The following is a 40,556-nucleotide window of genomic DNA, read 5'->3' as shown; positions in this document are numbered from 1 at the left end:
GCGCTCGCGAAGATCAGCGCCACGATCCAGCCGAGCGATTTCAGTTTGTGGAGCGCGAAGCCGTAGAGGATCAGCGCCGGCGCGCAGCCGAAGTTGACGCAGTCGGACAGCGCATCGCGCTCGGCCCCGAAGCGCGAGGTGCCCTTCAGGAGCCGCGCCCCGCGCCCGTCGATGCCGTCGAGCACGGCGGCCGCGATGATCGCGATCACCGCCGGCTCGATTCGCTGGCCGACTTCGTCAACTTCGGCTGCGCGCCGGCGCTGATCCTCTACGGCTTCGCGCTCCACAACCTGAAATCGCTCGGCTGGATCGTGGCGCTGATCTTCGCCATCGCGATGGCGCTGCGGCTCGCCCGCTTCAACGCGATGCTCGACGACCCGAACCGCCCGGAATGGAAGAAGGACTACTTCGTCGGCATGCCGGCCCCGGCCGGCGCGATGACGGCGATGCTGCCGCTCTACCTGCACTTCCTCGGCTTCGGCTTCGAGGCCTGGGCGGCGCCGGCGATCCTGGTCTACGTGCTCGGCATCGCCCTGCTGGTGGTCTCCACCGTGCCGACCTTCTCCGGCAAGACCATGGGCAAGCGCGTGCCGCGCGGGTGGGTGCTGCCAATCTTCCTGGCGGGCGTCGCCGCCTTCGGCCTGCTGATCTCGTTCCCGTTCGAATCGCTGGTGGCGATCAGCGCCGCCTACATCGTCGGCCTGCCGATCGGCGCCGCGCAGTACCGCCGCCGCGCCCGGCTCGAGCCGGCGGCCCGCATCGAGTCCGGCGAGGACCCGGCCTCGGCGATCTGACGGTGGATGCCGGCCCGCGTGCGCTTGGCGGCCCCCGCCGCCACGCGTAGCGTGAGGCACCTGAAGGCTGGGGACCCGCCATGCTCGAAGAGTTCAAGAAGTTCGCGCTGCGCGGCAACGTGGTCGATCTCGCCGTCGGCGTGATCATCGGCGCCGCCTTCGGGGCGATCGTCACCTCGGCGGTGCAGGACGTGTTCATGCCGATGATCGGCGCGATCACCGGCGGGCTCGACTTCTCGAACTACTACCTGCCGCTGTCGTCGAAGGTGCAGGCCGGCGCGGCCTATGCCGAGGCGAAGAAGCAGGGCGCGGTGATCGGCTACGGCCAGTTCATCACCGTGGCGATCAACTTCATGATCGTCGCCTTCGTGCTGTTCCTGGTCATCCGCGCGATGAACAAGCTCGTGACCAAGGAGGAGGCCAAGCCCGAGGCCGTCGCCGAGGTGCCGGCCGACGTGAAGATCCTCGGCGAGATCCGCGACCTCCTCGCGACGCGCCCGAAGGTCTGACCCTCAGGCCGTCGGCTTGGTGTCGGCGGGCTTGCCGTCGTCGGGGGTGACGCCGAAGGCATCGAGGATGCGGTCGAGGGCGTGCTCGACGGCGCCCGTGCCCTCCTCGTGGGTCTTGAGCCGGGTCTCCAGGCGCTGAAGCTGCGGCGCGAAGGTGGCGTCGGGCGCGGGATCGTCGCCGAGGAAGCGCGGCTTCTCCTGGCCCACCGACAGCATCGAGCGCAGCTGCTGGCCAAGATGGTCGCGGACCGGCTCCGGAAGCCCGGCCTTCGGATCGATGGCGTCGTCGTTCATGGTGGGAATTCCCGTTCGCCGTCAGAGCCATAACGGGCGATGCGGCGAAGCGTTGCATGGGCGGCCGAGCGTGCGGTGGGCGCCAAGGAAAAGGGCCCCGGAGCCTGTCGCCCCGGAGCCCTCGCACGTCGCGCGGCGATGAAACGCCTAGTCGATCACTTCGACGATGCGGTGGCCGCGATCGACGAGGACCGGGCGGTTGTTGATCACGGTGTAGCGGGTGCCCGGCTGGACGCGGTACTCGTCGGGCACTTCGTAGTAGGTCACGCCGTCGCCCGGCAGGGTGGTGCCGACGGCGACGCGGCCGTCGTAATCGTAGGAGCGCACGTTGCGCTCGCGGACGTAGCTGCGGAAGCGCGGCTGCATGTCGACGCCGAGGATGCCGCCGACGGTGCCGGTCGCCGCGCCCACCGCGCCGCCGACGATCCCGCCGATCGGGCCGCCGATGTCGGAGCCGGTCTCGGCGCCGCGCTCGGCACCGCGGATGGTGCCCTGCGCCTGTGCGGCGAGCGGCAGGGTGAGAACGAGGGCCGAGGCGGCCAGAAGGGTCTTGAACTGCATGGCAAAGCTCCGTCTTCCGATGCTCGCCGCGCCAACCGGCGCCGTGCGAGTGTCGGGCCGGTAACGCACGACCCCCGGAAACGGATGCGTCAAAAAAGACCGATCGTCGGGCGTTCTCTCACGCGTCCTTGGGCATCGCCGACTGGATGAACCGGTCGGAGCCGAGGTCTTCCTCGTCGTAGCCCAGCAGCTCGGCGAGCCGCCCCCGGGCCCGGCTGACGCGGCTCTTCACGGTGCCGACCTTGCAGCCCATGATGGTCGCCGCCTCCTCGTAGGAGACGCCCTCGGCGCCGACGAGCACCAGCGCCTCGCGCTGGTCGGGCGGGAGCTTGGCGAGCGCCGTCTGCAGGTCCTCGACGTCGAGACGGTCGCCCTGGTGCGGGGCGGTGGCCAGGCGCGCGGCATAGGAGCCGTCCTGGTCCTCGACCTCGCGGACCCGCTTGCGGTGGTCCGAGTAGAAGATGTTGCGCAGGATCGTGAACAGCCACGCGTTCAGGTTGGTGCCGGGCTGGAAGCGGGCGCGGTGCTGCCAGCCCTTCATCAGCGTATCCTGCACGAGGTCGTCGGAGCGGGCCGGGTTCGAGGTCAGCGACAGGGCGAAGGCGCGCAGGCTCGGCACGGCCGCGAGCAGGCCGTTGCGGAACTCCGGCTCGATCGCCTCGCCGCGGGCCTTGAGCGCCGCCTCGAGCTTCGCGATCAGCTCGGCGAAGCGGCTCGGCAGCTCGGTCTGGCCCAACGTGTCGTAGGCGCTGCGCAGATGGTCGCCGAGATGGGAGCGGATGGTGTGCGACAGGTTCGGCCGCGCATCCTTGTCGCCGTTTCCAGACTGGCTCGGAAGGGTGTCGGTCTCGTCGCGGGTCATGATGCGTCGCAATCTACGGTCTTCTGCGGGCTCGCGGGTGGTCCGAAGCCGCGAGGCGGAACGTGTGCGGCTCGCGCCTGAGCCGTTCGAGTTGTTCCGTGTCTTTAGCCTATCGCGGCCGCGCTTGCACCTTCGCGACCGTCACATCCAAGTGCGTCGCGCCTCGCCTCAACAGGGCTTCGGCGCGACGACGACGGTGGCCGCCGCCGGCGCGCCGGGTTTCAGCAGGCGGATCGCGCCGTCGCGCAGGGTGATGACGTCACCGCGCGCGAGGTCGGTCCAGCATTCGTCGCGGGTCAGCGCCTGCGTCGCCACCACCGACACGACGTCGCGCTCGGTGGTCTCCTGGGCGAAGTCCACCCGCCAATCCTCGTCGATCAGCGTCGCCGTGCCGAAGGGCGCCCGGCGGGTGAGGTAGCACAGGCGCTTGCCGCAATGGGCGTAGAGGGTTCGGCTGTCGGAGAGCAGCATGTTGAACACGCCGAGCGCGTGCAGCTCGGCGCAGAGGTCGGCCACCGCGCGGTCGAGCAGCGCGGGCTTGGGCAGGGCCGAGAAGCGCCCCTGCAGGCGGCCGAGCATCCAGCAGAAGGCGTACTCGCTGTCCGTCGACCCGATCGGCATGAACCCGCCGAGCGGAAGCTTCTTCACCCCCTTGAGCTGGCCGTTATGCGCGAAGGTCCAGCGCCGGCCCCAGAGTTCGCGCGAGAACGGATGGGTGTTCTCCAGGCTGACGCGGCCGCGATTGGCCTTGCGCACGTGCCCGATGACGATGCGGCTCTTGATCTTGTAGTCGCGCAGCAGGCGGGCGAGTTCCGACTTCGCGCTCGGCTCGGGCTCGTGGAAGCTGCGGCAGCCGCGGCCCTCGTAGAAGCTGATGCCCCATCCGTCCGCGTGCGGACCGGTCTCGCCGCCGCGCCGCGCCAACGCCGCGAACGAGAAGCGGATGTCGGTGGGCACGTTCGCGCTCATGCCGAGCAGTTCGCACATCGTCTCGGAAACTTACCTGATCGGGCGGGGCCTCGGCGCGGATCGTCCGCCGCCCGGATGTCCACTTCGGTTTAGGTGCGTTTCGGACGGCGAACAACCGTGAACCGCACCGCGCGTCAGCGGCCGAGGTAATCCGTCAGCGTCATGCCGACCATGATCGCGACCCAGAAGAAGCCCAGGCCGGAGAACAGCTTCACCAGCGGCGGCTCGTGCAGCACCTCCATCGACACGAGGAGGACGACGAGCGCCATCGCCGCGACGACGACGAGCTCGAGCGCCCAGACCTGCTCGAACGGCAGCGTCGCGCCGAGGGTGACGTTGACCGCGAGCAGGCCCATCAGCGCCAGGAAGGTCAGGACCGGCTTGCGCAGCCGATCCTTCAGGAGCGCGCGGTCGGCGTCGGAGAGGGTCGCGAGCGGGCTGCGCATCGGGCTACCGGTTGACGACGTAGAGGATCGGGAAGGCCATGATCCAGATCAGGTCGATGAAGTGCCAGTACAGGCCGTAGATCTCGATCCAGTTCTGGTGCCGCGACAGGAACCCCGCCTTGGACGCGATCCAGGTCATGCCGAGCAGCAGCGAGATGCCGGTCAGCAGGTGCAGCCCGTGCAACAGCGTCGCGACGTAGTAGAGGTTCACGAACAGGCGCGAGGCCGGGCTCGCCGACAGCTCGTAGGGGCGCGAGCCGAGGAACGGCATCATGTGCTCCTGGTAGTCGGCGTAGTACTCGTAGGCCTTCAGCACGAGGAACAGGCTGCCGAGAGCGGCCGTCGCCAGCATCGCCCGCACCATCGCCCGCTGCCAGCCGATGCGCGAGAACTCGATCGCCATCGACATGGTGAGGCTGGAGACGATCAGCACCACCGTGTTGACGGCGCCGATCCAGAACTTCAGGTGGCGCGCCGCCTCCTGCGTCGCCTCCGGGTGCTGGATCCGCACGATCAGCGCCACCAGGAACAGGGCCGCGAAGAGCAGGAGCTCGGTGATCAGCCACGCCCAGATCCCGAGCGTGGCGGCATAGCGCTGCTGCGCCACGGTCTCGAAATGGTGGGCGCGCTTGATGCCGACGCCGTCGGCGAGACCCGGGCTCATCGCTCTTGGCTCATCGATGCTGCGCCTTCGTTTCCTGCTCCTGGATCGGGTAGTCGTACGGAACCCTCGGCACCTCGGGCGGCGACGCGAAGTTGAGCGTCGGCGGCGGCGAGGTCGTCTCCCACTCGAGCCCCTTGGCGTCCCAGGGATTCGCGGGCGCCTTCCTGCCGAACCACAGGGAATAGACGAGGTAGAGCATCGGGAAGATGTAGCCCGCCGCCAGGATCGTCGCGCCGGCCGAGGAGAGGACGTTCAGCAGCTGGAATTCCGGCGGGTACGTCGCGTAGCGTCGCGGCATGCCGAGGTAGCCGAGGATGAACTGCGGAAAGAACGTCACGTTGAAGCCGAGGAAGATCAGCAGCGCCGAGATCCGCCCCCAGGCCTCGTTGTACATCCGGCCGGTGAACTTCGGCCACCAGAAGTGCAGCCCGCCGAGGAAGGCCAGCACCGTGCCGCCGACCATGATGTAGTGGAAGTGCGCGACCACGAAGTAGGTCGCGTGGATGTGCTGGTTGATCGCCAGAGTCGCCAGGTACAGGCCGGTGAGGCCGCCGAGCACGAACAGGCCGATATAGCCCATCGCGTAGAGCATCGGCGTGTCGAGGCGGAGCTTCCCCTTATGGATCGTCGCGGTCCAGTTGTAGACCTTCACCGCCGAGGGCACGGCGACCGCGAAGGAGAGCGCCGAGAAGGCGAGCGAGGCGAGATCGCTCTGCCCGTTGATGAACATGTGGTGGCCCCAGACGAAGAACGTCACTGAGGCGAGCCCGATCGCGGCGTAGGCGACGAAGCGGTAGCCGAAGAGCTTCTTCTGGGCGAAGGCCGGGATGATCTCGGAGATCACCCCCATCCCCGGCAGGACCATGATGTACACCGCCGGGTGCGAGTAGAACCAGAACAGGTGCTGGAACAGCACCGGGTCGCCGCCATAGGCCGGATCGAACACGCCGATGTGGAAGGCGCGCTCCATTATCAGCAGGATCAGCGCCGTGGTGATCACGGGCGTCGCCAGCAGGAAAATCAGGCTGGTGGCGTAGTGCGTCCAGACGAAGATCGGCAGCTTGAACCACGTCATGCCGGGCGCGCGCATGGTGTGGATCGTGACGACGAAGTTCAGGCCCGTCAGGATCGACGAGAACCCGACGATCGTCACGCCGATCAGCGCCGGCAGGACCCAGCCGTTCGAGAACGCGGTGGAGAGCGGCGCGTAGAAGGTCCAGCCCGTGTCGATGCCGCCGAGCACCACCGACACCATCGTGAAGAGCGCGCCCGTCATGAAGACGTACCAGCTCGTGAGGTTCAGCTTGGGGAAGGCGAGGTCCTTCGCCCCGATCATCAGCGGGATCAGGAAGTTGCCGAAGGTCGCCGGGATCGACGGGATCAGGAAGAACCACACCATCACCACGCCGTGGATGGTGAAGGCCTTGTTGTAGGTGTCGTTGGCCATCACCGCGCCGTTCGGCACGACGAGGGCCAGCCGCACCACGCCCGCGGCGACGGCGCCGATGATGAAGAACGCGGTGATCGAGGCGAGGTAGAGGATCGCGATGCGCTTGTGGTCGGTGGTGAGGAACCACGAGCGCAGGGTCGATTGGGCGTGGAGATAGTCGGCCGGACGATCGAGCGTCGCCTCCGGCGCGTGCGGCTCGCGGTTCGCGATCCCGCTGTCGATCGTGCCCGATGCGCTCATCGCGTGGCTTCTCCGGACGCTGCGTCGCCCACGGTGCGGGTGTTCGATTTCAGGAAGTCGATCAGGCGGCCGAGGTCGTCCTCCGGGATCACGCCGGCGAAGCTCGGCATGATCTGCTTGTAGCCCTCGGCGAGCCGGTTGCCGTTGGGGTTGCGGATCTTGTCGCGAAGGTAGTCCTCGTCGGCCGTGATCGTGCGCCCGTCCGCCAGTCGCACCGCCCGTCCGTAGAGGCCGGCGAGCTTCGGCGCCTGCACGGTCGAACCGTCGTCGTGGCAGGTTCCGCAGCCGTAGGCATTGTAGATCGCCTTGCCGGCCGCGACCTTCGATTGCTGCGCCCCGGAATGGGTGAGCCAGTCCTGGTAGTCCCCCTGGCTGAGGATCGTCAGGCTGCCCTCCATCGCCGAGTGGTCGGTGCCGCAATATTCCGAGCAGTACAGGTGGAAGGTGCCGGGCTTGTCGGCCTTGAACCACAGCTCGGTGTAGCGGTCGGGCAAGGCCGCCATCTGCACCCGGAGCGCCGGCAGGTAGAGCGCATGGATCACGTCCTGGCTGATGATCCGCAGCTTGATCGGCTGGCCCATCGGCACATGCAGGTCGTTGATCTCGGATTGGCCGGTCGGGTGCTGGAACTTCCACATCCATTGCCGACCGATCGCCTCGATCACCATCGCGTCGGGCGGCGGGTTCTTCGAGATCACGAAGAGCCGCGCGCCCCAGACGAAGAAGATCAGCGTCAGCAGGAACGGGATCAGCATCCAGCTGATCTCGATTAGGTTCGAGCGGATGCCGCTGGTGTCGCGGTTCGCCTCCTGGCCGTCGCGGTACCGGATCGCGAACCAGGTGATCGCCAGGAACACCGGCACGGTGAGCACCAGCGTGAGCACCGTGAAGGCGAGGATCAGGTAGTCGGTCTCGACCGCGACGGCGGAGGCCGCCGCCGGCCAGAGCTCGAGGGCTGCGTGCTTCGGCGTCATCGGCTCACGGGTCCAGCGTTCGGCCGACCGTCAGCGCCATGGCACGGTCGATCGGGATGCGCGCGCGCTGCCGCGAGGCGTCGAGGAAGGCGTAGCCGTCGAGCCGCCGGCCTTCGGCCGCACGCTCGGCAGCGAGGTCGGCGTAGGGGTCGGCCTGAAGGTTCGGTGGCGGGGGAACGAGCCGCGCGGTCTGCTGCGCGGTCAGGCTCGGCAGGGCCTGGCGCTGATCGGTCGAGACCATCGTCTTCAGCCAGATCATCGCTCCGATCACGGCGAGCGCTGTCACCATCAGCCCGGCCATCACGCGGGCCGTGTTGCCGACATGGACGTCAGAGGTTTCGTAGCCCGGCCCGTCCGAGGATCCGGCCTCGCCGGATGCCTTCGCCGTCCCGGGCGAGGAAGGACGGCGGCGCAAGATCGCCAAGCCGGAGATGATCGACGAGACGAAGCCGAACCGGTGCTGCGTGCGCTCGGTGCTCATGCGACCGCGCTCCGCCGGCGCCGGGGCGAGAGAACGGGCATCAGGCGTTGCGCCACCGGCAGCAGGGCCACGGCCAGACAGCAGACGGCGATCGCGGCGAAGGCGTCGCTCCAGCCGATCACGAAGCGGTCGCGCAGAGCGGGCGTCACGAACCAGAACATCTCGACCGCGTGGAGCGCGAGCACCAGCGCCGCCAAGACCCGCGTCGTCGGGCGCCCCGGCCGAAGCGTCGCCAGCGCGCCGAGCAGGACGACGGCCCCGCCGAGGCTCGCGAACGCACGGCCGAGCCAGCCGCCGCGAGCGAAGTACCACAAGACTTCCTGAGGAAGGTTCGCCGACCAGACGATCAGGAACTGCACGAAGTGCAGGAAGGCCCAGAGGCTCAGCAGGACCACAAGCGGCACAAGCCGGTCCTGCCCGGGGACCGCGCGCCCGCGCCCGATCGGCGTCGGCTCCTCCGGTGCCAGGAGGATCGCCGCGGCCAGGGCCAAGCCGCTCCAGGCCGTCAGCACGAGCAGACCTTCGAGGCTGGAGCCGAGCCGATGGTCCAGGGATCCGACGAGGTCGGTGACGGCCAGGGTTCCGACGACGGCATGCAGCGCGACCCCGGAGATCGTGCGTCCGTCGCGGGTTTCGCCCGGGACCACGAACCGCGCGGCGAGCCAGACCCAGGCGGCGAGGTACGCGATCACCCGCAGGGCGAAGAGCGGCACCGTGAACCAGAAAGCGGCCAGCGGCGTTGCGGGCGGCGCGTCGGTCCATCGATAGATCTGCCCGATGCCGAACAAGACGGGCACGCCCAGGATCGCTGCCACCGGCATCAGCCCGACGAGGCGACGCAAGGACTTGGAAAGCTCGCCTTCGCCGCGGTCGTGCTCGCGCAGGCCGAACCGCTCGAGCGCGATGGCGATCGGAAGCGCGCCGACCGGCAGGGCGAGTAGCGCGAGCCAAGCCGCCAGGTAGGACGTGGCCGCCCCGCGCCAGCCACCCGCCAGCACGGCGAGGATCGATGCTCCGGCGCCGAGGAGCAGCGCCGCGATGGGACGGCGCCGTGCGGCCGAGGCGTAAGCGGCCATCATCGCGACGCCTCCAGCTTGGCCCGGTCCTCGGGCGGCAGGCCCGCGACCTCGGTATCCTGGCTCCTTTGCAGGGCGCGGACATAGGCGATGATCGCCCAGCGATCCGCGGAGGGGATCATCTGGCCCATCCCGTACATCGCCCGGTGCCCCTCCGAGATCGCCCGATACAGGTCGTCGGCCGACGCCGTGCGCTGGCGTTCGGTGGTGAGCTGACCGGCCGAGGGAAAGCCGCGCGCGACGATGATCCCGCGTCCGTCGCCCAAGGCGCCGTGGCACGGGGTGCAGTAGATGCCGTACCGCTCCCGCCCGCGCGCCAGCAGGGTCTCGGTGATGCTCGCCGGCTGCGCCGCCGGCCTGGCCGGATCGTTCCGCGGCACGGTGCCGGCGACGGGATGGCGCATCGTCATCGCCTGCGGGAAGAAGCCGTTCCTGTCCCAGGTCTTGGCACGCGGCTGATCGCTCATGTCGGCTTCGCCGCAGGCCGCGAGCGGCAGGACGGCGAGCAGGGCCAGGAGACGCCTCATCGCGGCACCCGGCGGATGTCGATCGGGCGGCCGGCTTCCGCGGGCAGGGACGCCAGCTTGCGCACGACGCGGTCGGCGTCGAAGCGCTCGCCCTGGGCTTCGGCCGAGAGGAAGTAGCGGTCGTCCGTCGCGCGCAGGAACCCCGGGATGTTGAACGCCGGGTGGTTCAAGCGCGGCAACCGGTTCAGGATCAGCAAGGCGAGGTGGACCGCGATCGTGCCGCTCATCATCGCGAAGGACAGGCTCGGCACCACGAAGGACGGCCACGAGAAGCGCGGACGCCCGCCGATCAGGAACACGTAGTCGTAGGCCGTCGCGTAGACGCACATCCCGAAGAAGGCGGCGCCGCCCGCGAGCGCGCCGAGGATCGCGTAGGCGCGGATCGAGCGCCCGGCGATCCCGAGGGTGCGGAGCACGCGCGGCATCGGCACGGGGCCGTGCGCGTCCAGGTGGACGTGGGCGTCGTCTCGGCCGGACAGGGCGGCGGCGGCGGCCGCGAGGTCACCTTCCGAGGCGAAGGCGGCGCTGACGCCCCAGAGCGGCGCGTTTTCCGTCCCGTCCCGCTCGCTGGCAAGCGGCCGCGCCTCGGCCTCCTTCACCGCCCTCCGCTCGGCCGCGGCCGCGGCCGGCACGACGGCGAGCGCCAGGCGACGGCTCTCGGTGATCGAGACCGCCGGCAGGTAGCGCAGGAACAGCAGCAGCAGCGTCAGGAACAGGCCGACGGAACCGGCGAAGGTGGCGACGCCCCAGATCGTCTCGCTGTAGGCCAGCCGCGAGGAGGGCAGGAAATCCTGGGCCAGCGTCACCACGAGGACCATGACGTGGTCGGCGTAGGCGCCGATCGCGATCAGGACGCCGATCAGCGCGACCGCGAGCGGCGACCGGCGCAGGCGGGCCGACCAGAACGCCTGTGCCGGGATCAGTAGGCACGCGACGACGGTCCAGAAGGCCCAGGCATGGGCGCCCGTCATCCGCCGGATCAGCACGTCGCGTTCCTGCTGGTCGCCGTGCAGGAACGTCGAGAAGAACTCGGTGGCGTAGCAGTACAGGCTGGCGCATCCGAGGCAGAGCATCAGCCGGGCGAGGATCTCGAGGTGCCGTGCCGAGATCAGCCCGTCGAGTCGGTAGACCGAGCGGATCAGCACCACGATCGCGGCGGTGACGCCGACGCCCGAGAACACGGCGTTGACGAGGAAGGTGACCGGCAGGATCGTGTCGTGCCAGCCCGGCATCACCGAGCCCGCGAGCATCACCGAGGCGCCGGTCTGGAGCGAGACCACAAGCAGCACGCCGAGCAGCGCGATGGTGCGGTAGGCCTGCGACCAGAGCTGCCAATGCGCCGCCGATCCGCGCCAGCCCGATGCGACGATCCCGTAGGCCTGCGCCTTCAGGAGCGACCGCTTCCGAGGGCGGCCGTGGGCCTTCTCCTGCGCCAGCGCATCCTCGACGGCGCGGTCGCGCAACGACGCGAGGTCTGGCAGCAACCCGATGTACCAGAGGCTGACGCAGACCACGAGGTAGGACACGATGTCGATCGCGTCCCACAGGAGCGGCGAGCGGAACTGCGGCCACAGGTCGTAGGTGTTCGGATAGGGCAGGTTCCAGAAGAAGAACCACGGCCGGCCGAGATGGATGATCGGGTAGAGGCCGGCGGCGCAGGTGCAGAGCAAGGCGACCGTCTCGGCGACCCGGTTGACGGCGCCGCGCCATTCCGCCCCGAGCAGGAGCAGCACCGCGGAGACGAGGAGGCTGCCGCTGGCGACGCCGATCCACCAATCGTAGCTCGCGATGTCGAGCGCCCAGACGACGGCGTTGTTGTTCCCCCAGATGCCGACGCCCGTCAGGAGCAGGTAGCACAGCACCCCGCCGAACAGGCCGAGCAGGGCGAGCGCGCCGGCGAAGGCGATCCACCAGCGGCGGTTCAACGGATGCGTCAGCGGGACCGAAGCGACGGCGCGGCCGATGCCGTGCAGCGTCGCGTCGGGGCCGATCAGGCCGGTGCCGGATGGTGGCTGGAGCGTGGCTCCCGACATGGCGTCAGCCCTCCTTCGCCGGCGGCGCGAGGCTCGCGAGGTAGGTCGTCCGCGGGCGCGTGTTCAGCTCGCCGAGCAGGGCGTAGTTGCGGCCGTCCGCCCGCGCCGCGGCGATCCGGCTGCCGGGGTCCGAGAGGTTTCCGAAGGTGATGGCGCGGGTGGGGCAGGCGCCCTGGCAGGCGGTCTCGACCGCACCGTCCGGGATCGGCGCGTGCGCGTCCTTGGCCGAGTCGATGCGGGCCGCGGCGATGCGCTGGACGCAGTAGGTGCACTTCTCCATCACGCCGCGGGCGCGCACCGTCACGTCGGGATTGCGCTGCTGCTGCGCCACCACCGGCATGTCGCCGGTATAATCGAGATAGTTGAAGCGCCGGACCTTGTACGGGCAATAGCTCTGGCACGTCCGCGTGCCGACGCAGCGATTGTAGACTTGCAGGTTCAGGCCCTCGCTATCGTGCAGCGTCGCCTCCACCGGGCAGCCGACCTCGCAGGGTGCGTTCTCGCAATGCATGCACGGCACGGGCTGGAAATGGGTCTCGGGCGCATCGAGCGCGCCGGAGAAGTAGCGGTCCACCCGCAGCCAGCCCATCCATCGGCCGCGCTCGACCTCCTCGCGCCCGACGACCGGGATGTTGTTCTCGGATTGGCAGGCGGTGATGCAGGCGTTGCAGCCGATGCAGGAATCGAGGTCGATCGCCATGGCCCAGGCGGCCTCCGCGCCGCGTTCTGCGGCTGCGGGCTTCGGGTAGAACGAGGCCAGCTCGTAGGCCTTGGCATCGCCGACCGGCTTCGCGCCATGGTGCTGGACGCGGACGAGATCCATCCCCTCCATCGTGCCGAGATCCTGGGTGGTCGCGGGCATCCGGCGGTGGCCGGTCGCAGCGAGCGTCGCGCCCTCCAGCAGCCATGGGTCCATCGCCGGCCGCAGCACGTTGGCGGCGTATCCCAGGCCCTTCGCGAGGTGGTCGGGCACGTTGCGCCCGTATCCGAGCCCGAGGCTGACCGTGTTCTCGGCCTGCCCGGGCGTGATCCAGACCGGACCTTCGATCGCGCGCCCGTCTGCGGCGATGCGCACGATGTCGCCGTTGGCGAGCCCGCGTCGCTCGGCGAGCTTCGGGCTGACACCGACGACGTTTTCCCAAACGATCTTCGTCAGGGGCTTGGGCAGTTCCTGCAGCCAGCCGAGATCGGCCAGCGTCCCGTCCCAGATGGTGGGGTCGGGGCGGAACACCACCTCGATGGTCTCCTGCGGCGCTTCCGGAGGCTTTGCCGGCGCCGAGGCGGCCTCGGTCAGCACCGTCGTCTCGGGCTTGGCCGCGCTGTCGGGCAGGAAGCCGCTGCGCAGGGCCTCCTCGAAGCGGGCCTGGAACGTGGCGTCGGTCTCGGATTCGCCGCGCATCCGCTGCTTCAGCAGATCGAGGCCGTTGCCGATCGTGCCCCGGTCGAGGAATCCCAACAGCTCGTTGGCGGCGCGGCCGTTGTAGAGCGGCGCGACGGTCGGCTGGATCAGGCCGACGGTGCCGTCGAGGGAGCGGGCATCGCCCCAGGATTCGAGCGGATGCGCCAGCGGCAGGTGCCAATCGGAATGGGCCGCGGTCTCGTCGTAGTAGAGGCCGGCATGGATCTTCAGCGGCACGCGCTCCATGGCCTGCGCGAAGTCGAGGGCGCCCGGCGCCTCGTAGACCGGGTTCACGCCGAGCACGATCAAGGTCTCGACCGAGCCCTCCGCCATGGCGGTGCTGAGGTCGCGGAGCGTCCCGGCGCCGATCGCCTGGGCCGGTGGGGTATGCCGCACCGTCGTGCCGGCGTTGCCCAAGGCGCCGTTGAGCCGGTGGACGAGCGCATGCAACGCCGGCGAGCCGCTGAGCCCGGTGGTGACGAGGCCGGCGCCGCGGGCCGCGTTCAGCGCAGCGGACGCACGCTCGAGCCAAGCCGCCGACGCGTCGTCGGCGGAGGATGCCGTTCCGCCCTCGGCGAGGCTCAGCAGGTCCCGCGCCAGGGCTTCCATCCGCGTGGCGGCGACCGCGATCCCGTAGTCTGCCTTGGCGCTGGTCAGCGTCGGCGTCGCTGTGGCGGCGTGGAGGGTGAGGAGGTTGCCGGCCGCGTAGGATGCCTTTCGCGCGTCGCTCCAGCGCCGCGCCAGCCCGACCTGCCCGGGGCCGAGGTCGAGCATGTCTCCGTCGAGGGACACGATGGTTCGCGCCTTGGCGAACTCGGGAAGCGTCTCGACCGGCCGGCCGAAGGCGCGCCGGGCTCCTTCGTAGAGGCCGTCGCGCGCGACGCCTGCGCTGACGTACCAGCGCATCGCCGGATAGGTCTTCCGCATCCGCGCGATCTCGGCCTCGAGCGACGGCGAGGTCACCGGGCCGGTAAGCAGGGCGAGGCCTTCGCCGCCCTTCGCCTGCCAAGCCGGCATCTGCGCCAGCATCGCGCCCTGGAAGGCGGCCCACGAACTCGGCCGCCCGATATGCTGCACCGCCTGCGAGCGGAACGGATCGTAGAGGCCGAGCACCGAGGCCTGCGCCAGCACGTCGGTGCCGCCCAGGCTCCAGGGATGGTCGGGGTTGCCCTCGATCTTCAGCGGGCGGCCATTCCGGGTGGTGACCAGGATGCCGTTGGCGAACCCGTCGAGCAGCGCCGACGAGGCGTAGCTGAGCGGCGCGCCGGGCAGGATCCGCTCGGGCGCGTTGACGTAGGGCAGCTCGTAGTGCCGCCCGTCGCTCGAGTCGCAGGCGGACAATCCGGCAAGCGCGAACGAGGCGGCCATCAGCTTCAGGAAGCCGCGCCGCTCCGGCGAGGCCGCGAGCCGCGCCGCGGCGGGAAACTCGGCCTCCAGGTAGCTTCGGAACTCGGGCGTGTCGGCGACCGCGTCGAGGCTGCGCCAGAAGGCCGGCCCGTCGCCGGACGCCAGGCGCGCGCGGATCGCGCCGATGTCGTGATGCCCGGTCATGTGCGGTCCGTCCCCATCAGCGATGACAGATCGCGCATTCGGTGAGGCGCTCGCCCCCCCGGATGTGGTTCTTGGCGACGAGCTCGGGCCCCAGGCTCGCCTGGTTCTCAGGCGGCTTCCACGTCATGTTCCAGACCTGCTCCTGCGGGCGGACGTACTTCGCCGGATCGCGGTGGCAGTCGAGGCAGAACTGCATCTCGAAGGCGTTGGCGCGGTAGGTCATCTGCATGCTGGTCACGTCGCCGTGGCAGGTCGAGCAGCCGATCCCCTTCGTCACATGGACCGAGTGGTTGTAGTAGACGTAGCTCGGCAGCTTGTTCAGGCGCACCCATTGAAGCGGCTCGTCGCGCGCGAAGCTGTCGCGCACCGGCTTCAGCATGTCGGACCCGGTCCAGATCTGCGAATGGCAGGTCATGCAGGTGTGGGTCGGCGGAATGCCGGCGGTCGCCTGGGTCTCCACCGTCGTGTGGCAGTAGCGGCAGTCGACCCCGAGCTCGCCGGAATGATGCTTGTGGCTGAACGGCACCGGCTGGGCCGGGGCGACCCCGACGCCGGTGACGTAATCCGAGCGCACGATCCCAGCCGCGACGATCGGGATGCCAGCAAGGCACGCCACGCCGGTGAGCAGGGCGAGCCGGTAGATCGCGTCGGCGCCCGGCGAGAACAGCTGCGCCATCAGGCGATGGCCCGCGGGCGCCGAGACCGCCGCATGTCGTCGGTGGAGAGCGTCACCAAGATGTTCGACCCTGCCTCGCCATGCCCGCAGCCCGGTCCCGCAAGGTTGACCCGGTCTGCACCGTCAAAGCAATGCGACGGAGGTTCGCTCTTGCCCGGCCGATGCCACGCGCTATGGAAGAATTCCAAGCTGAGCGACAGGGGGCGATTGGCCGCGTTTCTTGCCGGCGAGCGCGGCGTGCGGTGGCGCGCTTTTCGCGGGACCGAAGAGCGCCTATGCGCTGGGAGGCGGCGTGCGATCCGGCGGCCGCCCGGGACCGGCCGATGCGAAAGCCTTCGATCACGTGAGCGGCCATGGAGCCTGATCCGATCGTTCTCGCCTGGCGCGCGGCGCGCGGGCGCCACCTCGCCGCGGTCGCGCTGGCGCTCGGCCTCGGCGGCCCGCTCTGCATCCTCGCCCTGCTCTGCCTGCGCGACCTCGTCCACACCCTGGGCCACGACGAGGCGACGGCACTGGTCTTCCTGCGCGTCGCCATCGCCCGCACGGCTGACGATTTCGTCCTGGTTCCGGGCTGGAGCCTGGCGCCGCTCGACCTCGAACGCGCGGCCTTCTTCGGCCTCTCCGCCTGCGCATTGGCGCTCGCCGGCCTCGGCTGGTTCGTCGCCGCCCTGAGCTTCTCGGCCCAGAGCCGTGCGGTCCTGCGCATGCGCGAGGCCGCGACCGCGGCGATCCTCGATGCGCCGCCGGGTGCCCGCGAGGAGGCGCGCGGCCTCGCCGGCCTCCTCGGGCAGGCGCTCGGCCGGGTCGACGGCCTGCTCGCCATCGGCATCCTCGTGCCGGCGATGGCGCTCGGCGCGATCCTCGTCGCCCTGGGCTTCGCCGCCCTGGCCGCCCCGCGGCTGGTGCCCGCCGCGGCGGTCGGCCTGTTCGCGGCCGCGATGGCGCGCGAGCTGATCCTTCGCCGCTCGGCGTCGCGGAGCGCTCTGCGCCTGCGCTCGAGCGCGCTTGCGGAGCGGACGCTCGGGGATCTGGTCCGACGCATGCCGGCGGTGCGGATCCACGGCTCGGCGACCCTGGAGCGCGCGCGCATCGCCGAGAAGGCCGCGGCGACCCGCGCAGCGCTGGCGAGCGCCGAGGCGAAGCTCGCCTATGCCCGTGCGCCCTCGCTGGCGCTGGCCATCATCCTGCCGGCGATGGCCGCCGGTGCCGCTCTGTGGCGCGGCGGCGGCAACGGTGCGCCGCCCGCCCGCGACGTCGACCCCGCCGCCCTGGTGGCGGCGGCCGGCGCCTTCGCGATCGCGGCGATCCTGATCGCCCTGACGCTCAACCTCTGGCGTCTGCGCGAGGGGTTGAAGCCGCTTTTCCGCGAGACCGCCCGCACGATCGCGGCCCTGGAGGGGCGACGCGGGCGCAAGGGCGGGCTCGCCGTCCCCCGCGCCGGCGATCTCGCGGCGCGGGGCGTCGGCGCCTACGACGCGGCGACCGGCGAACGGCTCTCGGGAGTCGACCTCACGCTGGCGATGCCCTCGCACGTCGCGATCACAGGCATCCGCGGCAGCGGCGCCCGGGTGCTCGCGGCGATCCTCGCGGGCCAGGTCGCGCCGACGGCGGGCAACGTCACCTATGCCGGGCATGATCTCGGCGCGTTCGATGCCGCGGATCGCGCCCGCCGGATCGCGTTCGCCGCCGGCGAGGCGATCCTGGTCGAGGGGACGCTCCGCGCCAACATCCTCTACGGCGCGGATCCCGCGGCCGCTCCCGATCAGCCCGCCTTCGTCGAGATCCTGCGGATCACCGGGCTCGATGCCTTCGCCTATTCCCGCGGCCTCCTCGCCCGGGTCGATCCGGTCGCCGCCCCCGACTTCGCCCGCGCCTTGGTGGCCGCCCGCGTCACGATGCGGACGATGCTGAAGGCGGAAGGGGCGGAGCGCCTGGTCGAGCCGTTCGATCCCGCCCGCTACAACCATCAGGCCACGGTCGGCGAGAACATCCTGTTCGGCGAGCCCGTGGGCCAGACCTTCGCGCCCAAGCGCCTCGCTCGCCATCCCTACATGCGCGCCGTGCTGGAGGCGGAAGACCTCGTCCGCCCGCTCACGGAGATCGGCCTCGCGGTCGCGCGCAGCACCGTCGAGATCTTCGCCGATCTGCCCAACGACCATCCGCTGTTCGACGCGTTCTCCCTCTTTCCGGCCGACGAGCGCGGCTACTTCGAGGATCTGGTGGTGCGCCAGCCGGATGCGGTCGCGCTGCGTCGCGGCCCGGCGGGCCAGCGCGACCGCGAGCGGCTCATCGGGTTGGCGCTGCGCTACAGCGAAACCCGCCACCGCTTTGGGCTGATCGACGCCGCGTTCGAGGAGCGGCTCGTCGCCGCCCGCCACTCCTTCGCGCGGATGCTGCCGGCTCACCTCGCCGCCGCGGTCGAGTTCCACGATCCCACGCGGATCAATCCGGCGGCCAGCGTCGAGGAGAACCTGCTGTTCGGCCGCGTCAGCCTCGGAGAGGCCGGGGCGGAGCCGCGGGTGCGGGCGATCGTCCGGCGTGTGCTGACCGAGGAGGGCCTGGAAGCCTCGGTCTATCGGCTCGGCCTCGACAGCCGGGTCGAGCCCGGAAGCGCGGGCACCGGCTCGGTGCTCGGCGAGGGCGCGATCCCGGTCGAGACCCGGATCGCGATCGACCTCGCCCGCTGCCTGATCCGCCAGCCCGACATCGTGGTCGTCGCGATCCTCCTCGACGAGCGCAAGCCCGCCGAGATCGCGGCGCGGATCACCCGCCTGCGCGCGGCCCGGGCCGGCCGCGGCCTCATCGTCTGCGTCCCCGACGCCGCCGACCTCGACGTCCTCGACCCGTTCGATGCGGTGATCGCCGTGGAGAACAGCACCGTGGTTCCGGTGCCGGCGAAGCCCGCCCGCGCGCTCGAGCCGGCATGAAGCCATACGGACGCCGTATTGGCCGCACAGGTTCGGGCCGCGTGCCCGTCCCGTGCGCGGCCGCGTCGGCCGCGGCGTCGCGCCACCCTCCCGCCCCGGCCCCGCGATGCCTCCCGCCCACCGTCTGAAAGGTCTGGTCCCGACCGGCTTCGCCGTCGTGCTCGCCCTGCTGTTCGCGGGCGACGCGTCGGCGCAGAACGCCAAGGCCGAGGCGCCGATCCCCGCCGCCACCCTCGCGCTGATGGCGGCCAAGGGCACGAGCCCGCAGGCGCCGGTGCTGTTCCGGGCCTATAAGAAGGATTCCGAGATCGAGGTGTGGAAGAAGGCCGCCGGCGGCCGCTTCGTTTACCTCAAGACCTTCCCGATCTGCCGGTGGTCCGGCCAGCTCGGTCCCAAGCGCAAGAACGGCGACCGGCAGACGCCGGAGGGCTTCTACATGGTGCCGCAGCGCCAGATGAACCCGAACTCGCACTACTACCTGTCCTTCGACGTCGGCTACCCGAATGCTTACGACCGGGCGCATGGCGGAACCGGCTCGGCGGTGATGGTGCACGGCGTGTGCTCGTCGATGGGCTGCTTCGCGATGATGGACCACACCGTCGGCGAGATCTACGCGATCGCCCGCGACGCGCTGAAGGGCGGGCAGGCGGCGTTCCAGTTCCAGGCCTATCCGTTCCGGATGACCGCGGAGAACATGGCGCGCTATCGCACCGATCCGAACATCGGGTTCTGGCGCGAGCTCAAGGCGGGCGCGGACCGGTTCGAGGCGACCGGCGACGAGCTGCAGGTCGGCGTCGAGGGCGGCCGCTACGTCTTCGCGCCGTCGAAGGACCCGGCCAAGGAAGCCGCCGTCGTCACCCGCCGAGCGGCGGAGGAGGCCCGCATCGCCGCCTTCGTCGACGATGGGGCGGCCGCGATCCGCACCAGCTATTCCGACGGCGGCCAACACGCTTTCTGGGCGGCGCTCGCCGCCAAGGGCACGTCGCTCGGCGAGGTCAGCCGCCCCGAGGCGCTGGCCTATGCCGGGTTGGAGACGATCGTCATCCCCGCCCGTCGGCGCGCGCCACCGGTGCCCGAGGCGACCTGGGCTGCCTGGGCGGCGCCGGGCTCGCCCCTGTCCCCGACCCATATGGCCGGCTTCGTGCCGTCCTACGAGCGCGAGGCCGATCGCTTCGACGGCCTCGTTTCCCGCTACCGGGACCGGCTTCCGCGGCTCGTCCGGGCGGCCGGCGCCGGCGATCCGACGGTGCCCGTTCGGGCTCCGACCGGTCCGCTCGCCCTCGCCGAACGCCCGTGATCTCCGAAACGCGAGGCGTGGATGGGACTTATCCCATGTGCGGGCTCGCACATCGCAGCGTGCGGCGGCCACCCATCTCAACCCCTGTCAGAGAGCGGCGATGAGAAAACCACCGTCCGCCCACCGCCTCGGTCGCATTGACGGCGAAGCGGAGAACGGTTCCAGATCGAAGGCGATCGGACCATCCGAACGAAAACGACCCGTGATGACGATGTCGAGAAGTCCAGTATCGGACGGCGGTCTCACGCTGCGCTTCTGGGGCGTGCGTGGTTCGACGCCGGTGAGCGGCCCGGAATACGCCGAGTTCGGCGGCAACACCCCGTGCATGGAGGTGCGCTGCGGCGAGCGCCTGTTCGTCGTCGATGCGGGCTCCGGCCTCTACGCGTGCGGCCAGCACAACCGGCAGGACCTGCCGAAAGATGTCGATCTTCTCTTCAGCCATCTCCATCTCGACCACACCGGCGGACTGCCGTTCTTCAAGCCGGCGGTGTTCGATCCCGAGCGGACCGTCCACACCTGGTGCGGGAACCTCGACGGGCAGTCGGCCGAGGACACGCTCGGTCGGTTATACGCGCCGCCGCTCTTCCCGGTTACACTCGACGTCCTACCCTGCACGCTCAAGCATCACGGCTTCCGCGCCGGCGAGACCCTGACCTTCTCCGACGGCGCGACCGTCGACACGATCCTGCTCAACCATCCCCAGGGCTCTGTCGGCTATCGGTTCGAGCATGACGGGAAACGGCTCTGCATCATCAGCGACATCGAGCACACCGATCCCTGGCCGGACGCAGCCCTGATGCGCTTCGTCGAGGATGCCGACCTGATCGTCTACGACGGCATGTTCACCGACTGCGAATACCCGACCTGCCGCGGCTGGGGCCACTCGACCTGGCAGAAGGGCGTCGAGCTGGCGCAGGCCGCCGGCGTGAAGGCGCTGGCGATCATCCACCTGCATCCATGCCACTCCGACGCGACCCTGCGCGCGGTCGAGGCGGACATGCAGGCGATCATGCCGACGGCCTACATCGCCCGCGAGCGCCAGCGCGTCGAGGTCGGCGCGACGCCGGCGCTGCGTCGCGAGCCGCTGATCCGCATCGCCTGACACCGTCACGGCTCATGCCACCGGGCGTCGGCGCCCGCGCATCAGGTAGGCGAAGAAGCCGAACAGCGCGACGCCGATGATCACGCCGCTCCAGCCGAAATTGGTGAGCACCTGCCCGTCGATCGGATGGCCGATCCGGCCGAGCGCCACGAGCAGGCCGAGCGCCGCGATGACGGCCGAGACAATCATTCCGAGGATCATGGCAGGTCCGGCGTAGTGGTCCAGGATGGCGGCCGTCGCCTCGCGACGGCTTCACCTGCCAGAATGCTTACCCGTGGTTGCCGTTCCGGCGCGCCCGTTCACGGAGGCGTGCGCTGCGGGGCGGTTCACCGGTTGCGGCTCGCAGCCAGTGCGCCCGCGACGAGCGGCGCGAGGATCGCGTCCGCCGCGCGGGAGATCGCGGGGCCGGCCGCGGACGGGCTTCCGGCATCGAAGGGCGGGCGCGGCGCGTATTCCGCCACGAGCTGGCTGGTGCGGGCATAGGCCTCGCCGCGGAGCTTGGCCGCGAGCGCCAGGGCGAAATCGAGCCCGGCCGAGATGCCGGCCGCGGTGGCGCGGTTGCGATCGAACACCACGCGTTCGTCGACCGGCACCGCGCCGAGCAGCGGCAGCACGGCGTCGCGCACGCACCAGTGCGAGGTCGCTCGGTACCCCGAGAGCAATCCCGCTGCCCCGAGGATCAGCGACCCGGTGCAGACGCTGGCGATCCAGGCGCCCCGGTCGGCGCGATCGCGCAGGAAGGCGAGGGTCGCGGCGTCGCGCATCTGGTCGGGCGTGCCGTCCCCGCCGGGAACGAACAGCACGTCGAGGTCGCGCGGGCAGGTCTCGAAGTCGGCGGTGGCGAGGAGGGCGAGCCCGGTGTCGCTCGCCACGGGACCTGCCGCCCGTGCGACGAGATGCAGGTTTCCCGGTGCGAGGCCCGCGAGGATCTCCTGCGGCCCGACGACGTCGAGCGCCGTCATGCCCGGAAACAGCAGCATGGCGATCCGCACCGGGCGACCGTCCGGGATCGCCGCGGGTTCGGGCGCGGTGCTTGCCGCCGATCCTCCGACGAGGCCAGTGCAGGCCAGGGCTGCGGCGACGAAGGCGCGGCGATCCACGAAACGGCTCCGGTGTCGGCGACGCCTGCGGCGCATCGCGACCATATGGGGTTTTCGGCTCGGAAGGCGCGGTCGGGCTCGCCGATATGGGCTCGCGAGCGTCTTCGGCCCCGGTCGGGGTGTTCGCAGCGCCGACGGCCGCCTATGACGAGAGCACCCATCCCGGCCGTTCGCGGCCGGATCGTCACCGCGGGGCCTTCGCATCGTGAACGTCTATTCCAGCCTCGAACGCCGCTTCGCCCGCCTCGACGCGATCGGCGCCGCCGCCGGCATCCTCGGCTGGGACTCGCAGACCCTGATGCCGGACGGTGCCGCCGACGGCCGCGCCGACCAGCTCGCGGTCCTGCGCGGCATCGCCCACGAGATCCTGACGGCGCCCGAGGCCGCCGACGCGCTGTCGGCTGCCGACGAGACCGCCCTCGACCCGTGGCGGGCTGCGAACCTCGCCGAGATGCGCCGCCTCCACGCCCATGCCGCGGCGGTGCCGGGCGACCTCGTCGAGGCGAGCTCGCGGGCGATCTCGAAGGCGGAGATGGTCTGGCGCGAGGCCCGCGCGCAGTCGGATTTCAGGATGCTGCTGCCGCACTTGGCCGAGGTGCTGCGACTCCAGCGCGAGATCGGGGCGATCAAGGGGGCGGCCCTCGGGCTCGGCACCTACGACGCGCTGCTCGACGAGTACGATCCGGGCATGCGGCGCGCGACCATCGATCCGCTCTTCGCCGATCTGCGCACCCGGCTTCCCGGGCTGGTGGCCGAGGCACGCGAGCGGCAGGCGCGCGAGCCCGCGCCGCTGCCGCTCGACGGCCCGTTCCCGGTTGAGGCGCAGCGGCGGATCGGGCTGGCCTTGATGCGTGCGCTCGGCTTCGACTTCGCGCGCGGGCGCCTCGACATCAGCCTGCACCCGTTCTGCGGGGGCGCCACCGACGACGTGCGGATCACCACGCGCTACGACGCCGCCGATTTCGGGCGTGCGCTGATGGGGGTGCTGCACGAGACCGGCCACGCGCTCTATGAGCAGGGCCGCCCGGCCGCGTGGCGCAACCAGCCGGTCGGCAAGGCCCGCGGCATGAGCCTGCACGAGAGCCAATCGCTCATCGTCGAGATGCAGGCCTGCCGCAGCCGCGAATTCTTCGCGTTCCTGGCGCCCCTGGTCCGTACGGAATTCGGGCGCGACGGGGCCGCCTTCACGCCCGAGAACCTTCACCGCCTGCACACCCGGGTCGAGCCCGGCTTCATCCGTGTCGACGCCGACGAGGCGACCTACCCGGCGCACGTCCTGCTCCGCTACGACCTCGAATCGGCCCTCATCGCCGGCGACCTCGCAGTGGCCGACCTGCCGGGCGCGTTCAACGACGGCATGCGCAACCTGCTCGGGCTCGAAGTTCCGAACGACCGCCTCGGCTGCCTGCAGGACATCCACTGGCCGAGCGGCGCCTGGGGCTACTTCCCGACCTACACGCTCGGCGCGATGGCCGCCGCCCAGCTCTTCGCCGCGGCCAAGCGCGACGAGCCGGGGATCCTGCCGGGCCTCGCGACGGGCGATTTCGCGCCGCTGCGCGGCTGGCTGCGCCGCCACGTCCACGAGCAAGGCAGCCGCCTGCCCACCGATGCGCTGCTCGAGCAGGCGACCGGCCGCCCGCTCGGAACCGAGGCCTACCTCGCCCACCTCGAAACGCGCTACGGATCGGCTAGAGCATTTTCAAGCGAGGTGGATTCCGGCTCGCGTGAAGGAAACGCGATCTCACAATAAGATGGAGCATCTTCCCTGATCCAGGGATCACAGAAGATGCTCTAGAGCGGGATGATGTCCACCGCCGAGCCGAGACGCGCCTGCGCGAGGTCGGCGACGTGGCGGTGGTGGGTGAACAGGATCGGCTGCACGGTGCCGCCGATCGCAGCGAGCGCTTCGAGGCCGTGGCCGGTCCGCGCGTCGTCGAAGGTCGAGAACAGGTCGTCGCCGATGAAGGGCGCCGGCTCGGACTTGCCGGCGTAATCCTCCAGGTAGGCCAGCCGCAGCGCGAGGTAGAGCTGGTCGCGGGTGCCCTCGCTGAGGCCCTGGACGTGGACGGTCTCGCCACCGGCGCGGCGGGCGACGATCAGCGCCTTGTCGGCCTCGTCGTAATCCTGCGCGAGGCCGGAGAACCCGCCCCCCGTCAGGGCCGCCATGATCGCGCCGGCCCGGGTCAGCAGCGGGTCCTGCTGCCCCGTCCGCTGGCGGGCGATGGCGGTGCCGAGCATCAGGCTCGCGAGCTTGAGCACGGCCCATTGCCGGGCGCTCGCGTGAAGCTCGGCCTCGGCCGCCTTTTTCTGCGCCAATGCCAGCTCGGCCCCGGTCCCGCCCTCCAGCGCCTCGCGCCGGCGCTCGCTGCGATCGCGCTCGGCGAAGGCCGTCTTGCCGCGCTGGTCGAGGTCCTCGTCCTCCATCGCCAGGCTGCGCAGCCGCGCCTCGATCGCATCGGCGTCGATGGCGGCGAGGTCGGCACGCAGCGCGTCTTCGGGAACGCCGTCTGCGGCGCGTGCCAGCTCGACGCGCCGCGCGAGCGCTTCCGCCCGCAACGCGCGCCGGGCGACGAGGCGGCCGTGCAGCGCCTCGACCGCGTCCTGCGCGTCGGCGCCGAGGTCCGGCACCGTGTCGGCCAGAAGACCCGCGAGATGGCCGAGCGCGTCGTCGCGCGCGCGCATCGCCGCTCCGGCCTCCCGCTCCGCCTCGTCGCGCCGCTTCGCGAGCTCGCGCCGGCGGGTCTCGCTCGCCTGCGCCTCCTGCAGCCGCGTCTGCAGGCTGCGGATCGCGGCGCTCGGCTGGATGTGGGCGAGGTCGGGGGCGAGCGCCGCGATCAGCGGCGTGACGGCGGCGTGGTAGGCCTCCATGTCGCGGCGGATGCCGGCGACGCGCGCGCGGCGGTTCTCGCGCTCGGCGAGCGCGTTCGGCACCGCCTGCCAGGCGGCGAGGGCGCTCGTCGCCATCTCGGTCCCGGCCGCGCCGTCGAGCCCGATCGCCCGCACCGCGTCGTCCCAGGCATTGCGCCAGGCCGCCCGCTTCGCCTTCGCGTCGGCGAGCGCCGTCGTGGACCGCGCGATGCCGATCGCGGCGGCGCCGATCCGCGCGTTCGCCTCGCGGGTCGCCTCCCATCGCGACGCGATCGCCGCAACGCGCTCTTCCAGGCGGCCGAGGATCAGGCCGATGTCGAGGCCGGCGAGGTCGGTCAGTCCCATCCTTTCGGCAAGATCCAGCAACGGCGCCCGTGCCGCCTCGATCCGCTCGGTGCGGAGCGCGCGATCGATGTGCCGCTCGTCGAGATCGCCCTTGCCCTCGATCAGGGTCTCGGCCTCACCGAGCCACGCCGTCATCTCCGCCGGGGTCGAGGGCGCGATGCCGGCGGGGCGCCACAGGTCGACCCAGGCGGCATGGCCTTCCGCGACCTCGGCTTCGATCTCCCTCAGGATCTCGTCGGCGGCCTCGGCCTCGACGAGCTCGGCGTCGAGGCGCAGCCGGTCGGCGGCGTGCTCCGCGACGCGGGCGGCGTCGGCGGCGAGATCGTCGGCGAGCCGGTCTGCGGCCTGCGCCAGGCGCTCGTAGGCGGCGATATTCCCCGGCGCTTGCCGGACCCCCTCGCTCAGGGCTTCGCGGAGTGGCGCGAAGGCGGCGTCGCGCTCGGCCCGAAGCGCAGACAGGTCGGAGAGCGTCGCGATCGGCCGGCCGGCCTCGCGCTCGCGCAGGCGCCCCCGCCGCGTCGCGACCTGGCGCCGGGCGGCGTCGCGGCGCTCGACCGCCAGCACGCGCTCGCGCTCCTTGCCGTCGAGCAAGGCCCGGAAGCGCGCCACCGTCTCGACCGTCGGCAGCGGCGCGGCGGCGAGGGCCGCGACGTCGGCCACCGGTGGCGACAGACGGGCCGCCTGCCCGCGCAGCACCTGCTCGGCCCGCCGCACCGTGGCATCGAGGGCGTCGCGCTCGGCGATCACGCCGCGGATCGCCGCCAGCGGGCGTAACGTCTCGCGGAAGGGGGTCGGATCGACCGGCGTGCCGCCTTCGGCCACGTCGCGCAGCAGGCCCTCGTGCTCGGTACGCGCCGCGGCGAGGTCGCGCTCCAGCCGGGCGATGGCGGCGGCGTCCTCCTGCCCATCGCGGATCAGGGTTTCGACCCGGGCGCGGACGGCGTCCGAGGGCTGGCGCCGCGTCAGCGCCTCCACGTCGGGGAGGCCGACCCGCACGGCGAGCCGGGCGAGCTCGGCGTCGAACTGGTCCGCCTCGCCCTGGATGCGGGGCAGGTCGACCCCGTTCTTGTCGAAGCGGTCGATCCCGCGAAAACCTTCCAGGATCTCCTCGGCGCGCCCGACGAGCCCGGCATCGACGGCGACGGCGGCGAAGGCCGCCCGGGCCGCGTCCGCCGCCGCATCGATGCGCGCGGCGTCCGCCTGCCGGGCGCGCAACGCGGCGCAGGCCTCTCCGAGGCGGTCGACCCAGGCGTCGGGAACCTCGACCAGCCCCGGTTCGGCGTCGTCCCGCGCCGCGAGCCCGTCGATCTCGGCGAGCAGCGGGCCGACGCGCCGGAGGCGGGTGAGGCGCGCCTGCTCGGCCGCGATCCGCATCCGCTCGGCCTTGATCGCGTCGAGCGCGTTCCCGGCCGTGGCGATGCTGTCGTTGAGGTCGCGCCAGTCTCCGGCGCGCAGGCCGGTGTCGCGGATCGCCTTCCGGGCGTCCTCGTAGCGGTCGAACGCCTGGTAGAAGCTGCGGTCCTGGCGCTTGCGCGGCCCGTAGATCCGGTCGGACTCGGCCTCGAGGCTCTTCTGAAGGTCGCTGTAGCCGCGCAGGCCCGAGGCCGCCGCGAACAGGCTGGCGCCGAGCTCGCCCTCGGCGAGCAGCATCTCCCTGGCACCCTCGCGCAGGCTGTTCGCGTCGAGGCCGAAGGCGCGGCAGAACACCTCGCGGGTCAGGCCGCCGAGGAAGGGCGCGAGCACGGTCTCCGGCAGGGGCGCGTCGTCGGCGTCGACCAGGGTGTTGCGGTTGCCCTTGCGGCGGCGGAAGCAGAGCGTCCGTCCGTCGGCGCTGCCGATCTCGGCGCCGATCCGCAGCTGCGGCATCTCATGAAGGAAGGCGTAGGCGGTCCGTGTCCCGATGCCGAAGAGCAGGTCGGTCACCGCGGCGAGCGCCGAGGATTTTCCCGCCTCGTTGGCGCCGAGGACGACGTGCAGGCGCGCATCGGCGCGGAAGTCGACCCGGCGGCCGGTGAAGGGGCCGTAGCGTTCGAGGTCGAGGCTCAGCAGGCGCATGGGTGTCTCCGCACCGCCGGGCTTCGGCGAGCGTCCGGTGAAATCGCGCGGCTCAGCATGCGCGCTTGGTCAGGCGGCCGAGGATCATCGCTTCGGCCTCGGCGCAGAGGGTATCGAGATCGGCGGCGAGGTCGCCGTCCTCGGCCGCCGGCATCTTGGCGGCGATCTCGGCGAGCGCGGCGGTCGCGCGCGCGCGAAACTCCGGGTCGTGGTCGATCTCGGCGAGGAGCGTCGCCGGGTCGATGGCGTCGACGACGTTCTCCCGCGGGCCGCTGCTCGGGCGGGCTGTGTCGATCCTCAGCTTCTCCAGCCAGATGTCCTCGTGGACGCGGTCGGCGGCGGCCTGGATCTCGGCGGTGAGGTTCTCGCGGTCGGCGGCGAGCCGGTCGTGGGCGGCGGTGACGCCGGTGAGGTGCACGCGGACCGCGAGCAGGCGGCCCTCGGCCAACGCCGCGAGCGGGCGCAGAGCCGCCTCGACCAGGGCCACCGCCTCGCTCTCGCTCTCGGCCGCGTCGACCGCCACCGTGAGGCTGTGGAAGCGCGCATGATCGACGATCAGGCGTCGCACCGCCGTGACCTGCCCGTCGCCGACCTCCACCACGACGGCGCCCTTGGGGCCGCATTCACGGATGCTGCGACCCTGGAGGTTGCCCGGGAACAGGATCCAGGGATCCTGCGACAGCTCGGCATATTCGTGGATGTGGCCGAGCGCCCAGTAGTCGTAGCCGCGCGCGCGCAGGTCGGCGACGGAGCAGGGCGCGTAGGTCGCGTGCTGGGCGTGCCCGGTGCAGGAGGTGTGCAGCACGCCGACGTTGAACCAGCCCGGCACGGCGGCCGGATAGGCCAGCGACAGGTTCTCGTCGACCGCCCGGTTGGAAAAGCTCTGCCCGTGAAGCGCGACCTTCAGGTGGTCGAGGCGAAGGGTCTCGGGCTTCTTTGTCGAGAAGGTGCGCACCGCGTCCGGCAGGGTGATCGCCTTGGTGATCACGCTCTCGGCGTCGTGGTTGCCGCGCACCAGCACCACCGGGATGCCGGCCCGGTCGAGCCGCGCGACCTGGCGGGCGAAGAACAGGCCGATCGAGTGGTCGGCCCAGTCGCCGTCGTAGACGTCGCCGGCGACGATCAGGAACGCGACGCGCGCCTCGATCGCATGGCCGACCAGGTCCTCGAACGCGCGCCTGCCGGCGGAGGCGAAGCGCTGGGCGATCTCGGCGTTCCGCGCCGAGAGCCCGGCGAGCGGGCTGCCGAGATGCAGGTCGGCGGCGTGGATGAACGTGAAACGCGTCATGGTCCCCGTGATCTGGGTCCTCGGGATCCGGAGCGCTGCCCCGCGGCAGGTCCGAACGGATCGAGATGGGTTCTGGGCGCTCGCGCCGCGAGGCTCAAGGGTCGAGGGTGGTTGCGTCAACAGGGCAACGGGATCATCGGTCGCGCGTTGGGACGCGGGCGTGATACCCCCGCACCCCGTCCCGGTCTCGCGCCTGCCCGGGGCTGTCAGGCGAGCGCCGTCAGGAGCACGAACGGCCCGCATGGCAACGATCCAGGTTTCCCCGGCGTCCCTCGGCCTCGACTCGGTCGCGCCGGCGCCGATCCGCCAGGCGGATGCCGCGGCGGTGTCGCGCAAGGTCGTCAGCTGGAACCTGCTGCGGCGCACGGGCGCGGCGGTCGAGGACGTCGTCGCCCTGATCGAGCAGGAACGGCCGGACCTGCTGCTGATGCAGGAGGCGACCCGCGAGATCGCCGGGATCACCGACCGCGTCGGCGGATCCTATGCCTGGGTGCCGCTGCCGGGGCGCATCCACGGCTTGGCGATGTGGTGCCCGACCCCGTGGGCGAAGACGCCGACCGTCGTCAAGCTGCCGTCCGGCGCGGTCGTACACCGGGTCTGCCAGGTGCTCGATTTCGGCGATTTCGGCGTGGCCAACGTGCACCTGTCGCACGGCCAGATGCTGAACCGGCGCCAGCTGCGCCGGATCGTCGGGATGCTGCCGGAGCGCTCGGCGATCCTCGGCGACTACAACATCGTCGGGCCGGCGCTGGTGCCGGGATTCCGCGACGTCGGCCCGCGCCGGCCGACGCACGCGATGGTCGAGATGGTGCCGCTGCGCCTCGACCGCTGCCTGGTGCGCGGCCTCGTCTGCCGCGAGCACGCGGTGCTGCCGCGCGGGCCCTCAGACCACCGCCCGATCGTCGTCCATCTCAGCCCGGCCCCGCCCGGCGAGGCGCCGCGCCTGCGCTTCAGAGGTATGGCAGCAGCAGTCGCACGCCTGCGTCGCGCAAACGGACGGGTAAGACCCGCGCGTTGATCGCGTCCAGGGTCAACGGCGTCTCCATCTTGGCGCGGATGAAGCTCTCGAGCTGCGCGGCGAGATCCGCGTCGTGGATCTCGACGTTGAGCTCGAAGTTCAGCCGGAAGCTGCGCATGTCCCAGTTCGCGCTGCCGACGAAGCACCAGGCCCCGTCCACCACCGTCGCCTTGGAATGGTCGAAGGGCGGCTCGTCGAGCCAGATCCGCACGCCGTTGCGCAGCAGCGGCGCGATGTGCGCCCGCGTCGCCCAATCGATGAAGTGATGGTCGCTGATCCGCGGGATGACGATGTCCACCGTGATCCCGCGCTGGCTGGCGAGGATGAGGGCGTTCATCACCACCTCGTCCGGCAGGAAGTAGGGGGTGACGACGCGGACCGAGCTGCGCGCGCAGGCCAGCGCCTGCAGGATCACGAACTCGATCTTCTCGACGTCCGCGTCGGGCCCGGAGACGACGACCCGCGCGATCGATTGCCCGACCGGTTGGAGGTCGGGGAACCAGTCCGGCCCTTCGAGCGCACCGCCGTCGGCGAAGGCCCAATCGGCCGAGAAGGCCAGCATCAGCTGCTCGACCACCGGGCCGGCGACGTGGAAATGGGTGTCGCGGATCGGGTGGTCCGGGCGCGTCCGCAGGCGGTTCGGCTGCGAGATGTTGAGGCCGCCGGTGAAGGCCTCGCGCCCGTCGAGGATCAGCAGCTTCTTGTGGGTGCGCAGGTTCAGGAACGGCATGCGCCAGGGCAGGCCCGAATGCATGAACAGGGCGGCCGGCACGCCCGCGGCCCGCAGGCGCCGGAAGGCCGCGGCGCGGAAGTAGCCGCCGCCGATGCCGTCGATGATCACCCGCACCGCGACGCCGCGGTCCTGCGCTTCCTTCAACGCCGCGCAGAAGGTCCGTCCGGTGGGATCGTCGCGGAAGATGTAGCTGGACAGGGCGATGCTGGTTCGCGCCGCGCCGATCGCCGCCAGCATCGCCGGATAGGCCGCATCGCCGTTGCGGAACAGGCGGATCGTGTTGCCGGCCAGCGCCGGCAGGCCGGAGATGCGGCGCACCGCCCTGTCCAGCGGCCACATCACCTCGGGGACGATGGCGTCCTCGGTGCTCGGCGCGCCGGGCGCCGCGGAGGGCTTCGACTGGAACTTGCGCGCGCGGCGCTCGACCCGGTTGATCCCGAACAGCAGGTACAGGGACGTCCCGAACACCGGCGACAGCCAGGCGAGCCCGATCCAGCCGACCGCGACGCTGACCCGGCGCTTGCGCAGCAGCGCGTGCAGGGTGACGCCGAGCGCCAGCACGGTGCCGATCACGGCCGCGACGTCGGCCCTCAGATGTGCGGTGGACTGCAGCCACCGGATCAACGCGTCTTCCAAAGGTCGTGTCCGCTCTCGATGTCCCGCGCCGATATACGGGAAACGGCGCGATGCGCGCGGACGCGGCAGCGTGTTTTTTCCGTGAGCGCGATAGGGATGGCCGATCGTCGGGCGACGATCGCCGATGATCGTCCGCGCTGCGCTGCGATCTCCGTTGCCTGGGCGCCGCGGGAATGATTCATCTCCTGCATCGGACGCCAGATCCGCATGGGAGAGAACGATGCCCGCACCATCGAAGCAGAAACCGCCGGCCGAAGGCCGAAACGCGGCGGACCCGGACCTCGGCGCCGTGCCGCGCCGGGACGTCTTCCGCGGCCTCGCCGCCCTCGGCCTCGGTCTGGCGGCGACGCCGGCCTTGGCGCGCGAGCCGGCGGCACCCGCCATCGTGCGCGAGGAGTTCCGCGTGCCGACGGGCGAGGACGGGATCGAGCTCTACGTCCGCAACAAGCACCCGGCGGGGCAGGCGCGCTTCGCCGCCGACCGGATCCTGCTCTACGTCCACGGGGCGACCTACCCGGCCTCGACGGCGTTCGACCTGCCGCTCGCCGGCCTGTCGATGATGGACTACCTGGCCGGGCTCGGCTTCGACGTCTACCTCGTGGACCTGCCCGGCTACGGGTTCTCGAGCCGCCCGAAGCAGATGGACCGGCCGGCCGCGGACAACCCGCCCTTCATGCGCACCGCCGACGCGGCGAAGGCCGTGGGCGTCGCCGTCGACTTCATCTTGAAGCGGCGCGGCGTCGAAAAACTCGACCTGATGGGATGGTCCTGGGGCACCTCGACCATGGGGCTCTACACCACGACCCACAACGACCGGGTCAACCGCCTCGTGCTCTACGCGCCGCAATGGATCGCCAAGGCGCCGCCGAACCTCGGCACCTCCGGGCCGCTCGGCGCCTACCGCACCGTCACCCGCGACAGCGCCCGGGACCGCTGGCTCAAGGGCGTCGCCGGGGACAAGCGCGCCGACCTGATCCCGGCGGGCTGGTTCGAGCAATGGGCGGATGCGACCTGGGCCACCGACGCGGCCGGCGCGGCCTCGTCGCCGCCGGTGCTGCGCGCGCCGAACGGCGTCGTCGCCGACTCGCAGGCCTACTGGCAGGCGGGAAAGCCGCTCTACGATCCGGGCGAGATTCGCGTCCCGACCCTGATCATCCACGCGGAATGGGACGCCGACCTGCCGAGCTACCAGGCGCAGGAATACTTCACCCAGCTGACGAACGCCCCCTACAAGCGCTTCGTCGAGCTCGGCGAGGGCACGCATACGGTGATGATGGAGAAGAACCGCATGCAGTTCTTCCGCGAGGTCGCAGCCTTCCTTCAGGAGGCCGAGCCGCAGGCGCTGAACTGAGCCGGTCGGGTGCGGGTCATGCGGCCGCGCCCACCGGCGTCTCCCGCACCTGCCCCGGCCGCAGGGTGCCGGTGAGCAGGTCGACCTGGGCGACGAGGCGCTGTAGCTGCGGGCTGCGCGCCTCATCGGGGCGGTCCGGCAACGGATAGCGGTGCTCGGCCAGCGCCGCGAGCGTCGCCGCGATCCAGGCCTTCCACGGGCCGTCCTCCGCGCCCGCCGGCGCGCCGGCATGGCGGAGCACGGTGAGGCGGGCGCTGATCCGCCGGAGCGTGGCGTCGGCGACCATCGCCGCCTCGACCTCCGGGTGGTGACCGGCGCGCGGCTGCTGCAGGGCGCGCGACAGGGCGGCTTCGAGGTCGTTGAGCGCGAGGCCGGCGCTCCGGGCACAGGTCGAGAGCTTCGCCTCGCGCTCCGAAAGCGGCGTCTCCGCGAAGGCGGCTTCCGCGAAGGCGGCATGGCTCGCGAGCGCGCGGCGCAGTTCCTTGCGGACTTGGTCCGGCTCCCAGATCGGCCACAGCAGCAGGCAGCTGACCACGGCGATCAGCCCGCCGAGGATGGTGAACAGCGCACGCATGCCGACCACCTCCCAGGAGGAATGGCCGGGCGTGATCACCTCGATCAGCAGCACGATCAGCGGGGTCAGGCAGGCGACGAAGACGCCGTAGCTGACCTGCCGCGCGGCGAAGCCGACGATGCTCAACGGCAGGATCAGCGCGATCTGCATCAGCGGCGTCGTCGCCACCTGCGCCAGCAGCGCGCCGACGAGGCCGCCGAGCACGGTGCCGCCGATCCGCTCCAGCGCCCGCTGCCACGTCGCCGAGTAGAACGGCTGTATGGTGAGGACCACGGTCATCACCAGCCAATGCGAGAACGGGCCGGCCCAGATCAGCGTCGCCGCGAGCGCCGGGGCGCAGACCGCGCTGGCGCGCACCGCGTGGCGGAGGTTGGCCGAGGCGAGGGTGAAGTTGGTGCGCAGCGGCCCGAAGAACCGCGTGCGCCAGTCGAGGCTGCCGCCGTCGGAGAGCGCCCCGCCGGGGCGGTAGCCCTCCGGCGTCGAGAGCTTGGCCCCGATCCGGACGCGCTCGATGATGCGCTCGGCCAGGCGCGCGAGGATCGGCGTCGCCTCCAGCCCTTCCGTGGCGCGGGCGATCGCCGGCTCCAGGCGCGGCAGGTCGAGGTCGACGTCGTCGCGGATCGCCCGGGCGATGGCGATCAGCAGCGGGCGCAGGCGCCGCAGGAACAGCTTGGCGGCGGCGCGCCGGTGCGGCTCGGGCGCGCTCTCGATCAGCTCGGCGATGCCGATCAGGCCGGAGAACAGCTGCTCGGCCGTCTCCAGGCGCAGCAGCGCCTGCGCCGTGCGCTCGGAGACGCGCTCGCGGGAGCGCGCGAGGTCGAGGAGGAGCGCACGTGCGGATTCGATGCCGGCGCGGACGCCGCGGCGGTGGGCGCGGGCATGGCCGTCGAAGGCGGCGGCCACCGTCTCGGGCGCGGCCGCGAGCTTCTCGAGATCGCCGGTCAGCCGCGCGAGCGCGTGCCAGACCTCGGCGATGGCGCGATGGGCCGCGCGGTAGGGGTGCAGCCGCCACAGCACCAGCGCCAGCACGGTCGCCCACAGCCCGCCCGCGAGGAACATCGCGGCGATGATCGCGGCTTCCTGCGGGCTCAAGGGCCGGTCCATGGCGATGCAGAGCACCACCACGAGCACGTTGCCCGCGGCCTGGGCCTGCACGCTCCAGACGCGGGCGTAGGCGCAGGCGAAGATCACCGCGCAGGCGGCCGGCACGACCACGAGCGGGCCGAAGGGCTGGACCAGCCCGAACACGCCCCAGATCACGGCGCCGAGCACCGAGAAGGCGGTGAGCACGCGCAGGCGGATGCGGATCGGGCCGCCGGTGTCGCAGAAGCAGGTGAGGTTGGCCGCGAGCGCCATCGTCAGGAGCGGCGGCCACTGGATCCATTCGTTGGCCAGCAGCACGATCGCGAAGGCGAAGGCCGCGCGCACGCCCTCGACGAGGCTCAGGCCCCGCGGGTCGAGGGCCACCGGCAGCCGCGTCAGGTCGGAGCCGGGCCGGCCGAGGCTTCCGCGCCCGCCCGCGACCCGGCGGCGGCGCAGGCGCACGACCGTCCGCTTCGCGGTCTGCTTCGGCATGCTCGGGACGGGGTCTGCCAACCTTCGGCTCCAGCGCCGGATCGGACCTCGGCGCACCGGAGGTCTAGAACCCTTCGCCCGCGAGCGGAACCGCCGGGGCCGGCATCTCGGACCTGCGCGGCCTTATCCTGAAAATGCCGTCGTCGCCCGTCATCTCCCGGCGATGATCGTCAGCCTGCCGCCGGCCCCGCCCGCCCTCGTCGAACCTGCATCCGCCCGGCCCTGCGATGCCGCGACGCGCGCCCGCCTGCTGTCGCCTCCGAGCCCCGGCGACGAGACCGTCAGCCTCGCGTGTTCGATCGGCTTGAGCCCCGGCGACCACGTCCTGCGCCGGGTCGTGATCGAGGGGGCGGAGGCCTCGGGCACGGAGATCGACTGCGGCGGCGCGACGATCGGCCGGGCCGAGCCGGCGCCGACGCTCGCGGAGCTCGCGGTCGAGATCCGCTCGCGCGCGCCGACCGGAGCGGGGGGGATCTGGTCGCGGCCGAGCGGCGTGACCCTGCGCAACTGCCGCATCCTTGGCCACATTCGCGTCTGGGGCATGGGCCTCAACGGCCAGGGGCTCGCGGTAAAGGCGTCCTCGCACAGCCTCGGCCATACCGAGCGGGCACAGGCCGCCGCGCCGACAGAGGTCGCGATCCGCGATTCGACGATCACCGCGCTCGGGCACATCCCGATCTACCTCGCCCCCGGGGTCACCCGTTTCACCCTCCAGGGATCGACCCTGAACGGGAACTCGGGCGCGGACGCGATCTACCTCGACGCCGAGAGCGCGGACAATGTGATCGCCGACAACACCATCGACGTCGCGATCGGGCGCGAGGCCATCGCCGTCGACGGCTCGGCGCGCAACCGCATCACCGGAAACCGCATCGCCCAGCACGGGCAGGGCGGCGTGCGGCTCTACCGCAATTGCGGGGAGGGCGGCACGGTCCGCCACCAGAGCCCGTCGGACAACGTGATCACCGGCAACGTCTTCACCGGCGGCGGCGGCCTGTTCGGGTCGACGGCGATCGTCGTCAATTCCCGCGGCGGATGGCGGCTCTATTGCGGCCAGGATGCCGGCTACCCGTTCGGCAGCAGCCGCGACGATGCCGACGGCGGCACCGGCAACGTCGTCGAGCCGAACACGAGCGAGTGATCCGGCCTCAGCCGCCGGCCATCACGAGCGCCCAGAAGCGCTTGTAGCGGGTGCCGGGCGCGTCGACGCGGGCGATGCCGATCCGGCGGATCTGCGGGATCAGCATGTTCTTGTTGTGCTCGGGCGAGGCCTTCCAGCGGGCCAGCACCTGATCGAAGGTCTCGGAGCCGGCGCTGAGGTTCTCGGCCGACCAGGTGCGGCCGAGCCCGGCCGACGCCATCCGCGACGTGAAGCTGCCGCCGGCCTCGTGGCTGAGCTGGCCGGTGCGGGCGTTGTTGCCGGCCTGGAACGCCGCCGCCGTGACCAGCCCCGCGTCGACCGTCACCGGTCCGAGCCCGTGCTGCGCCCGGTAGCGCGAGATCGCGGCGGCGGCAGCGGTCTCGTCGAGGATCACGGGGCTCACCGGGCCCGGACTCTCGAGGATCGTCGGCGTCCCGCAGGCGGAGAGCGCGAGGGCGAGGAGGCCCAGGCCGGCGAAGGCGTTGCGGTGGCGGCTGGCGCGGTTGGTCATCGGAAAAGGGTTCGCTGGCGGGACGGGCCGTCGCCTTGGCCCGGCCGATGCGGCGAAACCGGGGCGCGCGGACGCCCGCACGACGCAAGGGCGGACGCCTGTGCCCGCGACGCCACGCCCAGCCTCAGATCCGTGTGCCGGGATCGCGCAGCGGCGCCCCGCAGCGCCAGCCGGTGATCCGGTATTCCGGATGCTCGCCGACCCAGCGGGCGAGCTGCGGTTGCGCGACGTGCTGGCAGGCGCGCGGCGTGGCGACGTCGAGCGGCATGCGGCGCGCCTCGCAGGTCTCGGGAGCGCTCGCCATGCACGCGGTGAAGTACAGAAAGAACACGCCGGTCATCGCGATCCTCCGAGAGCCGCTGCCCTACGGCGCGCGGCGACGACGCTAGCACCGTGACGGTGGCCGTCGATGCGCCGATCCAACGCACCCCGGGGCTCAGCCTGCCTGGAGTCCCGCAGGCCGGCGCCGGCGCGACGCGGGCGGCTCGGCACCTTGCCGGCCCGTGACGGACGCGATCACCCGGTATTCGGCGCTGTCGATCGGGGACGATCAATTCTCGTTCCCGCATGGCCGCGGCTCGGCCGCAGCTTGCATGCGCCTTCGCACGATGAATAATGAACAAGGAGTCGGCCCGCGCGTCGAACGTCATCGCCGGCCGAACCGTGACGCTGCAATCCTTCACCTTCGCTGCGCAGGAGCCTGACGCCCCCGACGGGTTCGGCGCCTATCACGATCTGTATGCCCACGGCTCCAACGTGGCCTTGGCGGGCGAGCGGTTCTACGCCCGCTTCCAGGCCCATCGCTTCCCGCGCATGGTGGTGTTCGATCGGTTCCTGCACGGCTTGGTGCACAGCCGCGACGCGACGCGGGTGCGCCGCGACGGCTTCGATCACGTCAACCTCCATCTCCTGCTCGCCGGCACGCTGTGGGGCGGTGTGCCCGGCGACGAGGGGCGGGTCGCGCCGGGCGAGATCCTGCTGTTCGATACGACGCGACCGCAATCGAGCCGGGCCGAGCACGCGCATGTCGTCACCATCGCGCTCGCGCGCGATCAGGTCGAGGGTCCGCTGCGTGCGTTCCGTGCCTTCCACCGCGCGGTGCTTCCGGAAGCATCCGCCGGATTGCTCGCGGACCTGATGGTCTCGCTCGCGCGCAGGGGTGCCGCGGTCGACCCGCAGGCCGCGGCCGGGGCGGGGCGTGCGCTCGCGATGCTGTTGGCGGGGGCGCTGGGCGACCGGTCGGTCGCCGGCCTCGACGCGGACATGGACGAGCAGTCGATGCGTCTCAGGCGCGAGCGCGCCGAGGCCTTCATCGCCGCGCGCCTGTCGGACCCGGCCCTCGACGCCGAGACGATCGCGCGCGGGATCGGCGTCTCCCGCAGCATCCTGTATCGCTCGTTCTCGGGCGAGGGCGGCGTCGCGAACGTCCTGCGGCTTCGGCGGCTCGAGAGCCTGCGCGCCTGCCTGAGGCGGCCGACCGAGACCCGCTCGATCGCGGCCCTGGCCTTCGCCTGCGGCTTCGGCAGCGAAAGTCATTGCAACCGCGCGTTTCACGCGGCATTCGGGCAACCGCCGGGCCAGTTCCGTGCCGATCTGCAGCGGGCGCGCGCCTCCCGGGCGAGGATCGCCGAAGACCGGTCGCAGCTCGCCGCGTGGCTTTGTGAACTCTACTGATCCGGGCGTCCCGCACAGATCCGTCCGTTCGCCCGCCCCCTTGCCCACCGCGGATCGCAGCGCAGGACGTTCGGGCCGGCCGCTGATGCTGCTCCTGGCCTCGACGCAGCTCTTCGCCTTCAGCGACCGCTTCCTGATCACGGTCATCGCTACGCCGCTCAAGCACGACCTGATGCTGAGCGACGCCGAGATCGGCCTGCTTCAGGGCTCCGCCTTCGCGCTGCTCTACGCAGGGGCGCTGCCCGGGTTCGGCGCGATCGCCGATCGCGGGCACCGGCGGCTGGTACTGCTGGCATCCCTCGTCACCTGGACGATCGCGACGATCGCCTGCGGGCTGTCCGGTTCCTTCGCCGCGCTGTTCGCGAGCCGCCTGCTCCTTGGGCTCGGGCAGTCGGGGATCACCCCGGCGGCCCTGTCCCTCCTGGCGGTCAGGATCGAGCGCGCGCAGCTCGGGCGCGGCATCTCGCTCCTGACCGCCGGCGGGACGCTCGGGCGAAGTCTCGCCTTCCTCGTCGGCGGCGCGACCCTCGGCTGGCTCTCGGGACGCGCCGGGATCGCGATCCCCGGGTTCGGCACGCTGGCACCCTGGCAGGCCCTGTTCGTGCTGGCGGCCCTGCCGAACCTCGTGCTGTTGGCCCTTATCTGGCGCATCGCCGAACCTTCGCAGCCCGTCGTGCCGGTCGCCCGCCCGAAATGGTCGCGCGTCGTCGGATGGATGATCCGCCGGCGCGGCGCCTACCTGCCGCATGCCGCGGCGGCGACCGCCGCGATCCCGATGGGCCAGACGCTGACGGCTTGGGCGCCGACCTTCTACGTGCGCACCCACGGCGTCACGCCGGCCGAGAGCGGCCTGGTCCTCGGTCTCGTGGTTCTGGTCACCGCACCGATCGGGCACGTCGTCGGCGGGATCGTGCTCGACCGGGTCCGGCGCACCAATCCGCGGGCCGCGCCGCTGATGCTGGGCCTCGGCCTCCTCTTCGCGCTCCCCGCCACCGCGACGATGGCTCTGGCGCCGGGCCTCGGGCCGTCCCTGGCGGGGTTCGCCGCCCTCGTCGTCGCCCTCGGCTTCTGCAGCCCCCCGGGGTTGGCCGGCATCCAGTTCCTGACGCCGGTCGCGTTGCGGGGCCGGGTCAGTGGCGTGTTCATCGCCTTCGTGACCCTCGTGGCTCTGGGTGCGGGACCGGCGCTGCTCGGCCTCCTGAACGACCGGGTGTTCGGCACCGACGGGATCGGGCGGGCGTTCGTCGCGCTGTACGCGGTGGTCGGAAGCCTCGGCGTCGTCTTCGCCCTGATGGCGGCGCGGCGGGGCCGGCCGGCGGCGCCGGCGGGCCTGATCAGGCGGCGGCCATCGCCCGGCCGAGCGCCACGGGCGCGAAGGCCCGCATCAGCGCGCCGTCGAGATGGCCCTTCATCCTGTCCATCGTCGCCAGCGCCTCGGGCGCCGCGATCGGATCGCGGTAGGTCCTGCGCTCCGTCAGCGCCGAGAACACGTCGCAGATCGCGACGATGCGCACGAGATCGGTGATCGCGCCGTCCTGCAGGCCGGCCGGATATCCGGTGCCGTCCATCTTCTCGTGATGGTGGCGCACCACCTCGACGATCTCCGGCTCGAAACCGCCCTGCGCGACCAGCAGCCCGGCGCCGATCTCCGGGTGCCGCCGCATCAGGCGCATCTCCTCCGGCGTCAGCCGGCCGGGCTTGTTCAGGATCTCGACCGGGATGCGCGCCTTGCCGATGTCGTGCAGCAGCGCGGCCTTGGTGAGGCGATGCTGGTCGGCACGCGACAGGCCGACCAGCGCGCCGAACGCCGCGGCGTAGCCGGCCACGCCGAGCGTATGCTGGTAGACGCCGGCATCGTGCCGCCAGACGGTGGCGAGCCAGTCGCCGATCCCGGCCTCGGACACCGCCGCGAGGACGAGGTCGGTGCCGCGGTCGATCTCGGCCTGCTGGAACCCGGCTCCGAGCGCCGCCGAATCGAAGATCTCCGTGACGATCCCGGTGGCGGCCGCGCTGCGCGCCTCGAGACGCCGCGTCCGGTTCGCCCCGACCTCGATCATCGCGAAGACGCCGGCGAGGATCGTCTCGCGCGCGGCCGTCGCGGGCAGGCTTCTCACGATCGGCGAGGAGGAGGGACGCTGCGGGCCGCCGCGGCGCAGCACCAGCGTCGGGATCCAGGGGGTCTCGGCGAGGATGGCGTCGGCGATCGGCGGTGCGAGATCGAGCACCACCAGGGCGGGGCGTCCGCCGCCGAGCGGCCAGGCGGCCGCCGTGCGGCACGGCATCACCAGATCGATCCCGCGCGCAAGCGGGCGCCGCAGGTCGGCATGATCGGTGATCAGGAGGACGAAGGCGTCCTCCGCGGCCGGGAACTGGGCGCCCTGAGCCAATGCCGGAAATCCTCGGTTGTCGTCGTCAACGCTTCGTTGACGATAAACCGAACTTCGTGAGTGAACCGTTTCCGGATATTTCGGCGACGCCACGCTAATGCCCGATTCGGCGTCGGCGTTCACCTCGTCCGTAAGCGGGCAGAGTGCGCAGGTCGCCGGCGCACGGGATGCGCCCGTCGTCGATTCAGGCGACCGTCGCGCCGTGGACGTCGGCGGCGATCGCGCGGGCGCCGCGCGCCTCGGCGCCGTCGGTGAGGAAATCGGCGAGCTTCACGACGAGCAGCACCTGCACGCTGGCGAGGGCGGCGAAGACGGCGAGGAACGAGGTCAGCATGGCGGGATCCGGTTGCGTGTTGCGACGCAATAGATCTCATGCTGCGCTGCATTCTGGTATACCAAACGCCACATGCCAAATATGCGAATCACGCATGCGCTCAGGCTCGGCCGATATGTTCCGCCGATCCGGCT

34 protein-coding genes and 2 pseudogenes are annotated in these 40,556 nt (G+C 71.5%); 11 read left to right on the top strand and 25 right to left on the bottom strand.

Annotated elements, in window-relative coordinates; translation table 11 throughout:
* On the bottom strand, positions 1 to 287 hold a 287-nt coding region (locus MKK60_RS04860; RefSeq protein WP_313901111.1), incomplete at its 3' end, for a CDP-alcohol phosphatidyltransferase family protein.
* On the opposite strand from MKK60_RS04860, the pseudogene MKK60_RS04855 reads away from it, so the two are divergent.
* Together MKK60_RS04855 and mscL are read left to right on the top strand one after the other, a co-directional pair.
* Positions 216 to 794 (top strand): annotated as a pseudogene (locus MKK60_RS04855) (CDP-alcohol phosphatidyltransferase family protein); the annotation flags it as partial. The gene MKK60_RS04860 and the pseudogene MKK60_RS04855 overlap by 72 nt on opposite strands.
* Before the next feature lie 80 nt (positions 795 to 874).
* Complete coding sequence (mscL, locus tag MKK60_RS04850) at positions 875 to 1,303, top strand: large conductance mechanosensitive channel protein MscL (RefSeq protein WP_147726012.1); 429 nt, start codon at positions 875 to 877, stop codon at positions 1,301 to 1,303.
* A 3-nt stretch (positions 1,304 to 1,306) separates the two neighbouring features.
* Here mscL and MKK60_RS04845 read toward each other — a convergent pair whose 3' ends face one another.
* The 14 genes from MKK60_RS04845 to MKK60_RS04780 all read right to left on the bottom strand — a co-directional run bounded on the left by MKK60_RS04845 (position 1,307) and on the right by MKK60_RS04780 (position 15,506).
* Positions 1,307 to 1,597, bottom strand: coding sequence for a hypothetical protein (locus MKK60_RS04845; RefSeq protein WP_147842553.1), 291 nt, complete (start codon positions 1,595 to 1,597; stop codon positions 1,307 to 1,309).
* 147 nt (positions 1,598 to 1,744) lie between these two features.
* On the bottom strand, positions 1,745 to 2,158 hold the full coding sequence (locus MKK60_RS04840) for a DUF1236 domain-containing protein (RefSeq protein ID WP_243984106.1): 414 nt from the start codon (positions 2,156 to 2,158) through the stop codon (positions 1,745 to 1,747).
* 118 nt (positions 2,159 to 2,276) lie between these two features.
* The gene (locus MKK60_RS04835; protein WP_147726015.1) at positions 2,277 to 3,020 is read right to left on the bottom strand and encodes a NepR family anti-sigma factor; all 744 of its coding nucleotides are present in this window, start codon (positions 3,018 to 3,020) and stop codon (positions 2,277 to 2,279) included.
* A 168-nt stretch (positions 3,021 to 3,188) separates the two neighbouring features.
* Positions 3,189 to 4,007 (bottom strand): class II glutamine amidotransferase, encoded by an 819-nt coding sequence (locus tag MKK60_RS04830; RefSeq protein ID WP_147726016.1) that lies wholly within the window; start codon positions 4,005 to 4,007, stop codon positions 3,189 to 3,191.
* 116 nt (positions 4,008 to 4,123) lie between these two features.
* Positions 4,124 to 4,435, bottom strand: coding sequence for an oxidase (locus MKK60_RS04825; protein ID WP_147842551.1), 312 nt, complete (start codon positions 4,433 to 4,435; stop codon positions 4,124 to 4,126).
* Positions 4,436 to 4,439: 4 nt separating this feature from the next.
* Positions 4,440 to 5,099: a cytochrome c oxidase subunit 3 gene (locus MKK60_RS04820; RefSeq protein ID WP_243984105.1), complete on the bottom strand. Its 660-nt coding sequence runs from the start codon at positions 5,097 to 5,099 to the stop codon at positions 4,440 to 4,442.
* Positions 5,100 to 5,109: 10 nt separating this feature from the next.
* The gene (locus MKK60_RS04815; protein WP_147842549.1) at positions 5,110 to 6,789 is read right to left on the bottom strand and encodes a cbb3-type cytochrome c oxidase subunit I; all 1,680 of its coding nucleotides are present in this window, start codon (positions 6,787 to 6,789) and stop codon (positions 5,110 to 5,112) included.
* On the bottom strand, positions 6,786 to 7,763 hold the full coding sequence (gene coxB, locus MKK60_RS04810) for a cytochrome c oxidase subunit II (RefSeq protein ID WP_243934130.1): 978 nt from the start codon (positions 7,761 to 7,763) through the stop codon (positions 6,786 to 6,788). Before coxB ends, MKK60_RS04815 begins: the two co-directional genes overlap by 4 nt.
* Positions 7,764 to 7,767: 4 nt before the next feature.
* Positions 7,768 to 8,244, bottom strand: coding sequence for a hypothetical protein (locus MKK60_RS04805; RefSeq protein WP_147842547.1), 477 nt, complete (start codon positions 8,242 to 8,244; stop codon positions 7,768 to 7,770).
* Entirely contained in the window at positions 8,241 to 9,323 is a 1,083-nt protein-coding gene (locus MKK60_RS04800) for a hypothetical protein (RefSeq protein WP_243984104.1), read from the bottom strand. The genes MKK60_RS04805 and MKK60_RS04800 overlap by 4 nt, the downstream gene beginning before the upstream one ends.
* On the bottom strand, positions 9,320 to 9,847 hold the full coding sequence (locus MKK60_RS04795; RefSeq protein WP_243984103.1) for a c-type cytochrome: 528 nt from the start codon (positions 9,845 to 9,847) through the stop codon (positions 9,320 to 9,322). Before MKK60_RS04795 ends, MKK60_RS04800 begins: the two co-directional genes overlap by 4 nt.
* Positions 9,844 to 11,880: a quinol:electron acceptor oxidoreductase subunit ActD gene (locus tag MKK60_RS04790; RefSeq protein ID WP_243984102.1), complete on the bottom strand. Its 2,037-nt coding sequence runs from the start codon at positions 11,878 to 11,880 to the stop codon at positions 9,844 to 9,846. Before MKK60_RS04790 ends, MKK60_RS04795 begins: the two co-directional genes overlap by 4 nt.
* A gap of 4 nt (positions 11,881 to 11,884) precedes the next feature.
* Positions 11,885 to 14,830: a TAT-variant-translocated molybdopterin oxidoreductase gene (locus MKK60_RS04785; RefSeq protein WP_243984101.1), complete on the bottom strand. Its 2,946-nt coding sequence runs from the start codon at positions 14,828 to 14,830 to the stop codon at positions 11,885 to 11,887.
* Positions 14,831 to 14,846: 16 nt separating this feature from the next.
* Positions 14,847 to 15,506: a cytochrome c3 family protein gene (locus MKK60_RS04780; RefSeq protein WP_243984100.1), complete on the bottom strand. Its 660-nt coding sequence runs from the start codon at positions 15,504 to 15,506 to the stop codon at positions 14,847 to 14,849.
* Between the two features lie 353 nt (positions 15,507 to 15,859).
* On the opposite strand from MKK60_RS04780, the gene MKK60_RS04775 reads away from it, so the two are divergent.
* The 3 genes from MKK60_RS04775 (at position 15,860) to MKK60_RS04765 (ending at position 20,832) form a co-directional block, all read left to right on the top strand.
* Positions 15,860 to 18,433, top strand: a complete 2,574-nt coding sequence (locus tag MKK60_RS04775) for an ABC transporter ATP-binding protein (RefSeq protein ID WP_243984099.1) — start codon at positions 15,860 to 15,862, stop codon at positions 18,431 to 18,433.
* Positions 18,434 to 18,539: 106 nt separating this feature from the next.
* Positions 18,540 to 19,730, top strand: coding sequence for a murein L,D-transpeptidase family protein (locus MKK60_RS04770; protein WP_243984098.1), 1,191 nt, complete (start codon positions 18,540 to 18,542; stop codon positions 19,728 to 19,730).
* Positions 19,731 to 19,935: 205 nt separating this feature from the next.
* Complete coding sequence (locus tag MKK60_RS04765; RefSeq protein WP_147844082.1) at positions 19,936 to 20,832, top strand: MBL fold metallo-hydrolase; 897 nt, start codon at positions 19,936 to 19,938, stop codon at positions 20,830 to 20,832.
* A gap of 12 nt (positions 20,833 to 20,844) precedes the next feature.
* Here MKK60_RS04765 and MKK60_RS04760 read toward each other — a convergent pair whose 3' ends face one another.
* Both MKK60_RS04760 and MKK60_RS04755 read right to left on the bottom strand, forming a co-directional pair.
* Complete coding sequence (locus MKK60_RS04760) at positions 20,845 to 21,033, bottom strand: hypothetical protein (RefSeq protein WP_147844081.1); 189 nt, start codon at positions 21,031 to 21,033, stop codon at positions 20,845 to 20,847.
* A gap of 125 nt (positions 21,034 to 21,158) precedes the next feature.
* A complete protein-coding gene (locus tag MKK60_RS04755) occupies positions 21,159 to 21,812 on the bottom strand; it encodes a DJ-1/PfpI family protein (RefSeq protein ID WP_243984110.1) in 654 nt (217 codons plus the stop codon).
* A gap of 325 nt (positions 21,813 to 22,137) precedes the next feature.
* Between MKK60_RS04755 and MKK60_RS04750 the strand changes: the two genes are divergently transcribed.
* A complete protein-coding gene (locus tag MKK60_RS04750; protein WP_243984097.1) occupies positions 22,138 to 23,682 on the top strand; it encodes a carboxypeptidase M32 in 1,545 nt (514 codons plus the stop codon).
* 41 nt (positions 23,683 to 23,723) lie between these two features.
* On the opposite strand, the gene MKK60_RS04745 is transcribed toward MKK60_RS04750, so the two are convergent.
* The gene (locus MKK60_RS04745; RefSeq protein WP_243984096.1) at positions 23,724 to 27,200 is read right to left on the bottom strand and encodes an ATP-binding protein; all 3,477 of its coding nucleotides are present in this window, start codon (positions 27,198 to 27,200) and stop codon (positions 23,724 to 23,726) included.
* A gap of 52 nt (positions 27,201 to 27,252) precedes the next feature.
* Positions 27,253 to 28,488, bottom strand: coding sequence for an exonuclease SbcCD subunit D (locus MKK60_RS04740; RefSeq protein ID WP_243984095.1), 1,236 nt, complete (start codon positions 28,486 to 28,488; stop codon positions 27,253 to 27,255).
* A 241-nt stretch (positions 28,489 to 28,729) separates the two neighbouring features.
* Between MKK60_RS04740 and MKK60_RS04735 the strand changes: the two genes are divergently transcribed.
* Complete coding sequence (locus tag MKK60_RS04735; protein WP_243984094.1) at positions 28,730 to 29,506, top strand: endonuclease/exonuclease/phosphatase family protein; 777 nt, start codon at positions 28,730 to 28,732, stop codon at positions 29,504 to 29,506.
* On the opposite strand, the gene MKK60_RS04730 is transcribed toward MKK60_RS04735, so the two are convergent.
* Entirely contained in the window at positions 29,439 to 30,875 is a 1,437-nt protein-coding gene (locus MKK60_RS04730; RefSeq protein WP_147858622.1) for a phospholipase D-like domain-containing protein, read from the bottom strand. The two genes, MKK60_RS04735 and MKK60_RS04730, sit on opposite strands and share 68 nt — an antisense overlap.
* 220 nt (positions 30,876 to 31,095) lie before the next feature.
* On the opposite strand from MKK60_RS04730, the gene MKK60_RS04725 reads away from it, so the two are divergent.
* Positions 31,096 to 32,226, top strand: coding sequence for an alpha/beta hydrolase (locus MKK60_RS04725; protein ID WP_243984093.1), 1,131 nt, complete (start codon positions 31,096 to 31,098; stop codon positions 32,224 to 32,226).
* A gap of 16 nt (positions 32,227 to 32,242) precedes the next feature.
* Here the strand turns inward: MKK60_RS04725 and MKK60_RS04720 are convergent, their stop codons facing one another.
* Positions 32,243 to 34,375, bottom strand: a complete 2,133-nt coding sequence (locus MKK60_RS04720; RefSeq protein WP_243984109.1) for an FUSC family protein — start codon at positions 34,373 to 34,375, stop codon at positions 32,243 to 32,245.
* Positions 34,376 to 34,538: 163 nt separating this feature from the next.
* On the opposite strand from MKK60_RS04720, the gene MKK60_RS04715 reads away from it, so the two are divergent.
* Positions 34,539 to 35,516: a right-handed parallel beta-helix repeat-containing protein gene (locus MKK60_RS04715; RefSeq protein ID WP_243984092.1), complete on the top strand. Its 978-nt coding sequence runs from the start codon at positions 34,539 to 34,541 to the stop codon at positions 35,514 to 35,516.
* Positions 35,517 to 35,523: 7 nt separating this feature from the next.
* On the opposite strand, the gene MKK60_RS04710 is transcribed toward MKK60_RS04715, so the two are convergent.
* Positions 35,524 to 36,027, bottom strand: coding sequence for a CAP domain-containing protein (locus MKK60_RS04710; protein WP_243984091.1), 504 nt, complete (start codon positions 36,025 to 36,027; stop codon positions 35,524 to 35,526).
* Positions 36,028 to 36,151: 124 nt separating this feature from the next.
* The gene (locus tag MKK60_RS04705) at positions 36,152 to 36,367 is read right to left on the bottom strand and encodes a hypothetical protein (RefSeq protein WP_147726397.1); all 216 of its coding nucleotides are present in this window, start codon (positions 36,365 to 36,367) and stop codon (positions 36,152 to 36,154) included.
* A gap of 275 nt (positions 36,368 to 36,642) precedes the next feature.
* Here MKK60_RS04705 and MKK60_RS04700 point away from each other — a divergent pair, with 275 nt between their 5' ends.
* Both MKK60_RS04700 and MKK60_RS04695 read left to right on the top strand, forming a co-directional pair.
* Positions 36,643 to 37,701, top strand: a complete 1,059-nt coding sequence (locus MKK60_RS04700) for a helix-turn-helix domain-containing protein (RefSeq protein ID WP_243984090.1) — start codon at positions 36,643 to 36,645, stop codon at positions 37,699 to 37,701.
* An 85-nt stretch (positions 37,702 to 37,786) separates the two neighbouring features.
* Positions 37,787 to 39,226: an MFS transporter gene (locus MKK60_RS04695; RefSeq protein ID WP_409567365.1), complete on the top strand. Its 1,440-nt coding sequence runs from the start codon at positions 37,787 to 37,789 to the stop codon at positions 39,224 to 39,226.
* Here the strand turns inward: MKK60_RS04695 and MKK60_RS28645 are convergent.
* Both MKK60_RS28645 and MKK60_RS04685 read right to left on the bottom strand, forming a co-directional pair.
* Positions 39,147 to 39,758 (bottom strand): annotated as a pseudogene (locus MKK60_RS28645) (HD-GYP domain-containing protein); the annotation flags it as partial. The gene MKK60_RS04695 and the pseudogene MKK60_RS28645 sit on opposite strands and share 80 nt — an antisense overlap.
* A 514-nt stretch (positions 39,759 to 40,272) precedes the next feature.
* Positions 40,273 to 40,422, bottom strand: coding sequence for a hypothetical protein (locus tag MKK60_RS04685; protein ID WP_243984089.1), 150 nt, complete (start codon positions 40,420 to 40,422; stop codon positions 40,273 to 40,275).
* Positions 40,423 to 40,556 lie beyond the last annotated feature (134 nt).

Source organism: Methylobacterium sp. J-092 (genome assembly GCF_022829325.1).
Taxonomy (GTDB): Bacteria; Pseudomonadota; Alphaproteobacteria; order Rhizobiales; family Beijerinckiaceae; genus Methylobacterium.
The sequence above is the reverse complement of the archived record's forward strand: the minus strand, read 5'-3'. Positions and strand labels throughout refer to the sequence as shown.

Coding starts and splice junctions, on each gene's coding strand:
- MKK60_RS04790 (WP_243984102.1), bottom strand. CDS start 11,880: ATGTCGGGAGCCACGCTCCAGCCACCATCCGGCACCGGCCTGATCGGC.
- MKK60_RS04770 (WP_243984098.1), top strand. CDS start 18,540: ATGCCTCCCGCCCACCGTCTGAAAGGTCTGGTCCCGACCGGCTTCGCC.
- MKK60_RS04725 (WP_243984093.1), top strand. CDS start 31,096: ATGCCCGCACCATCGAAGCAGAAACCGCCGGCCGAAGGCCGAAACGCG.
- MKK60_RS04720 (WP_243984109.1), bottom strand. CDS start 34,375: ATGCCGAAGCAGACCGCGAAGCGGACGGTCGTGCGCCTGCGCCGCCGC.
- MKK60_RS04815 (WP_147842549.1), bottom strand. CDS start 6,789: ATGAGCGCATCGGGCACGATCGACAGCGGGATCGCGAACCGCGAGCCG.
- MKK60_RS04710 (WP_243984091.1), bottom strand. CDS start 36,027: ATGACCAACCGCGCCAGCCGCCACCGCAACGCCTTCGCCGGCCTGGGC.
- MKK60_RS04700 (WP_243984090.1), top strand. CDS start 36,643: ATGAACAAGGAGTCGGCCCGCGCGTCGAACGTCATCGCCGGCCGAACC.
- MKK60_RS04685 (WP_243984089.1), bottom strand. CDS start 40,422: ATGCTGACCTCGTTCCTCGCCGTCTTCGCCGCCCTCGCCAGCGTGCAG.
- MKK60_RS04735 (WP_243984094.1), top strand. CDS start 28,730: ATGGCAACGATCCAGGTTTCCCCGGCGTCCCTCGGCCTCGACTCGGTC.
- MKK60_RS04705 (WP_147726397.1), bottom strand. CDS start 36,367: ATGACCGGCGTGTTCTTTCTGTACTTCACCGCGTGCATGGCGAGCGCT.
- MKK60_RS04775 (WP_243984099.1), top strand. CDS start 15,860: ATGGAGCCTGATCCGATCGTTCTCGCCTGGCGCGCGGCGCGCGGGCGC.
- MKK60_RS04785 (WP_243984101.1), bottom strand. CDS start 14,830: ATGACCGGGCATCACGACATCGGCGCGATCCGCGCGCGCCTGGCGTCC.
- mscL (WP_147726012.1), top strand. CDS start 875: ATGCTCGAAGAGTTCAAGAAGTTCGCGCTGCGCGGCAACGTGGTCGAT.
- MKK60_RS04745 (WP_243984096.1), bottom strand. CDS start 27,200: ATGCGCCTGCTGAGCCTCGACCTCGAACGCTACGGCCCCTTCACCGGC.
- MKK60_RS04760 (WP_147844081.1), bottom strand. CDS start 21,033: ATGATCCTCGGAATGATTGTCTCGGCCGTCATCGCGGCGCTCGGCCTG.
- MKK60_RS04740 (WP_243984095.1), bottom strand. CDS start 28,488: ATGACGCGTTTCACGTTCATCCACGCCGCCGACCTGCATCTCGGCAGC.
- MKK60_RS04835 (WP_147726015.1), bottom strand. CDS start 3,020: ATGACCCGCGACGAGACCGACACCCTTCCGAGCCAGTCTGGAAACGGC.
- MKK60_RS04820 (WP_243984105.1), bottom strand. CDS start 5,099: ATGAGCCCGGGTCTCGCCGACGGCGTCGGCATCAAGCGCGCCCACCAT.
- MKK60_RS04805 (WP_147842547.1), bottom strand. CDS start 8,244: ATGAGCACCGAGCGCACGCAGCACCGGTTCGGCTTCGTCTCGTCGATC.
- MKK60_RS04695 (WP_409567365.1), top strand. CDS start 37,787: ATGCTGCTCCTGGCCTCGACGCAGCTCTTCGCCTTCAGCGACCGCTTC.
- MKK60_RS04795 (WP_243984103.1), bottom strand. CDS start 9,847: ATGAGGCGTCTCCTGGCCCTGCTCGCCGTCCTGCCGCTCGCGGCCTGC.
- MKK60_RS04830 (WP_147726016.1), bottom strand. CDS start 4,007: ATGTGCGAACTGCTCGGCATGAGCGCGAACGTGCCCACCGACATCCGC.
- MKK60_RS04765 (WP_147844082.1), top strand. CDS start 19,936: ATGACGATGTCGAGAAGTCCAGTATCGGACGGCGGTCTCACGCTGCGC.
- MKK60_RS04715 (WP_243984092.1), top strand. CDS start 34,539: ATGATCGTCAGCCTGCCGCCGGCCCCGCCCGCCCTCGTCGAACCTGCA.
- MKK60_RS04800 (WP_243984104.1), bottom strand. CDS start 9,323: ATGATGGCCGCTTACGCCTCGGCCGCACGGCGCCGTCCCATCGCGGCG.
- coxB (WP_243934130.1), bottom strand. CDS start 7,763: ATGACGCCGAAGCACGCAGCCCTCGAGCTCTGGCCGGCGGCGGCCTCC.
- MKK60_RS04840 (WP_243984106.1), bottom strand. CDS start 2,158: ATGCAGTTCAAGACCCTTCTGGCCGCCTCGGCCCTCGTTCTCACCCTG.
- MKK60_RS04780 (WP_243984100.1), bottom strand. CDS start 15,506: ATGGCGCAGCTGTTCTCGCCGGGCGCCGACGCGATCTACCGGCTCGCC.
- MKK60_RS04845 (WP_147842553.1), bottom strand. CDS start 1,597: ATGAACGACGACGCCATCGATCCGAAGGCCGGGCTTCCGGAGCCGGTC.
- MKK60_RS04755 (WP_243984110.1), bottom strand. CDS start 21,812: ATGCTGCTGTTTCCGGGCATGACGGCGCTCGACGTCGTCGGGCCGCAG.
- MKK60_RS04825 (WP_147842551.1), bottom strand. CDS start 4,435: ATGCGCAGCCCGCTCGCGACCCTCTCCGACGCCGACCGCGCGCTCCTG.